The sequence below is a fragment of the Peribacillus sp. FSL K6-1552 genome, assembly GCF_038005205.1.
GTDB lineage: Bacteria > Bacillota > Bacilli > Bacillales > DSM-1321 > Peribacillus > Peribacillus butanolivorans.
This window is the reverse complement of sequence record NZ_JBBOST010000001.1, coordinates 634386-692056: the sequence shown is the minus strand read 5'-3', so window position 1 is coordinate 692056 and position 57671 is coordinate 634386. Positions and strand designations below refer to the sequence as shown.

The following is a 57671-nucleotide window of genomic DNA, read 5'->3' as shown; positions in this document are numbered from 1 at the left end:
AAACAATCTATAAGCATCGTAGGCAGATGAAAGTTTCCCTTCATTACCTTGTATAATTTCCAATCGGCGTTTCGAATCTATAAGATGGTTACGATTTTCATTTTTCATGATTTCAAAGTGATTGGTACAGGCATTTGACCTGCGCACCTCTACATTTCTCGGAGAGGTTTCCACAATATAGGTATCACCACTTTTATCGTAGACAACGTAAGTGAATGAATGCCGATGTGGGATTTCCTTCAACATCGCGACCGCTTCCTGAACGTTCGCACAAGATTCTACAATCAATCTACCAATCATACAACAAATGAATCCATCTCCTGGATTCTTTCGATTCATAAAGTTATATCCAACCACTAGCCCTTTTTCATTCATGCCATCCATCCGTCCAGTCCCACGTTGACTTGGACCAATGCTAGCATAGCCCTGATCGGTTGGTTGAAATAGGACGTAGCGTCCCTCATATGTCTTTGGGTGGTAATCATAATTACGAATGAAATAATTCTCACCTGTCATAATGGAACATCCCGAACGAACATAATCCAATCGGTACCCTCCAAACTCCTGCAACACACGTTCAATTGGCCATTTCAGCGCTTCCTGCAAGCCAAGTAATTCTTCCCACACACCAGGGGCAAATTGTGTAATCGCTTTCTTGACCTCTTCTTCTTCAACCGTAAACCGTGGCTGCCTAATCTTCCACTGATCTTCACGATTTTTTACCGTTAGTGAATCTTTTAACTCCTCACCTTGCATGTATCCAAACTCATAATGTGTACCCCGAAATTGTATAATATTACTATATATTTGTTTCACGACTTATCCCTCATTTACAGTAATGGCCATTCAAATTAAGGATACTTGATGTATTGTTGAAAATAAAGAAGATAAGCCTTTAAATTTATGAAACAACTCACCACCCCGATCTCCCCTCATAATCTGTAACTAGGCACATTTATGAGGGGGACGGATCATGGAGATGGAATTGACGGCACTCCATTGGATTTATGTTGTATTTATTGCATTGATAATCGGGTTTATGGTAAAACGTCGTGATACTACCCTCATTTGCATAATTGGAATTTTCCTTTTGGCTTTAGTTGCTACTGGCAGTTTAGCCTCATCCATAAGCGGGATATTTAACAGCTTCATTTTCGCAATCACGGAATTAATGTCCACGATATTAATCATTTCAATCATAGTCGCTATGAGCACGGTTTTAACGAAGTCTGGAATTAATGATGTCATGATCGCACCATTTGCTAAATTCATTAAAAATCCTACACTTGCCTTTTGGATAATCGGAATCGTCATGATGATCATATCCTGGTTTTTCTGGCCCTCACCGGCTGTTGCCTTACTTGGGGCGGTTATGCTCCCCGTTGCATTACGGGCTGGTTTACCTGCTCTCGGTGTGGCGATGGCGATGAACCTTTTTGGTCACGGAATAGCATTGTCAGGGGATTTCATCATTCAAGCTGCACCTAAACTGACGGCGGATGCCGCTTCGATACCAGTCGGTGATGTTATCGCTGCGAGCATTCCCCTTGTCATCACAATGGGCGTCGTCACCACCCTCTCCGCCTTTATCCTCTTGAAGCGGGATATGAAACTTGGAAGAATCAAGGCGGAGGATAATGAAGGTATCGTCCAAGATCAAACATTTAGTGAAGATCTGCTCACACTGGCACAAAAGAAGTTTTTTGCAGTCTTCATTCCGATCGCATTTCTGTTGGATGTTGTGGCATTATCGATTTTAAAGTTACAAGGGGGAGATGCAACCGCATTGGTTGGCGGTACTGCCGTTTTCATTTTGCTGATTTTATCCCTTGTCGCACATAAACAACAAGGACTTGAAAAATCAACGGCCTATTTAATTCAGGGATTTCAATTTGGATTCAAAGTATTCGGACCCGTCATTCCAATCGCTGCATTCTTCTATTTAGGTGATTCTGGCTTCAACCAAATCATCGGTGACTATTTACCAAAAACGTCTCTCGGCATTGTCAATGATCTCGGTGCCGCCTTAGCAGCCTCCGTACCTTTAACGAAAGAAATAGCCGCCGTCACATTAACGGGCATCGGTGCCATCACTGGCCTCGATGGGTCGGGATTTTCAGGAATCTCTTTAGCAGGATCGGTTGCCAAACTATTTGGAACAGCCATCGGAAGCGGAACCGCCACCTTGACTGCACTTGGGCAAATAACTGCGATTTGGGTTGGCGGAGGCACTTTGATTCCATGGGCCCTCATCCCAGCCGCTGCAATATGTAATGTTAGTCCCTTCGAACTTGCGCGCCGGAATCTGTTACCGGTAACCATTGGTTTAGTGGTCACTACAATAGTTGCGATGTTTCTCATATAACTTTTTAAGCAGGCAATGTGCTTGGGTATAAAAAAACGAAAACGGCATTTGATGATCTAGATTTGAATGTGTGAAGAAATCCCCATATGAAAAAGGACTGAAAAAATCAGTCCTTTTTACATTTTAGATAAAAATCGAATTTTATCCTAACCCAGTAATCCAAGGAGATAACGCCCTATAGATTCTAAACTACAATATTTTTTCATTACTACTATCAACATTTATTGTTGACTCTACTTTCTTAGCCAGTTTAAATTTATAGAATAATATACAGGCGATTAAAAATCCTATCCCATAAAATAATCCGACTCGTTGAGTAGAATCAAAAGCAAGAAATACTAGAATCAAAAAGCAAAATCCTAAACAAAACAATGGGACAAATGGATAAAATGGTACTTTGTATTGTAATTCTTCCGTTTTCCCACCCGCTTTTAAAAACTTCCTTCGAAACATATATTGCGATAAAGCAATTCCCATCCATGAAATCGTGACGGAAATACCTGCGACTGACATAAGTAATACGAACACAGTATCAGCAGCAATAAAGCTGGTCAATAACGATAAGAGTGAAAAAGACATTGTAAAAAGAAGGGCATTCAACGGTACTTTTCTCTTAGACAAAATACCAAATATCTTAGGTGCCATTCCATCATGTGCCATCGACCAAAGTAAACGTGAAGATGCATAAAGACATGAATTTCCAACAGAAAGAATAGCTGTCAAAATAATAAAATTCATGATACCTGCTGCATAAGGGACCCCCGCTATCTTCATTAAAGTTACAAAAGGACTTTCTAATAAACCTAATTCAGAAGAAGGGAATATGGCAGAAAGAATAATAATGGACGCAATGTAGAATACAATGATTCTAAAAATTACATTTCGAATAGCTCTAGGTATGTTCTCTTCAGGATTTTCACTTTCCCCTGCTGCAATCCCTATTAGTTCTGAGCCTTGATAGGAAAATATTACATTCATCATTGTCACAAAGACAATTGCAATACCACCTGCTGGGAAAAGTCCAGAAGGAGCTAGATTCTCAAAGAATGGGGTTGGACGATCAGATAAGGAGACAAAGCCAAAGATGCCAGCGATTCCAATTAAGATAAACAAGATTACCGCAACGATTTTTATTCCAGCGAACCAATATTCCGCCTCTGCAAAACCTCTTGTCGTTAACGCATTCAATGTAAATAAAAGTACAATGAACACAGCACACCAAATCCAGATAGGAACATGAGGGAACCAGTGTTTCATCAATATTCCCGCTGCTGTAAACTCAACTCCTGCAGTTGCGGCTGAACCGACGAAATACATCCATCCGAGCGAAAAACCAGCAGAAGGTCCAATATATGTAGTAGCATATTTTTGGAATGAACCTGTAACCGGCATATGAACGGCTAGCTCGCCTAGACAGACCATTACCATATACAAAATAAGACCACCTGCTAAATAACCCACCAGAGCCCCTCCAGCCCCTGCTTGATTAATTGTATAGCCTGCATTTAAAAATAGGCCTGTCCCAATAACGCCACCAAGCGAAAGCATAAATAAATGACGTCTTTTCATTGAGCGTTGCAGTTGTTCATTGTTTTCCAAACCATTCCCCATATTATCACGTCCTTTTCTTTGCTATTAATCCACCTTCTTCCTAACTAACTTAGAATCTTAATGAGAGACAACTAAGACCGCCATCTTGTTTTTGGAATTCTGACATCTCCACTTCAATCACAGTGTATCCAACATCTTCAATCTTTTTCTTTGTTCCCTCAAATCCTTTCGGAACAATAATGTAGTCGTTCATTCGGACGCAGTTACCCGAATATTCTTCGTCCTCTGTTACAACAATTTGATTATAGCTAGAAAAAGCTTCATGATTGATGAATTCTCCGGCCACTAATAAATTATTGTCTCCTAGATAATTCACACCCGTTTTTAAATGAAAGAATTTCTTAAGAGGAATGATGGTCGTATCATAACCATACTTACCCATAATATCCTTGAACTGCCGAGCACCTGCTTCATTTGTTCTTGAAGAAAGTCCAACATAGAAGCGATCCTCTGCCTGCATAACATCTCCGCCATCTAACATACCTGGAGATTGAATATACTCAATTGTGTCATAAAAGTCTTTTAAAACTTCTTTCATTTCAATAATCTCACCATTTCGGCTTTCTGCACCAGGATTCGTTACAAGGGCACATTTTGGCGTCAACACGGCGGTATCTTCTACAAACGTAGAATCAGAGTATGTTTCATCCGATTCGAGAACAGTCACTCTCACACCACAGCGTTTTAATGCTTCTATATAAGCCTCGTGTTGTACAAGCGCTTTTTCATAATCCGGGTTTCCTAAATCCGATGTTGTTAAGCCATTTACATAACTTTTACCAATCTTTCGTACAATCGCATGTTTAAACATATTTATTCCTCCTAATATAGTTAACTTAATTTTTTTAAAATAGGGACAGTTAAACCATCTGAACCTTCCGGACCTTATTGCACTTGTGCTCCAAACTGTACAAGCAGTTTTTTAGTTATTGGATTTTCGGCACCACTAACCTTGTAGAAACGATAGGACCCCTCCTTCACTTCTCAACCAAACTCTTAAACATACTCTTTATTAGTCTCTCCAGCATAACGGGCGTATGAACAAAGGCACTATCGATGTGAAGGCGCTCAGTACGCTGGTGTGCATCCTTGCCGAACGGACCCACATTGAGCACGGGTGCTTGAAGTTGAAGCATATCAGCGAAAGGAATGCTATAAGTATCGCCCCAGACTGGCGTATTCTTTTCAAAAGCAGTCCAGCCATCAGCCTCATCACTATATTGAACATAGCTTAAGTCGCAAAGACCATTAAAATAATGAATTTGGCTGACATCGTCATCAAACAAGCGGGCAGTTTCCTTTATTAATTTCACAGAATCAATGATAAGCGGATCATCGGATGTATTGACAGCAGGATAATATGGCGGTGCAAACATCAATACAATGGCCGGCGCAAGCTCCTGACATTGAATCATCAGTTTATCTGCGATTCGCAGTGATTTTTCCCGCTCATCCCAATCCATGTTTCCTTGGACTTCACTCTTTATTTCCTCAACAAAATTTGCACCAAATTTCCCCTCGGCATAAGAAAGTAACTTTTCGTAGCGCAATACTTTTACTTCGCCTACACCTTCAATCTGTTCACGCTGGCAAACAGCTTTATATGATTCATTGCACATTATCGCTGCTTCCTGTGCAACCTGCTCGAATATATCCATAATTTCAGCAGCGCTTCTTTTCATAATGAAAACATTATAAAGGGCGGCTGCACGATAAGGAGTCTGTGTTGAATATTGTAATTTCAAATCTTTTTGCTGAAGCGAAACGGGTAAAGGTGTATCCTCTCCGAGATCACTTTCCTGAAACAGAGTGTTCCACTCCATGAGTTGAGTAAGGAACGAGGCAATATAGTTAGCTGTAATTCCCTTTAAAGGCTCACCAACGTGAGTTTCTTTTCCATAAAAAAGAGCAGCCGGCATGATTTTCCCCAACGTTCCAGAATAGATATAATGTCTATCATCTCCCGGTTTCTGTGAAAAAGATGGTTCACTGTTAAAAAACATTTTATAAGAAAGGTCATATTTATCACGCAAAGTCACAAGTTCTTTAACTGCAGCTCTCATTCCCGCTGAATTCACTTCCTCATCTGGGACGGTTAATAGCAGAAGATTGATAGGCCATTGTTCGATACTTGCTTTTTCGATGAGAGCCATATGAAGGGCAAGTCCCATTTTCATATCCATCGTTCCTCTTCCAAACAAGTATTTTCCCGATTCAAGATCAATGCGAGCTTCTTCCGGTAAATTATCTTTTCGTTCATGAAGTTTTTTTGTGAGCTCCTCTGGTTGAAAAGCAAGAGTCTCTAGATCGCCGTATTCTTCGGTCTGGACCGTATCAAAATGGCTAATTAATACGACTGTCTCCTTTGCTTCAGGATGTTTGTAAAAGGCATTGACAAAATTTCTCCCTAGATCAACTTCGTGAAGTGATAAGTGCTCTGGATTCCTTTTAAAATAATCAAGCTTGCTTAATTTCTCTTGAACTTTATAAGGAAACATGCATTCCCCTTCAGTAAGAGTACGGCTTTCCCAGCTAACAAGTTCACATAATAAAGCACGAAGAGTTTCAGGTGTACCCCATAGTAATCGACTCATTGAAATCCCCCTTCCGGTTTTTAATAAATGTAAGAATGTAGGAAAAACCAATCTTCTTTTATCTAAATTTTCTGTTTTTTAAAAGCGTAGTGACAAACAGCTCAATCCACCGTCCTGCTTTTGGAACTCAGACATTTCCAGTTCAATCGTTTTAAAACCAACTTCATTCATTTTACGTTTCGTCTCTTCGTATCCCTTTGGAATAATCACATAATCATTTACAAGGATACAGTTTGCTGAGTATTCGTTTTGAGTTGAAACCGTTATTTTCTTGTATTGTGAAAAATTATGATGATTGATAAATTCACCTGCAGCTACAATCAAGTTTTCCCCAAGGTATGCGATTCCTGTTTTCAGACAGCGGTATCTTCAACGAATGTTGAATCTGGAAATTCCTCGCTTGCTGGCAAGTGTGTAACTGAAACCCCGCATTTTTTTAATGCTTCCACATAAGCAGCATGCTTCTCTAATAATCTTTCATAATCTGGCTTGCCTAGGTCGGAGGTTGTTAAACCATTTACATAACTTTCTCCCAGTGTTTTTACAATTACATGTTTATACTTAATTTCCCCCTCAATATTTGATATTCGTACGTACAACTGGACAGGTTAAACAAGTTGGTCCTCCAGTACCTTTATAACTGATTTCAGTTCCCTTGTATTCATATACTGTGGCTCCAGCATCAAGAAGCTGTTGTTTAGTGTAAGCGTTACCAGAAGACATTACACAAACACGCGGAGCTAATGCAAGCACATTGCAGCCTAAGTTCATGTACTCATCATCCGGCACTTCAATAAGCTGAATACCGCGATCAATAAGCAGTTTTCTGAAAAATACTGGCATAAGACGAGAATGGACTACTGCTAAATCATGGTCTACCATGCTGATAAAGGACATAAGATGGAGGCACTCTGCCTCGCCTTGATCATGTGTAAGCTGGACTACGATGAATTCATCGACAAGATGAGCGGTCATTTCTTTTAATTGCCGAATAGCTTCAGCGTTTGTACGATAACCATGTCCGACAACAAGTGTCCGATCATCAAGCCAAACGATATCACCGCCATCTGCGACAGCATCACCAGTTAAAACACCAATAATCGGTATGTCCTTCTCCTTACAAAACTCCTTGTATACATTTGCTTCAGGCTGTCTCAATTCTTTCCCAGACTTTAAAATAATGGCTCCTTCATTTGTGAATTTTACAGGATCATGCGCATATAAGGAGTCCATTCCGACTTCCGAAGATGCGGGCAAATAATCGATGTTTGGAACATATTTCTCCAAAATAGAAATAAAGTCACCATACTCTGTTAGGGCTTCTTTGAAATCCGGCTCTTCTATATAGTTGAAATTCTGCCATTCTTGGCTTATATGCTCTTGACTAATAAAAGCGTCGTTCGGATGTTTTACAATGACACGTTCTAATGGTTGGTACATAGACGAACAATATGTCATTACCTTCCCTCCTTTTTCCGCATATCGGAAAACGTTTCCGGCAATAGGAAATTTTCTTAAATTATAAAATTAAATATGGTATAATGTCAATATGTTTTAAATCTTCAGTTTTTTTGTAACTCGTAATGAAAGATAGGTGGTAAGTTTATGCAATCAATTGACCGGGCCATGAACGTTATTAAGGTGCTAGTTTCCGATTCATCGGAAAACTGGCTGTCTATTACGGAACTATCTCATGAATGTGAACTTCCGGTTAGTTCCATGCACCGTTTGTTAAAAGCAATGTCCAAGCATGGCCTAATTCAACAAGACGAACAATCCAAACAATATGGTTTAGGAAATATTTGGCTCGAATATGGTTTGCGTATGTATGACAAAATGGATTACATCAGTCAAATAAGGCCTGAACTAGAAAGGCTTATGAACAAAGTGGAGGAAAGCGTCTATCTTAGCCAGCCAGTAGGAATTGAGTCACTCATTATCGAACGAATCGACAGTGAAAAAAGCCAAATCCGTGTTTATGACCAGCTTGGCTCACGAGTCCCTATGCATATTGGAGCTGCTAATAAGGTAATGCTCGCCTATATGCCATATAATCAAGCGAAAAAAATCGTAGATGCTCTTTTGCCAGTTCAAGAAAGAGCAGCTTTTTGGGATATATTGAAAGAAACTAAAATGAAGGGACATGGAATCAGTCACAGTGAAAGAACAGAAGGAACATCTTCTGTAGCTGTTCCGGTCTTAAACCATTTTGGAGAAGTGCATGGGGCAGTGAGTATTGGTTTTGTCAGCTTTAACTTGACAGAAGACAGACTTGATTTTCTCATTAAAAATGTGATTGAAACCGGCAATCGAGTTTCTTCAAAATTGGGGTATAGAGGACCATGAATATGAGACCAGTGGATGAACGGTATTCACGAAACGATTCATCCATTAAAATCTTGTTGATTTATAATAAACCCTGAAAATTTTAATAAGTCGTCACTTCTTTTCCGAATTAATCTTTTCGTTAAAATTTCAGTCTTTCCCTTACAATTAACGCAAATAATCAAAGCGATCAATATGGTAGATTGTGGTAGATTGTTATTCCACCAAACCAATTATAAAGATAGTAGGCCTCAGATCCTAAGCAGATAGAAACGGGTGTCACATTACTTCAAAACCTTGTCTCTGAAACCGATAGCATAATAAAAAAGGACCCAAAAGTGTCTGAAATCACCACAACTTTAAAATATAGATTTCATCTATTATTCTAAGGTTGTGGTTCGATAAAATTCCCCCTTTTTTTATTTTTAAATTTACACCGTTTAAAATTTTCTTGGTTGAGTAACTTTTTTCTAAATCTGTGATGCTTAACAATGTTATCATCCCCCCATCACTTCATGATTAACACATTTCTGCCTTCTACTTATTCATTATTAAATTTCTTTTTAGAAATCCATATGTTTGTTACTAAGATTGTTAGTGCTGACAATACAATTGTCAATATTACACTCCAGATTACATCTGTATTGACTGTCCCTAAAATAAGTACTTCCATAGCATGTTTACTCATACTTGCCGGGTTCACATTGTCTATAACAGGACTTAAACCCACTACGATTCTACAGCCCAGTAAAAATACTATTGATATTAATGCAATAATACCCTGACTATTAAAAATAGTACTGATCATTGTCGTGAATGAAACTATAAATAGAATCCACATCAGATAGAACAACAAAGCTACTAATAAGTCCACAAAATCAACTCTCGTAAACAATAAAATAACATACAGATATGAGACCAAGTATCCTAGCACTACACTACAAGCAACAAACAAATAATTGGAAATAACTTTTCCACTTATATAAGAAACAACCGTAACAGGTCTTGTAAGAATAAAGGCTAACATACCATTTGCTTTATCAGACTGTACGACCCCCATCATGGAAACGATAATAATCATGACCCCTAATTGATCAAATTGAGACCCTAATGTACTAGCAAGTACTTCGCCGCCTTTTTGAGCAGCCATACTTGGATCTATAGTGATCCCTTGGCCTCCACCTAGTGCCTTTAATATTGAAGGTAAGTAATAACTAACAACTGGTTGAGTTAATCCTAAAAATATAAATACAAGAGGCAGCCAAATAACTTTGAATTCACGTACCATCTGCACAAATTCCTTTTTCGCTAAAACGGTAAAATTATTCATTTTTCCACCACCAATTTTAAGAATATCTCTTCCAATGTATCGTTATCTATTTCAAACCGTACAAGATCAACATTGTGTTCCAGAGCACTCGCCAGTAATAAATTCTTGTTTAATTCTATATTTTCCACTTCTACTTTTAATTTATTTCCCATTACCTCTACACCTTTTACAAAGTTCAAGCTTTTAACGATTTCAATCCATTCTTGATTTTTAACTGTTAAATCAACATTAATTTTATTTTCACTATTCCTGTTTAATAATTCTGTCATTGTAGTATCTTCAATTTTTTCACCATTCTTTATAATGACAAATCTCTCACATATTTCTTCTGCATCACTTAATATATGTGTTGATAATAAAATGGTCGTCTCTTTCTTTATTTCTTCTATTATATTTAGAACTTCTCTTCGACCAATTGGATCTAATGCCGAAACCGGTTCATCCATTACAATCAAAGATGGTTTATGTAACAATGCTTGCGCAATTCCAAGTCTCTGTTTCATTCCACCTGAAAAGGTTCTTACCTTTGAATTCTCTTCCCCACTTAACCCTACTTTCGACATTATTTCTGGAATACTCCGTGTTAATTCTTCCTTCTTTATTCCTGATAGCTGTCCCATAAAAGTAAGGGTTTCTTTGGCAGTCATCCATTGAAAAAAGTTTGGGTATTGTGGTAAGTAGCCTATTTCCCTTTTCATTTTAGAAATTTTCTTACCACCAAGTAAGACTTCTCCCATGCTTGGATCTATAATATCTGCAATAACTTTTATTAGTGTCGATTTACCTGCCCCATTAGGCCCTATCAATCCAACACATTCCCCTGATTGTAGTTCCATTGAAAAATTATTAACCGCTGTTTTTTCTTTAAATTTTTTAGTAACATTTTTGATTTCTAATTTCATATTCTGTCACTGTCCTTTCTACCAATAACAAAGTACAGTATTGGACCAAGAGTGTTTACAAAAATAATAATGAGTGTCCACAATAAAATATTTTTCCTCGTTTTTCGATGTCTGTATAAATCAATTAAAGCTATAAGGACTAAAATAAATCCAATAGCAATTACCGGTAAAATAATCGGCAGAAAAGACATGAAATCAATATTCTTAAATTCGTCCCATCCGTAATGCAATTGCATAACTACCACTCCTATAATTTAATAACTCAAAATAAAACGTTATCATTATTGATAATGATAACATGATAATTGGAATATTGCACCTATTTTTTTCTTTTAAAAATATTGTTTTAGTTTTTATTATTATTTATAATGATAATATTATCATTATAAATAATAATAAAAATATAGTGGGATTTATGTAAGCTAAAACTAGGATTTTTTAATCCTATTGTTTGAACTCATTTCATCTTTTAAAAAAATAATTACATATATTTTTTAAAAAATGCATAATACTTTCTTCAAAATACATTACGGTAAAAATTTTCTAATTTGATTAAATGTATTCTTTTACTATTATCTTACTTAAATGAAAATGATTTAACCATACACTATATGACAAAATGAAGTTATTATTCGTGATCTATATGATAAGAAAAGAACAATATTGGGATTATCGAATTGATTATCATTATGTAGTATCAAATTTCTAACGTAAGGAGAATAAAATGATTAATAAAGCTGAAATTTTAATGCACCCCGTAAGAATAAAGATCTCCCAAGCTTTAATGAGAAACAGAGAAAATGGATTAACACCACTAGAAATGTTAAAAATCATTAAAGATGTACCTCAGGCAACATTGTATCGACATATACAAGTTTTGTTAGATTCTGGAGTTATTCGCATTGTGAAAGAGAAAAAAGTGAGATCAGTTTCCGAAAAATACTACGTTTTAAATGAAGAAGAGGCACGACTTAGTGGAGAAGAGTGGAAAAAATCTTCTAATGAGAAAAAGTTGAACTATTATTCTTATTATCAATTATCACTTATGACTCAATATCAAAATTACCTTACTAAATTAGAAGAACGAGATTGCTCAGAAGATGGTTCAACCTTTTCACTTTTAGAACTAAAGCTTGATGATGAAAGTTTTATTAACTTTCAAAATGAATTAAACGATCTAATGTTAAAATACTACAAAGCCACTAACCAAAGTGCTAAACAGGATTCTCCAATTCGAACCATTGGCGTTACCATTATTCCAGAATCATAAACAAATGAAAAAAGGCTGCCCCAAAACATGGCGCCATGAACCATATCCTTAACATATAGAAAAAAACACTACAAATAAAAAAACGAGTGTAAAACAGCTTACGTTTTACACTCGTTTTTTTTGAGTTACACCCACGCTTCTCTTCTTATCGGAGTGGCTTTCAGTAAGGTAGGCGGGTTTATAGAACAATAAAATATCCGCGTTTTAAACGAGGAATTAATTCAGATTTTATATCTTTACTAAGGCTTCTTTTATACTGCTGTATACTTCGTTCCAAAGCTGTTTATCTTCAGAAAAAGCTTGAGTCATTTTTTTAAATACTTCTTTTTGCTCTGCCTCGAAGCTTTCGTCATCCTTAGGTGGCAGAACTGATCGCAACTCCATAACTTTCTCTTGTACCTTTGGTGCACGAGGCCCCCAAACCGCTTTTTCTTCACCATTCTTATCAATAAATATAAAAATAGGAATTGAACGCGCTGTTCCATTTGTTAAGTATTGATCTATCAGCTCAAGGTTTTGATCACGTAAAACCATGTGAGTTTCAATATTTGCGGCTTCTGCAATGTTTAAAAGAATAGGTATATTCATCATCGCGTCTCCGCACCAGTCTTCAGTAATGATAATAACTCGAAGGTCTTTCGCTTTTAAATCATTAAAAAAATCTTGGTCTACCTCCGAAACAGAAAACCGATCATAAATCGATTGTAAGCTTTCTTTATGAACTTTCATCGAAGCAACAAAGTCTTTAGCAGGAATCCCCTTTTCAAACCATTCATTCAAAGTCGTCATCATAATTCTCCTATCTTTATTTATTTAAAAGTACCATAAACAACTTATGATTTCATTGTTTCCACTCTAATAATCAACAAGAATTTCCGAGTTGTGGATCACTAACAGCAGCCTGATAAAGTAAAAACATGTTTTCTTTCTCGTGTGAAAAGGGAAAACTCTAATTACAATTAAAAGCTAGGGCTAACTAACTATTATATTTTGAGCATTCAGTCAGTTATTTGCTGTGTACCGGTAATTTCCGGCAGCATCATGATTGGTGATTCTTCTATAAAAAAAAAAGTCATATATATAAGTAGGAGAAAAGAATGGAGAGGCTAGGATTTCTCCTTGTCTCTCTTTCCTTTGTCCGCACCTAATATATGCCTTCATTTGATGGATATAATGAAGATGTGAGAAATCTATTCCTTGCTCCCCTTAATTTACTATTTCTTCATTAACAAAGCGATTTTTTGGATTCTTTAATCCAAGGTGATCACGGAGAGTGTCTCCTTCGTAGTCCAAACGGAACAAACCCCTCTCCTGTAAAATTGGAACAACCATCTCGACGAAATCCTCTAAGTCGCCTGGTAACAGTGGAAATTGAAGCATAAAGCCATCTGCAGCTTTTTCGGTAAACCATACCTCCATTTCATCGGCTACTTGAGTTGGTGTTCCGACAAATCTATCACGTCTGGCAGGACTGAAAAATCTCGCATATAATTCACCGACTTTTAAGTCTTCTTCATCAATAATTTTCTTCATTTCATTAAAGTTACTTTGTATGCTATTTACTGATGGAAACTCAACATCCTTCGCTAGCGTATCTAAAGAGTATTTCGAAAAATCAACATTGCCCATATAACCAGAAACGAATTTCAAACTCTCATAAGGGTCGACGAGACTTTGGAGTTTATTGTATTTTTGAACGGCTATTTCTTCGGTTTCTCCGATAATAGGGGAAATGCCGTGAAGGATGTGGAGCTCCTCTCCGCTTCTTCCAAAATCCATTAAAGACGATTTTAATTCTTGATAATATCGTTTCGATTCTTCAATGTTATCCCAATGTGTGAAAACGACTTCGGCTGTTCGAGCGGCTAATCGCTGCCCTGGTAGAGAAGCACCCGCTTGAATAATGACCGGCTGTCCCTGCGCCGATCGTGCAATATTCAACGGACCTTTAACCGAAAAATAGTTGCCTTTATAATGAAGCTCATGCACTTTATCAGGATCAAAAAATTGTCCCGTTTCTTTGTTATACACAAATGCATCATCTTCCCAAGAATCCCATAATCCCTGCACAACGTCGATGAACTCCTCTGCTCGTTCATAACGATGATCGTGTGCCCAATGTTTATCACGACTGAAATTCAAGGCCGTCTCTCCGGTCGCATCAGCTGTTGTAACAACATTCCACCCCACCCTTCCGCCGCTTATATGGTCAACGGAAGCAAATTGGCGAGCGAGTACATATGGTTCACTGTAGGTTGTAGAAGCCGTCGCCCCAATGCCAATTTTTTCTGTCGCTGCAGCTAATGCTGTAATTAGTACAATCGGATCAAATCGATTAAGTATTTGAGGATGCGATTCATGATTAATGGCCAAACTATCTGCCACAAAGGCAAGATCAAATTTCCCTTTCTCCGCAATTTTTGACAGTCTTTGCAAAGCTTTCACATCAATACTTGCATTCGGATTTGATGCCGGATGTCGCCACGACGCAACATGCATACCTGTTCCAATCAGATAAGCAGCTAGCTTCATCTGTCTGTCTTGAGCCATTCTAATCTCTCCTTATTTATTAGAATATATCTCCTTATAACTGCTCAATTCTTTCAAGGTAATGAATGTTGGAATATAGTTTCCATTGTAAGTTTCTTCAATAAAATTAGCCGTTTTCTCTGATTGATAGAGATCAACTAATTTTCGGTAAATTTCATTGTCTTGATCTTCACTCCTAGCCGCTATGATATTAATATAAGGCTTTGCAGTACTACTTTCATAAATAAGAGCATCTTTTAAATTTAGTCCCGCTTCTACCGCAACTCCATTATTAATCACCGAACCAGCTGTATCTTCCATCACACGTGGAGCACTGGCACTATCGACAGGAACAATTTCGATTTTCTTCGGATTTTCTTTTATTTTGTCCTGTCCACCATTTCCGTCAAAGTCATCAACAACCTTTAAGAGTTTTGCTTCTTGTAATAACAATAAAGCTCTTCCCCAGTTTGCTGGGTCATTGGGCACAGCAATTTGTGCACCATTTGGAATTTCTTCCACCGATTTATATTTACTTGAATACAAACCGAGAGGAGCAATAATTGTAGTCCCAATTGGAACGATGTCTGTATCGTTCTTCGCATTAAATGAATCTAAATAGGCAATATGTTGAAAGGCGTTGATATCAATATCCCCTTCTGCCAGCGCTTCGTTCGGATCATAAGCCGATGAGAAATTAACAATTTCAATTTCCACCCCTTCTTTTTCAGCCTGTTCCTTTAAAAATTCCCATGTTCGAAGTTCAGAATTTCTAATCCCGACCTTCACTTTCGTTTGTTTCTCCCCCGCATTAGTTGAATCACTTGAGCAACCTGTCAATAACACCCCCAAGATAAGCAATAAAGGTAAAATACATTTTTTCATCATTTATTCCCCTCTCTGTCTGTTCAGTACCACCACTACACTCTTCTAATTTTTCGTTCGAGTATATTTCCTAAACTTTGTACTCCCTGAACTACAATTACTAGAATTACAACGGTGACGAATATCGTAATAGTGCTAAAGCGTTGATAGCCATATGTTATCGCTACATCACCAAGTCCACCGCCACCTATAGCGCCTGCCATAGCTGTAGCGCCTACTAAACCAATTGTTGCAGTTGTTATACTCAGAATTAACGACGCAAAAGCCTCAGGCATTAAAAACCTGAAAATAATTTGTAACGGTGTTGCTCCCATAGCTTTCGCAGCTTCAATAATGCCTTCATCTACTTCTAATAGCGAATTCTCTACAAGTCTTGAGATATATGGGCCAATATGAAGCACGAGTGGTACAATTGCTGCTGTCGTACCAATCGACGTACCAACAATTAGTCTTGTAAATGGAATAATCGCCACAAGCAAGATAATAAACGGAATCGATCGGAGAATGTTTACAATTGGATTCACTATAGAAAAAATAAATTTATTTTCATAAATATGACCTTTTCTTGTTACAACCAATAAAATGCCTAAGAATATTCCAATGATGCTTCCAAAAAAAAGTGAAATACTAACCATGTACAGCGTTTCCCACAATGCGTTTAAAATGAGCTCTTTGCTTACTTCCATCCTTCGTAACCTCCTTCACTTCAACCTTTTGATTCTTTATAAACTGAAATGCCCGAACAATTTCATCATCATTTCCTATTATTTCAACAATTAAATTACCAAATGGGATGCCTTGCAACTCAGTAATATTGCCGAACAGAACGTTTATTTCCACATTAAACTTCTTCGCTGTTTTTGAAACGATAGGCTGCCCAGAGCTCAATCCCAAAAAATCAATTTTAAAAATCCGGCTGAAATAGGTATCCTCATTGAGCAATCCATAAACACTTGATGGTACTTCATCGCGAACAACCGATCGAATGAAGTTACGTGTTGTTTCTGTACGTGGCCGGGCAAAAATATCGATCACATTTCCTGATTCAATCACGCACCCATCCTCCATCACTGCAACCCGATTACAAATTTCTTTAATCACTTCCATTTCGTGCGTGATAATTAGAATGGTAATTTTATATTCTTCATTTATCCGTTTCAATAGATTCAAGATTGATTTTGTTGTTTGTGGATCCAATGCCGATGTTGCTTCATCACATAATAGAATCGAAGGGTTTGTAGCCAAAGCACGGGCAATCCCGACACGTTGCTTTTGTCCACCTGATAGCTGATTTGGATAATTCATTGCTTTGTCTTCTAGACCAACAAAACGGAGAATCTCATAAACTCGTTCTTCAATCTCTTTTTTCTTTTTTTTACTTAACAATAATGGCATCGCCACATTATCAAAGACTGTTTTGGAATTAAGTAAATTAAAATGCTGAAAAATCATGCCAATATTTTTCTTAGCTTCACGCAAATCTTTTTCAGACATCTTTGCTAGATCTTTTCCTTCTACAATCACTTCACCTAAAGTAGGATATTCTAATAGATTCACAGTTCGGATGAGTGTACTTTTTCCTGCTCCACTAAAACCGATGACTCCGAATATATCCCCTTTTTCAACGGTTATATTAATCTCCTTTAACGCTTCAATTTTCTTCTCTCCGTCATCAAATACTTTTGAAACCTGGCGAAATTCAATCAAAGTGGCCACCTCCTCTTTTTAACTAGTTTGGTTTAGAAAACTCACTTCACTTAAAACGCAGGCACGACGGCTCCTTCATATTTATCTAAAATAAATTCTTTGACCTTTTCCGTCGTTAATGCATTCGCAAGCTTTTGGATCGCTTTATCGTCCTTATTGTCTGGACGAGCAACTAAAATGTTAACATATGGTGAATCCTTTCCTTCAATTATCAGTGCATCATCGAGAGGTTTTAACCCTCCTTCTAGCGCATAGTTTGTGTTAATGGCCGACGCTTCCACATCGTCAAGCGAGTGAACTAAAAGAGGGGAATCGACTGGAATGAATTCTAATTTTTTAACATTTTTTGTAATGTCCTCAATCGTATAATCCCCTGACTTAGAAGCATCCAACTCAATGATATTATTTGCCGCAAAAAGCTGTAACGATCGCGAAAAGTTTACTGGATCTTTCGGTACGGCTACTTTCGCTCCGTCTGACAATTCACCTATAGACTTAATTTTCTTTGAATAGACACCAAATGGTTCAATATGTACACCCTTCACATTAACCAAATTTAAACCACTATCTTTATTTACTTGCTCTAAGTACGGGGTATGTTGAAAGAAGTTTGCATCCAATTCTTTGTCTGCTGTTTGTTGATTCGTTTGAATACCATCCGTAGAAATCACTACATCCAGTTTCACGCCTTGTTTTTCTAAATCCGGTGCGATAAACTCTAAAATTTCTGCATGTGGTATTGAGGCTGCACTAATTTTCAAAGTCACTTCCTCATCCTTGTCTCCTTTACTCTCCGATGATGTTTGCTCATTATTTCCACAAGCTCCTAATATCAGCAATACTACTGTTAAAATCGTTACGGACAGCCATTTAATTTTCTTCAATGTTTCTCGCTCCTTTTTTTATCCTTTTATATTGGAATAACAAATATTTATCAGCTGCTTCATACCCGCTGGATGTTTTCTTTTCCTTCTATATGATAGTCTCTTCCCCTTAGAGAAGCGGAAGCGGACTCAACAACTGAAAAGATTGAATCCGTTCTGCTTCTGTTCGAAGCGGTGTATGCAAAATAAATTCATCCACTTGATAAACTTTCTGAAGTTCCTTTAGAATTCCGTTTACATATCCTGGAGTCCCAGCAATAACACTTGCGGTCTGCTCTTCAATTTCGTAAGCTTCACCAGCCTGCTTCTCAAATGACTCAGCCTGTTCACGTGATTGAACTGTCAGTGTCCGGCCACTTTGAAGATGAATTTTAAATAGTTTGTGATCGCTTGCCAGCTCCTCTGCTTTTTGTTGGGTAGGAGCTGCCACAACGGCTACTGATACCATAAAACGACCTTCTGGGTACTTGCTTCGGTAAGCAGAGGAAGCTTCTTTCAGCATGGTATCATCACTATTAATAAATCTGGCGAATACAAAATCCATTCCGAGGTTTGCGGCTAGTTGTGCACTGTTTGAGCTTGCACCAAGCAGAAAAGTTTCGGGCTTTTCAGGAGGTATCGGTGTTGCTTGAATACCAGAGAGCAAATGATCGTCATTGATTGAATTTTCAATAATTTCCCGCAATAAGGATGCACGTTCACCAAAATCTTTCCCATCATTTACAGTTCCAAATTGTAATGCTTTTGTTGATAAGGGAAATCCACCTGGTGCTTTACCAATGCCAAGATCTACCCTGCCCGGAGCAAGAGTGGATAAAACATGAAAATTTTCAGCGACTTTATAAGGACTATAGTGCTGAAGCATGACACCTCCTGAACCTACACGAATAGATGTGGTTTGCGATAATAAATAAGAAATTAATACTTCCGGTGAAGAGCCAGCAACTTGTTCCATATGATGATGTTCCGATACCCAAAAACGCGTATATCCCCATTCTTCAGCTTTTTGAGCTAGGTTTACGGTTTGCTTAAGTGCATCAACTGCCGAATTCCCAGGAAAAATAGGGCTTTGATCTAAAATTCCAAGCTTAAAACTCATATATCTCCCTCCAATCATTAATACCAAGTTAACCAATCTAGATAGTCAATTTGAATTGATTGAAATTCATCCTAACATTGTAAACAAGCACTTGACAACACCTTATTTGATAGAAAAATTTATTTAATTGATTAAAAAACTCTATCATTCGCTTATGAGTATGGAATACCTTTGCCAAATTACTTAACCTCACTTTCGCCTATTAGGGTTAAGAAATATTTTTTATAGAGATCTAATCTTCTAAACCCTATCAGAACTAAGAATCATCAATGAGAGGAAGAGAAAAGGATAGAGGAATCTATGAAAAACTTGAATGAATTAATGAACGAAGAGTGGCTATGTAGTTAAGGTAAAATGGAGGGGGGAATGTTCGCATCAGCTGACTTGCAGAAGTGAAAAGAGGCTCCCAACCGGATAAGTCATTCACGGAGCTTACACAATACAAAAGCAGCTATCTGAATAGTTAATTTGTGGTGGATTTATCATGCCTTTGCTTGAAATTAAGTTGCAGATATCCTTGGAATTACGAAAATTAGGGTGCTAGGCACGAACCAATTTTAGATCGTGTCTGGCACCTTTGTCATGTATGTTCACCACTTACCCTGGTTATGTAATAAATCCTTGGCACTTTCATATAAAAAATAAGCGGCTTTAATAATGGCTTTTTCATCAACAGTAAAAGCTGGATGATGCCAGTCTTCGTTTCCGTTTGTACCAAAAAAGGCAAAGGTACCGGGGATATGTTGAAGGTAATAAGCGAAATCTTCACCACCCATTGAAGGTTCTGGATTGATTACATGCAATGATTGCTGTCGAGCAGACCCGCGTGCCAACTCTGTGACTGCCGGATGATTAAGAAGCGCGGGGGGCCCAGGAAACCAACCAATCGCAGCTTCCTGTGAAAAAGCAGCTGCAATATGATTAACAATCGAATAAAACTTTTCTTTTACTTCTTCGCGGATCCCAGAATTAAAGGTTCGAATCGTTCCTTCGAGTATGGCGTCACCCGGAATTACATTCCAAGTGTTTCCACCTGTTATTCTCGTAACACTCACCACAGCAGAATCTAATGGGGATACATTCCGGCTGACGATAGTTTGAAGAGCGGTAATAAGCTGAGCCGCTGCCGCTATTGGATCTTTTCCGTTTTGAGGGATGGCCGCGTGGCTCCCCTTCCCTTGAAGAACAATATGAAAACGGTCCACTGCCGCCATTAACGGACCATCTTTTATCCCAATGGTACCGACAGGCAAATTGGGTTTATTGTGCAGCCCAATCACAGCCGCTACATCGTCAATTTGACCATCTTTTATCACATGTACCGCTCCGCCACCTAATTCTTCTGCGGGTTGAAAAAGCAATCGCACTGTCCCGCACAACTCTGATTGATATTCTTTCAAAAGGTAGGCAGCACCTATAACAGCTGCCGTATGAAAATCATGGCCGCATGCATGCATCACTCCTTTTACTTTCGAAGCAAATGGAAGCCCGGTTCGTTCCTCAATCGGAAGAGCATCGATATCTGCCCTTATGGCTACTGTCGGTCCGGGTTTGCCACCCTTTATATCTGCAAAAACACCTGTTTTCAATCCTGTATGACGGATCTCAATGCCCTCTTCCTCGAGCCACGTTTGTATCGATTTTGTCGTTTCAAATTCTTCATGTGATAACTCCGGATATTGATGTAAATGGCGCCGTATCGATATTAAGCGCTTTTCCAGCTCTCGACTCATACAGTCGCCTCCTTCTATAAATCTAAGCGATAGCATTTTACTAAAATATCATGATTTTGAAATTCTTTCGTTCGATCCCGTTTAAAGCCAAACCATTCGTATAGTTTAATGGCTTTATGCATCTTATCAGTAGAATGTAAATACAAACTGGACGCACCTTGTGATTTTGCATAATTTACACTAGCTTTTAATAATTCCTGTGCGATACCGCGTCCCCTTGATTCGGGGTGAACAGCCAACAACCGAATGATTGGTGAAAAAATTCCAAGTTCCGGCTTTTCATATGCTTTTTCAGATGACTGAAAAAGCTGTAATGTACCAAGGATATCCTGATTGCACTTTGCAACCAACACCTTATCAACATGTGGATTATCCACCGAGGATTCAATATTTTTTAAATATCCTTCCCAAGCTTCCGGGTTCGAATATTCATGTTCATATTGTTGATAACTTTCTACCAATAAACGGCGCACCGTCTCTTTATCTTCTTCAATCAATTCATCGACTACGATTGTATTAATCATACGTCCTCCTTTTGCCCCTTCCTTTAATTGGCCCTTTCTTCTAAAAACGATACGGAAAAATCTCTTGATATCCGGTTTAAAAATTTTCGTGTTCGCTCTTCCTTTGGAGCATTAAAAATCTCCAATGGTGACCCTTCTTCTACAATGACCCCGCCATCCATGAAAAGAACACGATCCGATATCTCTTTAGCAAAACTCATTTCATGGGTTACAATCACCATCGTGATGCCTTCCTGTGCAATTGTTTTTATGACAGAAAGCACCTCCCCGACCAACTCAGGATCGAGTGCCGACGTTGGCTCGTCAAATAGAATGACTTCCGGATTTAAAGCAAGTGCCCTAGCAATTCCAACTCTTTGCTGTTGACCTCCTGACAATTGAGAAGGGAAATAGTTATGCTTATCTCCCAAACCTACTTTTTCCAATAACAGCTCGCTTTCCCGTTTCGCTTCAGCTTTCTTATATTTTTTTGTAACAATTAGCCCTTCCATTACATTCTCCAAAACAGTTTTATGAGCAAATAAATTATAATGCTGAAAAACCATTGCCGATTGTCTTCTAAGGGATAAGATTTCCCTTTTGGTCGCCTTCTTAGACTTCACCTGTATATCTCCCACTTGAACAATTCCCTCATCTGGTTTCTCTAGAAAGTTCAAGCACCTAAGCAGGGTCGTTTTCCCTGATCCACTTGGGCCAAGAATGGTAACTACTTCTCCCTTGCCTATTTTCAAATTAATCCCTTTTAAAACGGGCTGCTGGTTAAATGATTTTTTTATATCTTTTAAATAAATCATTGTACTCCTCCTCGATTATAGGCAGTGGCCTTTTTCTCAATTAAAAACGAAAGCCCCTCTGCAATGATTGTGAGACCCCAATAAATTAAACCAGCAGCGATAAAAGACTCCAAAAATTTCAAATTGGTGGATGCAACTATATTGGCTGCTCCTGTCATTTCTTTTTGCGATACAATGAAAGCAATGGATGACGTATGCAAGAATCCAATGAAAATATTCGTGAAATTCGGGATGGACTGAGCAATGGCCTGTGGCAAAACTATTCGCGTCATGGCTTGAAACGAATTCATACCCACGGAATAGGCTGCCTCCATTTGGCCATTGGAGACACTGATAATTCCCGATCTGAATATTTCTGATAAATAGGCACCCGCACTCAACGATAAGGCGGTTAAGACAAATAAAATGATCGGAATGGAATTAGATTGAATACCTAAATCAAATTTTTTTGAAATTTGATCGATTAATAATGGAAAACCGAAATAAATGAGCATTATGTGCATAATAATCGGTGTTCCTCTAAAGAAGGAAACATATCCATTTGCAACTCTACATAGAAATTTCACTTTATATATCCTAATCAAGGCAACAGAGAGGCCGAGAATAAAACCTGCAAGAAGAGGAAGAATCGTTAAGATAAGTGTGATCGGAAGTGCTTTAATAATCTCCTTAAAAGCAGTCCAAATGAATAGAATATCAATCGTCAAGTCCTTCTCTCCTCCCTTTGTTATCCAGTAACAGACACATCAACAGTTTGATGCCGATTAATGCGATTTTCATAAAGTCTGAACATTTTCTCAAACAATAGCACGACTGCATAATAGATAACAGCTAATGAGAGATAGACCTCGAGAGCATGTGCAGTTGCGGCGATTAATGTCTCTCCCCTACCCATCATATCCATTACGCCGATGGTAAAGGCAAGTGAGGTGTCCTTCAAGGATCCGATAATAGAGTTTGCGATATTCGGAAAAGCAATCCGTATTGCCTGAGGAAGCACAATTCGAAAGAAACTTTGACTATTATTCATGCCAACAGAATAGGCCGCTTCCGTTTGCCCATAATCGACAGCCTTAATCGCTCCTCGGAATATTTCTGCGAAATGCGCCCCATTACTTAATGCATAAGTAATAATGACAAAATACAGAGCATCCATTCTTGAAATATCAATATTAATGAATAAAAGGATTGCAGGCAGTCCATAAAAAACTAGAAATAATTGTATTAAGATAGGAGTTCCCCGAATGAATGAAATATACAAAATGACTAATTGATTCAAAAAAGGGATACGAAATAATCTCAGGATGGCTGCCGCTATCCCGATGACCATTCCTAATAAAACGGATGCTGCCAGAATTTGCAATGTTACTCCAAGATAATATATTAGCGTCGGAATGAAATCGACGATTAATGAAGGATCAAATGCTTTCCCCATGCTTTAGCACCTCCGCGCTTACTGCTATCTAATTAAAATCCTACTGAATAGTCTGCGCCCAGCCACTTTTTACTTAGTTCGCTAACTACCCCATCTTTTTTCAGCTCCACAAGTGCTTCATCAATTCTCTTCTGTAAAGGCGTTTCGTCTTTTCTTAGTAAAAAGTATACTTTTGAATTAAGAAGTGGCTCACCCACAACCTTTTGCTGTGCATCTGCTTGTTTATTTAAGAAGTCGACTGCAAATGGTGTAGTAATGGTAGCATCCGCCCGACCAGTTTTGATTTGATTCTTCGTATCATCTACGCCTTGGCCAGAATAGACAATTTCAATACCGGCATTATTTTCTTTATTATACTTTTCAAGAAAAACAGCAGAATTGCTCGTTGCACTCACTATCGCTTTTTTTCCTTTTAGATCTTTAATGGAATGAATATCATTGTTGTCCTGATGAACTGTAACTTGAAGCGGAAAGACATTATATGGTTCTTTATTAAATAAAAATTTTTCTTTTCGTTCATCATTCACCTCCATTTGGTGAGCAACAAAATCGATTTTGTTCGTTTCTAAACTTAATAATAGATTCGAAAATTCCATCGTTTTAAATTCAAATTCATATTCAGGCAGCTTTTCATCGATTTGACGAACCAACTCGACATCATACCCTGTTAATTTACCATTTTTATCCAAAAAGCAAATATTAGGGAATTGCGTTCCTGTTCCGACAATGATTTTCTGAACTTTTTTATCTTCTGAATCTCCAGAACTTGATTTTGCTGTACTCGTTGTTTCTTTCGAAGAGCAAGCTCCCAAAAAAGTAAGTAGCAGTGCCATAACAATTAATAATGTTTTTTTCATCTCAAATTCCCCCGACGTTTTTAATTACTAACAATTGGTTCTTTATTTTCAATAATGCGATACAACGTTTCATCGAGAACTTTACGAAGATACACAATTTTTTCTCCATCGTTATCTCGTTCAGCAAAAATCTCATAGCCTCTTCTTTCATAAATGGAAACAAGCCAAGGATGACGATCAGCTGTCGCCAAATAGACAGCCGGCGCTTTCACCTGTTTCCGAAGTGCGTTTTCTTCCACCCAGGTTAACAAAGTCGAGCCAAAACCTTTTTGTTTGTATAGGGGGTCGACTGCAAACCACCAAATGAATGGGTATGGACTGAACTGATCAGGATCATTCCAGGGATGACGAACTGTCACAGTGGAAACAATTTGGCCCTCCTGTTCTAAAACGTAAGTGAGATTCCGCCGAATATTATTCGTCACTAGCTGCAAATCAGCTGTCGCAGCCAAAAAGTTAATATTCAATTCTCTAATTGGTTCATAAGCCCGAAGTGTAAGGTTCATCACTTCTGGGGCATCCTCTACAGTAGCAAGACGGATTAGCTGTGTCATGATTAACTCCCCTTTTCTATAACATATTATTTACACAAGAATAGTCGGATTTAAATCAGCAATTTCTCCTTTAACACTCGTTCCATCACTATTTCATCAAGTTCATTTCCATTTAAGAATATGTCAACTTCTTAAGTCTGCTAAATTTTGTTACTGTAAGCGTTCGAGTACTTTTTCAAGATGAGGTATTCCAATTTCCGTAACACTCTCATATACGTTACCTCGCCCAATTTCAATAATAGGCACATATCGAACACCATATTTGATTTCTAAAATATCTCGCCGTTCATCATGATCGGTAACATCCACCGTTTGATAAGCAATGTCCTTTTCTTTTAAGTATTGTTTAACCTCTTCACAATAGTGACATCCTTGTTTGGACCAAACGACGACAGATAGCGCTTCTCCCATTTCGTATTCCTCCTTCATTTTTTTAAATGATACTTCAATTATTGGTTAATCTTTTCTTTCGCATGACGATTTTCCGGGAATGGAAGCCCCAAGTTGCCTCTTAATGTTTCTGCTTCATATTCAGTACGATATATTCCCCTTTTTTGAAGGATAGGAATCACATAAGATACAAAGTCACTTAAAGCATTTGGAACACTTGAAGCAAAGATAAATCCGTCCGCCCCCTTCTCTTCGAACCATTGCTGAATCAAATTCGCTACATTCTCTGGAGTTCCAATAAAAGAAGTCCGAGGTGTAGTCTCCTTAAGTGCTACTTGACGGAGCGTTAACTGTTTCTCCTTCGCTTCCTGTTTAATTCGATCAGTCGTACTTCGGAAACTGTTTTTTCCGATGTCTCCGAGATCTGGGAAAGGTGCATCCAGTTCATATTGAGAAAAATCATGATGATCGAAGTATCGTCCCAAATAGTCAAGCGCCTTATCTATAGAAACTAGGTTAGCGAGTTCTTGATATTTGTACTCCGCCTCTTCCTCAGTTGTACCAATGATTGGCGCGATACCTGGCAGAATCACAATTTCATCAGGATTTCTCCCAAATGCAATAGCCCTGTTTTTTACATCTTGATAAAAAGTCTTGGCATCTTCCAATGTTGGTTGACCTGTAAAGATTGCATCCGCTTCTTTAGCGGCAAAATTTTTGCCATCTTCTGATGAACCTGCTTGAAAAACGACTGGTCTCCCCTGTTTAGATCTAGCAATGTTGAGTGGTCCTTGCACGGAGAAAAATTCTCCTTTATGTTTTAATTGATGCATTTTAGAAGGATCAAAAAACTCACCGGACTCTTTATCCCGAGTAAACGCGTCATCCTCCCAGGAATCCCAAAGTCCTTTGGTAACTTGTATATATTCTGATGCTATCCGATAGCGTTTGGCATGATCAGGGTGTTCTTCAATCGTTTTGTTATAGTTCAAGGCAGTACTCTCAAGAGGTGTAGTAACAAGGTTCCATCCGCCACGACCTTGACTAATGTGATCAAGTGAAGCAAATTGCCGGGCTACAGTAAATGGCTCACTGTATGAGGTGGAAACAGTTCCGACAAGCCCTATTCTTGATGTAAAAGCAGCGAGTGCGGATAAAATGGTCAGTGGTTCAAATCGATTTAAAAAATGCGGAATTGACTTCTCATTGATAAACAAACCGTCAGCAATGAAAAGTAAATCGAACTTTCCCTCTTCAGCCTTCTGGGCCTGCTCCTTATAAAATTCAAGACTAACACTGGCATCTGCTTGAATGTCAGGATGCCTCCAACCAGATATACTCCCTCCAACTCCATGTATAAGTGCTCCCAATTTCAACTTTCTTTGCTTGGACATTGATACTCCTCCTTTAATTTTCATAGAAAACAAGTGAATCCATTTTTAACTCTGCAGCCATCTACTGAACATCTTTAATTAATGAAGGCTTTCTTTTGGCCCGTAAAGTGATCCTCTTCAGTTAAAAGTGGACTTAACAGCTGAAAAGACCTGAATCGTTCTGCTTCTTTTAAAACCGGCGTATGTAAGATAAACTCATCTACCCCATAGTTTTCATGAAAATTTGTTAATATCCCTTTCACGTAAGAGGGAGTTCCAGCAATAATATTGGAATCCTGTTCTTCTATTTCGTAAGACTCCCCAGACTGCTTCCCAAATAACTCTGCTTGCACAAGTGTTTGGACCGTAACAGAACGACCACTTTTGAGATGAACTTTCACAATCTTTTGATCACCTGTTAACTGTTCTGCTTCTTGTTGTGAAGGAGCAGCAATCACTGAAACTGATACCTTAAAGCTCCCAGTTGGATAGATACTTTGGTAAATGCGTGCAGCATCTTCGAGTACAGTCTCATTACTATTGATAAATCGAGCAAATACATAAGCTATACCAAGATCGGCTGCTAGCCTGGCACTGTCAGCACTCGCACCAAGCAGAAACATTTTTGGTTTTTTCGAAGGGAGTGGTGTCGCTTTAATACCTGCAAGCGGGTGAGTTTCATTAACCGAATCTTCAATTATTTTTTGCAAAAAAGATAACCGCTCTTCGAAATCTTTTCCATCATTCACAGTACCAAACTGTAGCGCCTTCGTTGATAAGGGGAGACCACCGGGTGCCTTTCCAATACCAAGGTCTACTCTGCCAGGTGAAAGATTTGATAACACGTGAAAGTTTTCCGCCACTTTATATGGGCTATAGTGCTGAAGCATTACACCTCCAGATCCCACCTTAATCGATTTTGTTTGGGCCAACAAGTACGATATCAATACTTCTGGGGAAGATCCAGCCAGCTGTTCTGCATGATGATGCTCTGATACCCAGAAACGGGTATACCCCCATTCCTCAGCATGTCTAGCTAGATTAATAGTTTGCTGTAGTGCATCAAAAGCCGAAGTTCCTGGAAATATCGGGCTCTGGTCTAAAATGCCAAGCTTATAACTCATACTATCTCCTCCACGTTTAATTCATAGCTTACTTATAAGAATAATGGTTTATTTGTAATTGTGATTTATCCTATCACCTTAAACATGCTAATGGCAATACTTAAACTTATAGAAAGAATTATTGTATGGATAGGAAATTTCTATCAATGAAGGAGCAATTTTTCAAATTTCTGAACAGAAGACAGGATTTCATTCCATAATAAAGGAGCTTCAACCCCATATTTTAAATGTGTCAAATGGATGTGCTGCTTTATCTTGATTAAATGCGACACATCCACTTCAACCAGGGTTCCCTGTTCTAACTCTTTTTTAATACATAAATACGGTAAAAATCCAATACAGCTCCTGCTAAGAATTAGAGATTTAGCCACCTCCAAATGATCTACCTGAAATTCAATACGTGGCTCTACATGTGAGACCTCAAAGATTTTATGAACCTGGTTCCAATCAAATGCGCCGCATTCAAAAAATACTAGCGGCTCAGTTGCCAATTGCTGCGCTGACAGGTCTTTTTGAAATTGATAATGATGGCCTGGATACACAACTAAACGAATCGAATTATCAAGGACCTTGTGATTTTGGAGACCACTATGCGTAACATCCTTCATAAATGCGATATCCACCTGTTTCTGAAGCAATTTATCAACTAATGCATCGTTTGGAGCAGAAATAAACTTAAAGCGTAAATCAGGGTTTTCTTTTTTCCATAAAGGAAGAGCATATGGAATAAAGTATTGCGAAGTAATGATATTGGCGCCAATCGTTATTTCTTCGCGACAACTTCCTTTTTTTAACTGTTTTTTCCCCTGTTGATAGGTACGAATAATCTGATCCGCAAATGGAATAAATGCTTTCCCTTTTTCAGTTAATATAATCCCCCTGCCTTGCCGCTCAAATAATACCGAATCGAGTTCATTCTCGAGTGTTTTAATTCTTGCCGTAACCGTTGGTTGTGACAAGAACAGTGCCTCTGCAGCTTTATGAAAACTGTTAAAGTGAACAACATATAAAAATGCTTCAATATGATCAATATTCATCTATCCAACTCCTTATCTCCAATATGAAAGCAGGCTCCTTCACTTGTCGCGTTATAGAGCAATGAATGATTTTTCCATTTTATAGAGACTTTATTCGATTTTAATCATATAATTCCAATAAGTAAAGTGTATTTTATTTAGTTGAAAGACCAACAATTCACAATTTAAAAAGTATTGGCGCATACCATATTGGAGAAAAGTGAATTAAATACCACCCACTTCATTGTGTAAACGGACAATCTGAATCCAGTCTAGTGGCTATTCAAAAGAGAAAACACACAATATCTGTGTTAAATACCTGCTTAGCACCTGGTATTTTTTCTTCTACACGTTTTAATTAAGTAAAAACATAATATAAGGCAAGCTTTATATTCATGACATAAAACTTTGGATTGTTAATCCCAAAAGGAGAATATATATTGGCTAAAAAAATATTGATCACCTTAATGGCTATTCTATTAATAGGAATTGTTATTCCATTTGGGATAGTTATGGAATAACACCAACAAAGTTCTACTTTGTATCATGGGATGCATATGCTAAAATCGGGCTGGAACTTTCCAGGTATCTAGGTCTTTGTAGAATTAACTCCTCAGACATTACTTTCATTTGTAAGGTGGATTAAAATCAAGAAAGATGGAACATCCATCATTCGTTAGAGATTCTCGTATCCATCAATTGAACTCAGTAAGCTAGAATAGCTCCGACTTCTCCTTTTATTATAAAACTGACATATTTACGTTATTATTTTTTTCTCCTTATAAAAAAGAAAAGAAGGGTCATCCTAAAGGAGTAATTCAAAATAGGAAATAAGGAGAGAAAATAAATGCCTCAACAACAAATCGATGTCAATCAATTAAATCAAGCAAAAGCAAATGTTACTCTTACACAAACTTTACTTAGTCAAGCAATTGAAAAATCCTCATCGGACCCAACATTGGCACAAGAAGCAATTAAACAAGCTGCTTCGGAAATCGCACAAGCCCAATCATATGTAAGTCAAGTATACAGTGTAATGCAAACTCAAAAAACGGAGTAAATTAAGAATAGAATGTCACAAAAGCTAGATGATAAGAGGCCTATACCCATAAGTGGATTAGGCCTTTTAGTTATTCACATAGTTTAGCAAACCTTAAGGCGCCCCTGTTTTTCTTAAAACCACTATTATAAGGTGGAATGCTTTGAGGAAATTTAAACGTATTAAATGGATCATATGCAGTTTTTACTTCTCGAAGCCGTTTAAAATTTTCTCCATAATACGCTGTTGGCCAATCTTTGATTTGCCGATCAGGCCAATTCACATAGTCACCAGTCGTATACGGTGATAATGCACTCCTTAATTCTTTGATCCAACGTATGTTTTCCCTTTCCTCTTCAGGATTGTTCCAAGTAGCTAGGTATTCCTGTGCAATAATGGCGTCCCGGTAATAGAAAGCCGTTTTCTTTGGTTCGACCTTACCTGCTGCTCCTCCAAGAGATTGGTGCCAAATGCCTGAATTTTCATTTGGTGCTTTTTCCAAAAATTGTTTCATCGTCAAGATCGCTTTCTTTGGAAAAGGTTTATTAAGAAAAGATCCTGATCTCTTTCGATGGGCTGATTGGTTTCCACTCGGGTCGTCAAAGAACCATACAGCTTCAATATATGGAACTTCCTTTATCAATACACTAGTTGGTGAACCGGTTGTCGTTAAAGGCTGAAGAAGTTGCTTTAACCTAGATGACGTACCGACAAATTCACCTTGAGCGATAATTTGATTTACTTCCTTTGACTTAAACTCTATTTCTGATGTTAGTCGGTCATCCGTGTGAGGTGCCCAATTTTGCCATGCATTAAATACTGCTTCGAAATCTTCCCATCCCCATGTAATGGAGAAAACTGAAACCCTAGAAATAGGGTGCACCTTGAATGTAAAGGACGTGACAATGCCAAAGTTTCCTCCTCCCCCGCCGCAGCAAGCCCAAAATAAATCACTATTATGATTCTTGTTTGCTTTAATAAGTTCGGCACCTTTACTCCCACTCGCTCTTACCATTTCTATAACATGCCAATTCCCCCGCCGAGCGTAAGGCCGACAAGGCCTACACTGCTTTCGGTACCTGCAGGGATAGTCGTGCCGTATTCCCATAATTTATTATATACCTTCCCTAAATTAGCTCCGGCTTCTATTTTTGCAATCATTTTTTCACGATTGACCTTGATTCTATCCATTTCGCTGACATCAATAATAAGACCGCCATTTACTAATGAAAAATTTTCATAGCTATGTCCACCCGAAAAGGTATATGATTCTCCCTCGCCCACTTTAATGCATTTTGTACATCCTTTGTATTCTGACAAAATACAATTATCTTTGGGAATTTTGGGAAGCTTAAATTATTATTTATTCTTGCCTGCTCATATTCAGAATCACCAGGTGTAACGATCCGCCCGGTAAGCTTTGTCTTTTCCAAAATATAACCCCCTTTCTCAGATGATGTAGAGAGGATGCTATTTACTATGAAAATCTTTAGGAGAAGACACATTCTATAGGCAGGAAAGGATTTCAATTAATCTAATTCATACTTTTAACTCAACATCCGTACCTTAAAAAGTAGGATATATAGTTTTTCTATATGATAGAGCACACTTAACTAGCAAGTTTTCATGTTTTACTCGTGAATTTTCATGATTTACTCGTGAATTTTGCAGTTTTACTCGTGAATTCCACCAATTTACTCGTAACAATTTCAATAAACTTAACAAGTGATAACAGTATGCACTCTACTCGCCCCCCTTCTTTGTTGATTCACGCAGCTAAAGTGCGTACGATAGAAATAAACGGAACAAAAGGGAGATGGATTGATGTTGAAAGAAAAGATCATTGCTTGCTTTAGTGGTGGCAAAGATTCCACGTATATGCTTCATAAGCTGTTAAAAGAAAACAAATATGAAGTCGTATCATTGCTTACAACCGTAACAACTGATGATGAAACATCCGGACACATGGTTGATTTTAAATTGATTCAAGCTCAAGCAGAATCCATTGGAATTCCATTATACAAAATTCAATATCCTTTATATGATGGGAAAGGTTTTGAAAAAGGCCTTATTGACGCCATGAATTTTTTTGGCAATCAAGGTATCTCAAAAATTGCATTTGGAGATCTTTTTCTGGAGGATTGTATCGAATACAAAAAGAACTTAGTTGAGTCTAATGGTTATGAACTAATCCTTCCTTTAGCCGAAATCAACACAAAAAAGCTAGTCCAGGAGTTTATTGATTTAGGGTATAAAGCGAAAATTGTCAGCATTCGTTTAGATAAGCTCGATCCTTCTTTTTTAGGAAGAGATTTGGACCAAAAATTTATTGAAGATCTACCAGATGATGTAGATCCATGTGGTGAGTTTGGTGAATATCACTCATTCGTATATAACGGAGACATTTTCTCTCATCCGATACAACTAGACTTGGAAGATAAAATGTTTGTACTTCCTGCCAATCCATTATTCAGCGAGGTTGGCTATAAACGTGTAGTAAAAGTTTAAATTCTTCATTAATATTGTCAGGTGTTCCAATCGCCAGCACTTTTAATAAAATAAAAAAAACATGGTCATAAAGCAACCATGTTTTTTTCTACTCATATAGCGGTGTCTACACTAAAAGTTATTTATTGAAAAATTCTTTGTTAATTTTTTCAGCCTCAGCCATGTATTCTGTTTTAATCCCGCTTTTAACTCCCCAGCAATAGAAGCCAAGTGCTAGACATGCGATGACCACCATATCCCAGCCAAATGTAAGAATATTTTTTCCGCCGAACTTCTCACTTCCAATATAAGAAATCAAAATCATACAACCTAAGTAAAGAAGCATCCAAACACCTGATAAAAATTGTTTTTTGAATCCATTCCATTTATTTTTTGCTTGATAATAAAAGTAAATAGGAAGTCCAATGGCAATGATGAAAACGACTTCTCCTGTTAATGGCCAACGAGCCCAATATAAAGTAAGCGATGCAAAAACAAATCCACACGGTGCAATAATAGAAGCACCTTTTAAGTAAAATGGACGATTAAAATGAGAAGCTGTACGTCTTAATGTTGCCAATGCAACTGGCCCCATGATATACGAAATAAGTGTAGCAACTGAAATCACTTCAGCAAGTACGCCCCATCCGCGGAATAAAAATAAAAAGATAAAACATACTCCTAAGTTTAATAACATCGCTGGACGAGGAACACCATAAAGTGGATGTAATGTACCAAAGATATTCGGTAAGTACCCATTTTTCTGCATTCCATAAAGCATACGCGAAGTTGTAGCTGTATAAGTAGCACCTGTACCAGACGGTGATACAAACGCATCTACATACAATACAATCGCTAACCAGTTAAGACTAAGAGCAATTGCCAAATCAGCAAAAGGTGAATTGAAATTCAGATGACTCCATCCGTTCACAATCATAGACGGATCAACTGCACCGATAAACACAACTTGTAATATAACGTATATAAAACCTGCAATTAGAATAGACCCAATAACAGCAATAGGTATAGACTTATTCGGCGACTTAGCTTCTCCTGCCATATTAACGGGACTTTGAAATCCATTAAACGCAAACACGATACCAGAAGTAGCTACTGCTGTTAAAACGCTTGCCCAACCATATGGTGCGATCCCTTGAGAACTTGTAAAGTTTTCACCATGAAATCCAGCAAAAAATAACGATCCTGCCATTACACCTGGAACAATTAATTTAAAAATAGTAATAAATGAATTTGCCTTAGCAAAAAGGTTAACTGTCCAATAGTTGACGAAGAAATAGAACAATAGTAGTAAAGAAGCTATGAATAATCCTTTAATCGTTAAGATATTGTTATCAACTAAAGAATGAGTCCATCTGGCCCATTCCCAAGGCCACGTACTCATATATTGTACTGAAGCAATGGCCTCAACAGTAATAGTCGAAGCGATAGATATCCAGTTTGCCCACGCAGCTAAAAATCCAATAAAAGAACCATGCGAATATTGAGGATACTTAACCATTCCTCCAGCTTCAGGAAACATTGCCCCAAGCTCTGCGTAAGATAATGCGATAAATAAAATTACAACCATACCGATAATCCAAGAAAAAATAGCTGCTGGTCCTGCAATCTGGGCAGCTTTCCACGCTCCGAACAACCAACCTGAGCCGATAATAGAACCAATACCTGTCATAGTTAAAGCAAAAGTCCCCATCTTTCTATGCATATTACTCATCTCTACCTACACCTCTTCCTAGGAAAATAAAAAACACTTGATCTAAAAAAATCAAGTGTTTGCCCAGGCGCGCGGCTTATACTCTATATGCTCCCCCATGGTACTCCATGTTGCGCCAGTTACATATAGAAAAATAGTTTTTTCTTAGTATATAGGATTATTTTAAATTTCACAATACTTGAAAAACATTTATATTTTATAAATAATTCCATTGTTTTTTCGGAATTCACTATTAATATTCTTTTTAATTTGAAAAAATTAGGTGGATTAAGCTTCAAAAAACAAACATTCGATTTCTAGAACTACATACTTCAACAATATAATCATTTCCCTTTAACATTATACTTAAAAATCTTTAATAGCTTATATGTGCAAAATAAACCGTTCATAAATTATATCCCAACAACATTTGCATAGAAGTAAAGCACAAGTTAGTTACAACCTAATTGGATCTAACAGAGGAAATACTTGAAATACTTCATACCTTTTTTGAACATATTTTTACAATAACTTATCGGTTTTCAATTTCACTGGATTATTCCCCCTTTACTCCCAGTGTTCTTTTCTTCCGCAAAAAAAGTCATGCACAAGTTGGGGAAAAAGCCTGAGGGATGAAGATCTCTCTTTGCTTTGTCCACAATTTATGCACAACTTTAATTAGTGTCTATTATATTTAAACTAACTGTGAAACACACTCGGCATAGCTAGAATGATGAACGTAGATTAATAGTATTTTAATGTTTCCTTTAACAAGATGATGTCCCTAAATCCTTACTTGCTTCTTAACTGGAAATATCATCATCGGTCTTAGCCTCTAATGGTACTCGCTTCTCCATTTTTAAAATGTAATAACTTGCTACGACTATAGCTAGGAAAACGACCCCAACAATCAGGGAAATACGAGTACTAGGGTTAATCCACATACCAACCAGCACCATCAGTAAAAATGCAATTGTTGCATAGTTGCTGTAAGGGGCAAAAGGCATTTTGAACGGGTGGTTTTCCATTTCCTCAGCTCTTACCTTTCTGAATTTAAGCTCACTAATAAGTAAGACAAACCATGGGATCATTCCAGGTAGAACACTAGCACTGTAAACATAAAGGAATAGTTGTGGCGGTGCAAGGTAGTTCAAGACAACACCAATTGCTAAACCTAAAAGGACAGCAATCGTACAATAAGCTGGCACTCCATTTTTAGATACTTTCGCAAAGATTTTAGGAGCTTGACCGTTCATTGCTAGAGTGTAAAGCATACGACCTGCACTGAAAATCCCACTATTACATCCAGACATCGCCGCTGTGATTACGACAAAGTTAATAATACCTGCTGCTGCAGTAATACCTATTTTAGCAAAGGTTGAAACAAACGGACTACCGATGTCATCTAGTTGGTTCCAAGGAAAGACTGTCACGATGACAAAAATAGCGCCAATATAGAATATTAAAATACGCCAAATGATGCTTTGGATAGCTTTTGTTACAGTCTTCGTTGGATTTTTCGCTTCACCCGCAGTGATACCGATAAGTTCAACGCCCTGATAGGATGCTACAACAAGGGAAAGCGCAAAGAAGAACCCTGTCCAGCCCCCGGTGAAGAAGCCGCCATTTGCCCAAAGATTTGATAATCCAATTGCATCACCGCCATTTCCAAATCCGAAAAAGATAAGACCTAGTCCAGCAATAATCATCAGTACAATCGTTATAATTTTAATAAGCGCAAACCAAAATTCAAATTCCCCGAAAGATTTTACAGAAATGAGGTTTGCAGCCCCTAGGATAACCATGGCAATCACACCTGGTATCCATGCGGGTAAATCTGGGAACCAATACTTCATATACATTCCAACGGCAATTATCTCGGACATTCCGACGATTACCCACTGAAACCAATTACTCCATGCAGTCATATAACCTGCTAAAGGATGAATATAGTTACTCGCAAATGTTGCAAACGAACCCGTAGTAGGCTCTAAATAAAGCATTTCTCCCATAGAACGCATGATGAAAAATATAAAAAGACCAGCGATAGCATAAGCTAGCATTACAGATGGTCCAGTCCATTTAATCGTACTTGCTGATCCCATAAATAACCCAACACCAATGGTACCGCCCAAAGCGATCATCTGAATATGACGTGCCTCTAGCCCTCTCTTTAATTCTTTGTTTGACATGATTAATTCCTCCAGATGTAATATTAGCGACTATGCTTCGTACAAGGTTATTAAAGTTTTTTTCTAGTCCCTAATTAACTCTCAATTTAGATTAAAACAACTGTTGATTCTTTTTCCATACTTAGATTAGATTTGAAAAGTTCCAATTCTTTTTCATATCGCATAATTTATAATCTTATCTTATAATAATAAATATTCTGTAAAAAAACAAATGTATTTCTAGAGGAAACACTAACCAGTATAAAAAAATTCAATCACTAAAAGTGATATTAGATATATTAGTATTTTAAGAAATCAATAAAATAACATGACCCTAATAAGATAAGGTGGAATTTAACACAACCAAAGAAAACCCAGTCTTTAAAGACTGAGCTCAGTTCAAATGGCCTTGTTCTAGAGAAAGTTAAGGGAGTTATTATAGAAAAAAGTCAAACTTTAGTTGCAAATATATTGACTTTCAAGAAGTTTAATCCGATCATATAACTCTTTGTTTACAAGTGTAGGCACTCCGTATTTCTCACCTAATTTTAATACCGTACCTGCAAATAACTCAACCTCACTGTAACGTCGAGCTTCGATATCTTGAGCCATGGATGGCTTTCCTTCTGGGCTTAATGTATCCAATACACTTAACCAATAATCCAGATCTCTTTCCGTTAAATGAATTCCTTCTTTCTCTGACAGAACGATAACCTCTCTCATGGCAGAAATCATCATTTCTCTTGCATGACCATTTCGTTGAATTTCACCATAATTACTTTTATAGACAGCAACAGTTTGATTGACACCAACATTCAGCATAAATTTCCCCCATTGCCGCTTATACATATCCGTGTCTATCTCATATGGAACCTTCATTTTTTCAAAAAAATCTGCCACCTGCTGAACCTTTTCTGAAACCAATCCAGGTACCCGCTCACCAAAGCAGAGCATGCCCATATGTTCGTATGTCAACTTATTTTCTTCTTTAACAGCATCCATACCTTGTGCAACACAATATAAGACTTTATCTTTTCCATACGCCTCACCAATAATCGCTTCACTTGTGATCCCATTCAAAGCAGAAATAATAATCGTCTGTTTTCCAATTTGATTCTTCACCGCTTCAATAGCATCTTCCAATCCACTAAATTTAACAGTAAAAATCATCAAATCTGCAGGCTCGCCTATTTCTTCAGGCGTTACATAATGAAAGTCACAACGCTCACCATTGCAATAAACCCCATCCTGGACATATCTCTTTATTCTAGCTGTATCCGCAATAATCCTCACATTCTTCTTCGGCATTTCCTTTGATAAATGATGTCCATATAAAATGCCCAGTGCTCCTAATCCAACAATTGATACTGTCTTTATCGCCATAGCATCTCTAATTCCTTTCACCTTTTTACCTAAATATTATCACACTATTCGGAAAACAGTCGCGATTAAAATGCCAGTTCAATGGTATGAATTGATTAGAAAAACCACCTAGAAAAGCTACAATATTGTGAAATACCAATAATGACACGAGGGGTTTGTAACATCCTTACAGCTTCCTTTTGGTTCATGTATTTCACCAAAAAGCAAATTAAGGCTTAAACGAAGTCTACTCTTCTGCGGAACGATAACCACAAAATTTGTTGTTGTTTTTTGTATTGATTTTAAAGTGGACCCGTTAACTATCAGCTACAGTCACTATGGCTTTTCCAATCACTACTTTTATAGAATGTTGATATACATCAACTACATTACCCGCTAACTTTCCAATTTCCATATTGACCTATAGAATAAACAATGATAGAATTCCAATATTATATTGACGTTATTTAAGTATAATGACAAATGACCGAAGGAAGATTCAATTCTTCTACAAACGGACATTTATTACAACCGCATACTAGCAAGCGTTGAATGCTATGGATCACACTATAGCAGGAGCAGCTTCTGGAGAGACTGTACATAGTACAGCGCCGAAGGATTCACAATCTCAGGCAAAAGGACAGAAGAGTAACGAATGATGAATTGTTATTCTTAAACCTGACGAGATTGGTAGTATCCAATCTCTTTTTTTATTGTCCAAAATCCAAGATATTGCCATTCAATGGCATAAGCGAGGTGAAAACAACGAGCTACACGAGATGTAGAATCACGCTCCACACGACTAAGATCATAAACAACGGGAGATGCTCAAATTGGCTAAACAGGAATTGAAAAGAGATTTAAAAAATCGCCATGTACAATTAATTGCAATAGGAGGAACAATTGGTACCGGTTTATTTCTTGGATCCGGTAAAGCCATCCAATTGGCAGGCCCCTCCATTATCTTTTCCTATCTTATTATAGGGATTGCCTTATTTTTTGTTATGAGGGCTTTAGGGGAATTACTTTTATCCAACGCCGGTTATACGTCATTCACCGAATTCGCTACCGAATATATCGGGCCGTGGGCTGGATTCGTGACCGGATGGACCTATTGGTTCTGTTGGATCATGACAGCCATGGCTGATATCATCGCGGTTGGTGTCTATATGCAATATTGGTTCAATATCCCTCAATGGATACCAGCTCTTGCTTGCCTGGTCATTCTGTTAGGGTTGAATCTATTGACCGTTAAATTGTTTGGAGAACTTGAATTCTGGTTCGCGCTCATTAAAGTCATCACGATTATTGCCTTGATTATTGTAGGCATCATCCTGTTAGTCATTGGCTTCAAAACCAATACAGGAACCGTTTCACTCACCAACCTTTGGAGCCACGGAGGCATGTTTCCGAACGGCGTATCCGGCTTCCTGCTATCTTTACAATTGGTTGTCTTCTCCTTTGTAGGGGTCGAATTAATTGGTGTTTCTGCAGCAGAAACAGCTAACCCGAAAAAAAATATACCATCAGCCATCAATAAAATCCCGGTCCGAATTTTACTTTTCTATGTAGGTGCCATACTCGTCATTCTATGCGTCAATCCTTGGACACAGCTGGATGCATCAAGCAGTCCATTCGTAGAAGTCTTTACACTAATCGGCATTCCAATCGCTGCAGGGATTATCAATTTTGTTGTCCTGACATCCGCTGCATCTGCCGGCAACAGCGGTTTATTTTCAACAAGCCGTATGCTTTATACATTAAGCAATAATAACGATGCTCCTGCAAAATTAGCAAAATTAAATAAACATGCTGTTCCAAGTAATGCCTTGGTTACATCGGCAATCGTCGTCTCCCTAGGGGCATTGCTAAGCAAAATGATACCTGAACAGGCCTTTACAATAGTAACTACAATCAGTGCCATCTGTTTTATTTGGGTTTGGAGCATCATCTTGATTTCACATATCAAATATACGAAAAAACGTCCGGACTTGAGAGCCCAATCTACATTCAAAGCTCCTTTTACACCCTTTATCAATTACGTTATTTTAGGATTATTTCTGTTCATCCTAATCGTTATGCTATTCGCTGAAGCTACACGACTTTCACTGTTAATGACGCCAATCTGGTTCATTCTTCTACTCGTACTCTATAACTATCAGAAAAAAAAGTAGCTATTTTTCATGGTCGCAGGAATTAAAAGGAAGGGACACTCCCTTCCTTTTTTTCAATTTATTTTGCTAACACAGAGAAGTGCTACTAAAATATATAATGCAGCCACAGTAAATTTTATATTAAAATAGTGTAAGGTACTGTAATTCGATATGAATGACTTTTCACTTAGAATGGAGGGGTTGGATTAATGAAGATTATTTATATACTTACTCTAGTTCCTTTTATAGGCATATTAGGATTTCTTCCGTTCGTTAACAGAATAGAACCTTATGTATTAGGGATGCCTTTTAATATGTTTTGGATGGCTATGTGGGTGGTCCTTACATCCGTTATTTTGGGCATCATGTATAAGTTGGACCCCAGAAATCGGGAAGGTGACCAGGAATGAATATTTCCCTCTTAATTATTTTAGGATTTTTACTTTTATCAATCTTTTTAGGTATTCGATCTTCAAAAGGAAAAGACATGAATTTGGAACAATGGACAGTTGGAGGCCGTGGTTTTGGTGCTATATTCGTCTTTCTATTGATGGCTGGAGAAATTTATACGACGTTTTCCTTTCTTGGCGGCAGCGGCTGGGCTTATGGTAAGGGTGCACCCGCTTTATACGTCCTTATTTACATTACTTTGTCTTATGTATTGTCATATTGGCTTCTTCCGGAAATATGGAAATATGCCAAAGAAAATAGTCTAATGTCTCAATCTGATTTCTTTGTAAGCAAGTATAAGAGCCCAAGTTTAGGAATTCTGGCAGCACTTGTCGGTGTGGTATCTATGATTCCAGTGATTGTCGTGCAACTTAAAGGATTAGGGATTATTGTTTCAGAAGCATCTTATGGAGCAATTTCAATGTCTACCGCGGTCTGGATGGGAGCAATCAGCCTTACCATTTATGTTATGATTTCTGGAATACACGGCTCAGTTTGGACAGCAGTCATTAAAGATATCATGATGATCGTGATTATAGGATTCTTAGGAATTTATCTTCCTATTCATTACTTTGGTGGTTTTCAACCGATGTTTGAGGCCGTAAATGCAGCCAAGCCTGGTTTTCTAAAGCTTCCTGAACAGGGGCTTAGTGTTTCATGGTTTATCTCCACGGTAATATTGCTTGTATTTGGTTTTTACATGTGGCCCCAAGTTTTCAGCGCTGTCTATTCGGCGCGCAGCGGGAAAGTATTTCGTAAAAATGCTATAATCAGTCCGTTATATACGCTCATGTTGTTATTTGTCTTTTTTGTAGGATTTACTGCTATATTGAAAGTGCCTGGACTCGTTGGGGCAGATGCAGACCTCTCATTGCTGCGCCTTTCTATTGAGACCTTTGATCCATGGTTTATAGGCATAATCGGCGGAGCTGGAATGCTGACCGCATTAGTACCAGGATCCATGCTTTTAATGAGTGTGGCTACACTGCTCGCGAAAAACGTCTATAAGGAATTTGCACCTGCAGTATCCGACCGGAACGTTGTAAGATTAGCAAAGTTCCTCGTTCCTGTTATTGCATTAATAGCAGTCTACTTTACCTTAAACGGCGGCGAAACGATGTCAGCATTAATTCTCATGGGATACAGTCTTATCACACAGTTATTTCCGTCTCTTCTCTTTAGCCTGAAAAAGACTAATACCATCAACAAATATGGAGCGATCGCCGGGATCATCTGCGGATTGGCCATCGTAACCTACATTACGCTTAGTCATTCAACCATAGGTACCTTGTTTCCATCCTTACCACAGGCAGCGAAAGATTTGAATGTTGGAATCATTGCCTTGGCGGTCAATTTCTTGGTTATGATTACTGTAAGTCTCGCTTTCAGAAAGCTCTCGGTTCAGTTAGATCCCGCAAAATAATCTAAATCTGTTAAAGATATATGAAGTACTTCTTTGACGGTGGTTTTTTGGGGATTAAAAGTGCACCGTAAATTATACAATCGAAAGGCTCAGTCAAAAGACTGAGCCTTTCGATTGTTATGTATTCCATACCCCATAAAGGATACACGCTTCTTTTTTAGGCGTTTTTCTCCCTTAAACCGTCTATTTTTCTCTTAGTACATGAGTAATGAGTGACAGCATGAGTCATGGTAATCAGCAGATTCTTTTATTCTTTACTATGTTAAACGATAATGTTGAAAATTCATCAAATTATTACGACTCAATTGTACATATTCCCAAATCCATAGAGATCATAATTATTTTTCTAATTGACTTACGTGATTTGGACTGTAAAGCATTTGAACACGAACACAGTCTATTGGTGTATTTATAGGTATCTCTATGAAAAATTTTAGCTGCCATATCTGAGTTTTTTGTGCCTGGCGGCTAGTAGGCTTGTCCCAAGGTGGGTAAACGCGTATTGCTCGTTTACCACCTTTACCTTTATTAGATACTATATTCTGCTCAAATAAAACAGCTTTTGGAAATACAAACTGACCAAAGTTATTACCTTTGCGAGTACTAATAACAAACAAATCAACTGGATCTGATATGTCATATGGTTGAATCGCTCCATCCCCAATTCTCTCCCACAAAGTCACAAATTGTCCAACCTTTGTAGGTGTGATTTTAGCCACACGAAATCTAATGGAAAGGGTATTCAACTTGAATATATAGGCTCCATATTCAGCGTTTTGTGCTTCTATTAGTAGTTGTGAGAACTCAAACCTGCACGGGCTATAAACATGTTCCTTTGTTGCAAGAAGGTCACTATGAATAGTGTCAGAGGAAGCCCCGGAATTTTGAACGCTGAGATCTGATTCTAATAAGTCTTGATTTTTCTCATCCATCTGTTCTAATCCTCCATTTTAAAGCTTTCTAGTCATTTTACTATTTTCTCTTACAAAGCCATTCGATACATCTCACTCTCGTTCTGTTCTTTCATTTTAGAACATTTGTTCTCTATATTCAATTATCAACAGCATTATTTATCAGAGCCCTAGCCCTGTAAATAGTAGATGACATTTAAATAAAATGGAATGAACCTAAAAAAACCCAGGCAACTTCCTCCCGGGTCTTTAAACATTATGCTGACTTTGACACAGTTCTGCTTACGGGATTTTCCAAAGCTGCAACCTCAATATTCCACTAAAGCTTTCCTTCTATCATTCAAAGCTTTAACAATTTCCTTATATTCCTGCACCTGCTGTTCTAGTTTTTGTTTTCTATTAACAATCATCCTTGAAACTTCTTTCGGACTAGGTCCACCTTGAATGCTTCTAATCTCCACAAAATATTCGGGAGAGATGATTTTTTTCCATTCGTCTTCTGCTATATTCACTGTAACGAATTCATTAATAATCTTGTTAATGTCTTGTGTGTCCCAGTCATATAACTCTTTCCCTTCACTTATCGACCGTTTTGCAATATGACTAGCTATGGAATGAGCTTTCCTAAATGATATCTCGTAATCTCTTGATAGAGTATCTGCTAATTCAGTAACCGTGATACTAGATTTTGCGGCCATTTTTTTTGTATGTTCTTCATTTACTTTCAAGGTTGATATGACTGCATACATTAGTTTCATGACACGGCCTGCATTCGAAAATGCTCGATATAAATGCGGCTGTAAATCATCTTCCGTATCGACGATATCACCAAATGGAGTATTGTGGATCATATTCATTGCAGCAAGCGCATCACCATACGCACTGCTGGCAATCGATCGGGAATGTTCAATTGATACTGGATTTCTTTTTTGCGGCATGATACTGCTTACTTGAACATAAGGATCTGCCACATAAAATGTACCAAACTCCCTTGTCACATGCTGCAAAAAATCTTGAATCCATCTTCCAGTATTGACCATGCACGTCATAATTGCAGTCGCAGTTTCTAATAAATAATCGGCCCCGCCAATCGAGTCATAAGAATTTTCAACAACCGCCTCAAAGCCAAGCAATTCAGCGGTACGATTCCGGCTGATCGGAAAACCAGTTGTGGTTAATGCGGCCGCTCCCAGTGGGGATAGGTTCACCGTTTCATAGGCTGCCCATAACCGTCCAATATCTCTTTGAAGAACATCATAAATGGCTAGAAAGTAGTGGCCTAATGTAGTCGGCTGAGCTGGCTGAGTATGCGTGTAACCCGTAATATAGGTTTCTATATGCTTTTCAGCTTGCACCAAGAATGACTCACTCAATTGGTCTGCATAGCCAATTAATTGAAGAAGATGGCCTCTCAAAACAAGCCGATACATGGCAACTCCCATATCATTACGACTGCGACCGATATGAATCTTTCCTGCAAGCTCATGACCGATTTCTTCGCCAATCTTTGCCTCCATCATGAAAAATAAGTCTTCGAATTGAGGTTGATAGGTCAGGAGGGTGAGATCTGTTTGAGCCACTTTCCGAATCCCATCCAGCATAATTTTTGCTTCTTCTTCTTTAATAATCTTTTGTTCTGAAAGCATGATCACATGTGCTCGATGAATATCGAACATCACATGAAATAAGTAATCTCTTTGATCATTAAAAACGGGCATTAGAAGCTCTTCTACATATGTTTTTCCTGGAAAAACACTACCTTCATTTTTGATAAATTCATCCAGCTTGCTCATCTTTTTACCCCCGATTTATAAGGCTTTTTCTGCTTTGATTCCAAAAAACTTGTTCGAAATAAAAAGAACAAAAACAATCAGCGTGATTTGAATCATCCCATAAGCAGCTGCCTGCCCCATATTGAACATCCGAAGCTGATTCATAATTTCAATAGATATAGGTCTGTTAGAAATCGTATACAATAGGACTGAGGTTGGGAATTCTCCTACAGACTCGATAAAGGCTAATAATGTCCCTGATAAAACGCCAGGCATAATAATCGGTAAAATGACCTTTCTGAAGGTATAAAACCACTTTGCCCCCAAGTTTCTGGCTGCTTCCTCAATCGAGTCATCAAGCTGCTCCAGAACGGCGTTAGTTGAGCGGACAACAAGTGGGATATGTCTAACGAAATAGGCCAGAGGCAAAATCCAAAATGTTCCTACTAATATTTGACCGAATGAAAAAACGCTAGGTTCATTAAATGCGAATATCAAGTTCATCCCAATAACTGTTGCAGGTAAGGCCCATGGAATCATGACTAGAATATCAATAAAGCTTTTCCCAATGAATTTCCGTTTGACAAGAACATAGGACGCTATGACCCCAAACACCAAATTTGCTAGTGTGGCAATAACAGCCATTAGTAAACTATTTCGTAACGGTTTAAAAATATTAGGGTCTTCAAACAAAAGTCGGTAATTTTCCACATTAAATACTGTTGGATACGTTTGAAACGTCCAGGTTCCATCCGGCACAAGTGAAAGCAATAGAATCGTAAAGTGCGGTAAAAGCAGAATAAGTACGCCGATGATACCAGTTACCACCATCACCCACTTCATAAGCGGATTTTTCACTTCACTCCTGTGTGCCCCGATTCCTTTCGAAGCCATGCGGTAATCTTTCCTATTCTGATACCAACGCATGAATAATAGAAATGAAATCGAAACAATTGAAAGTATTACAGATTGAGTAGCAGCAATTTCCATATCACCATTAATTTTCGAAAAATATATTTGCAAGCTCAACACTCGGTACCCACCAGCTAATAAAAACGGGGCACTGAATGAAGCCATTGAAATCATGAATACAAGTAAAGAAGCGGCAACGATGGCAGGTGTTAATAATGGAAATGTCACCTTCCAAAATACCTTGAACTTATTCGCACCTAAGTTATATGCAGCTTCTTCAAGAGACGGATCAATTTTATTGATCGCAGCGGATACGGTCATATAAAAATATACATACATCGTATAGGCATGCACGATAAGAATTCCCGAAACCCCGCCAATTTTGAAAGGAACTTTATCAAGACCAAACAAATCCTTAATAGCATTTGGAATTAATCCTGATTCTCCATATAAAAACATAAAGGCCATAACCCCTACCAATGATGGAAGAACAATCGGCAAAATCGCTGCAGTTGAAAAGAAGCTTCTGCCTGGAAAATCGTAACGGTTAAAAATAATCGCAAGCGGAATACCAATCAAGGCACTAGCCAATACACTTAAAATTGATATATAAACAGAGTTCCATAGAGCTTCTAAGTTCGTTTTCGATTCCTGCACGAAGAAATCCTGATAATTTCCGAAAGATATCGATCCGTCTTTTTGCAAACTTTCGAAAAAGGTTCTCAATGATGGATAAAGAACATATGCAACGAGCACTAATACAACTGGTATAAGAAGCCAAATTGTCAATCTTGTATCACGATTTTTAATCATGGAGCATCACCGCTTATGACCGGGATGAGGCGCAGTTGTTTCTCCGGAAGCTGTACATACACTTCCTTCCCTTGATAAAAGTATCCGAATTCATGCGTGTTTAATACGTCCACCCTCAGTAACACGTTATGAACATCCACCATCACATTCACAACAGATCCAAAGAATTGGACAGATTCGATTTTTCCTTTTAAGATATTTGTTCCTTTTTCGACCGTGTCAAGAATACGGATTGCTTCAGGACGAATCGAAACTGCAAGGTTCTTTTCATTCTGTTGAATTAACTCTCCTTCATTAGTGTGATTATGTACAATTAATTTTACCGGTTCTTCACCGTTTTCTAGGGTAACCACTATATTCTCTTGTTGAACGTTCTTCACTTGAACGGACAATAGATTAATCTCACCAATAAAACTCGCCACGAAATCATTAGCGGGCTGATTATAAATTTCTGCCGGAGTCCCGACCTGGTGACATACCCCAAAATTGAACACGGCGATCCGATCACTCATGGATAATGCCTCTGCCTGATCATGTGTGACATAAATGGTGGTAATCTTATAATCACGCTGCAGCCTTAAGATTTCTGCTCTCATCTCATCACGAAGCTTGGCATCCAAATTACTTAATGGTTCATCCAACAGTAATATTTCCGGTTCAATAACAAGTGCTCTCGCAAGGGCTACACGCTGCTGCTGTCCTCCGCTTAACTGGCTCACTTGACGATCCGAGTAGTTCTCCAGCCTGACTTTGCGAAGTGCATCCAGCACTTTCCCCTTTAAATCGCTTGAAGAAACTTTTCTCACGCGCAATCCAAAGGCTACATTTTCAAAAACCGTCATGTGAGGAAAAAGGGCATAGTTTTGAAAAACCATGCCAGTATTTCTTTTCTCCGGAGGTACTCGCGTCATATCTTTGTCGCCAAATCGGACGACACCCTTTGTTGGATAATAAAACCCAGCAATCATCCGAAGGGTTGTCGTTTTTCCGCAGCCACTTGGACCTAAAAAGGTAAAAAACTCACCGTCTTTGATTTCCAGATTTAAATGATCGATAGCTATCGTTTTTCCGAAGGCTTTTTGGACATTCTCTATTTTTATTGACGCCATCCCAACGACACTTCCTTATTCTTTAATTTCTTTATCTCCACTTTTAATATTTTCGTCCCAATATTTCATCCACTCGTCACCTTTTTCTTGGAAAACATCCCAATCAATATCCATCGTTTTAATATCTGTTTCCGTGATCCATTCAGGTAAATCCGTCACATCACTTCTTGTCGGAATCCGGTAAAATTCTTCAGCTAAAATTTTCGCAGCTTCTGGTGAGTTCACAAACTCATAAAACGCTTCAGCTGCTTTTGGATGCTTGGCACCTTCAACAATGGCAATTCCTTCTGTCAACACCGGTGTTCCGCTTTCTGGAATAACAAACTCAAACGGATAGTTTTTATTTTCTTTCAGCATGACAACGTCCGGCATTGCCCAAACAGATAGTGAACCCTCTCCTTTGGCTACTTTGTTATACATCATTTCCGGGTTGGCTGAATATTCTTTTGTATTTTGGTCGAGCTTCGTTAACCAATCATAGCCCTCTTGAGGATCATTTGTATCCTTATACGTGCGATAAATCATCGAAGAAAAAATCGTCCTCATCGTTCCAGATGCTAGCGGATAGCGAATGATAATTTCATCTTTCCATTTCGGGTCAAGCAGCTCATCCCAATCTTTTGGTACTTCGTCTTTTGATAGTTCCTTGCTGTTATACATGATGACTTCTGGAGTCTGGCTCGTTCCCGTCCAATACCATTCTGGATCGTGGAACCCTTCATCAAGACTATCAGAATAGGTGGGTTGGTAAGCAGCTAGCAGTCCATCATCCTTTGCTTGGTTAAAGTTCGTGGAAGGTGCTCCCCACCAAACATCTGCCTGCGGATTAGTTTTCTCTGAACGAACACGATCAAGGATTTCCTGAGACCCCATGTCAAGCCACTCAACATCAATGCTATATTTTTCTTCAAACTGAGTCTCGAATTTTGATAAAATATCTTTTCCATGCGGTGAATAAACTACAATCTTATCTTCTAATTCACTTTTTTCTTCTTTGGCACCGCCTGCATTCGAATTCGTTTTTGTATCTGTACTGCTACATCCAGAAATCAATAAAGCTGCCGATAAGGTTAGCACTGAAACAAACGACTTTTTCTTATTATTCATTAATAATCCCCCTCATTATGAAAATTCAAAATGCTATCATGTTCTCTTAAAAATAGGGAAACCGCTCCCAAAACTCCTGCGTTTTCTCCCAGTTGTGAAGTTTTCATTTCTACTAAACTTGGAAGATATCGATCAACAATCTCCCGAATTCTAGGTAAAATGTATTCAGATGAATTTAATACACCACCTCCTAAAATAATGACCTCTGGATTTAGCAAGCTAGCTGCATTGACAATTCCGTAGGCTAAATGTTCGATGGCGTCATTAATGACAGCTATAGCTGTCGAATCTCCTTTTTTTGCGAACAAAAATGCATCTTCACCTGATAGTTCAGAAGACTGGGCCCGTTCAAAAAAGGAATGATGAGGATCCTTGAGAACTGCTCTAGTAAAATGAGCACCAATGGACTTTCCTCCTGCAACACTTTCTAAATAGCCATATCTGTGGAAAATCGGCTTAAATTCACGCTTCATATCCTCTTTATTAGTTACCATATATCCCATCTCTCCAGCTGCACTCGAAGCCCCTCTGTATAACTGGTTATTCAAGATAATGCCGCTTCCTATCCCTGTGCCAACTGCAATAAACAGTACATTTCGCTTATTCTGTGCGTTCCCTAGCCACTGTTCACCTAGCGCAGCAGCATTCACATCATTGTCGACAAAGATAGGGAAATCGAAATACCGTTTCGCTTCGGCTATAAATGGATACTGAATCCACCCTAAACTCGGTGCCTCAATCACTAGTCCACTTGCTGTTTGTGTAATACCAGGAATCCCAACTCCCATCCCTAAAATCCTATCTTTCGCGAACTGATTCTTTGCAATTAACCGATCTGTTTCAATAGCCATTTGTTTAAGAAGACCTGATTGTAGATAAATATTTGTTGAAAAACTAGTATCAGCAAGGATGTTGCCACTTAAATCACATAAAACGATTTTCACTTTTGTTCCGCCAATATCGGTTCCTATGATATATGCCGCTCGCTCATTGAAAAAGAGCTGGATTGGCCGCCTCCCGCCTTGAGATGAGGACTCTCCTATTCCTTTCTCAAATACCCATTTCTCCTGTATAAGTTCATCTACAACAAGAGAAACTGTCGGTTTACTAAGCTGTAGCTTAACAGCGATTTCAGCCCTTGAAATAGATGAACATTCTTGGATGCATTGAATGATTCTTTTTTTATTTACGTATTTTTGATGATTGGGTGTTCGCTTAAAACTCATCACATCACGGCCTTACATTATTTAGTTAGTAAATCTTACTAATTAAGTAAAAATATAACTTAAATGAAGAAAGTGCACAAGTTATTTTTTGATTATTTCAAATACTCTGTTTTTAATAGTTATTTCGGTTCATTTACAATTATAACCTATTATGTTATTTATTAGATAAGCTTTTTCATCAAGTTAGTTAGGTAATATTACTAACATACTTTTCATATTCTTCAAAGAAGCTTAGGTTTTTTATTAAATTTGAAAGGGGTTAAAGGAAGGCATGAAAAAAATTTTGGTACCTTTGCTTTCACTTTTGTTAGTTTTTTCACTATTGCCGCTCGCAGGTAGCGCAGCAAAAAAGGAAAAACCTAATGTTGAGTTATGGAATGCGGTCAAGCCACTCGAGACAACCGTTACATTCTTAAACAGCGGTGCCCACCCAGATGATGAGCGCAGCGACTTTCTCGCCTATTTATCGAGAGGGTTAGGTGTGAAGACCTCCAGCCTAATTGCAAACCGTGGTGAAGGCGGACAGAATGAAATTGGGGATGAACTGGACAATGCTCTTGGAATTATCCGTTCAAGAGAAATGATAGAAGCTGCAAAAATTACCGGGGTTAAAGCCTATCATCTCAGTGAAACAACCTCTGATCCCATCTATGATTTTGGCTTCTCGAAAACACCAGAAGAAACGTTAGAAAAATGGGGCGAGGAACTCACGTATGAACGGCTTATCCGGTTTATCCGAACATATCAGCCTGATATATTGATGCCATCCTTCCAAAATGATGATACCCAGCATGGACATCATCGCACAATGACAATCTTAAGTGAACGTGCTTTTAAGGATGCGGCTAATCCATCTGTTTTTCCACAACAATTGAAACAAGGTCTATCGGTATGGCAAGTCAAAAAATTATATTTACCTGTTTCCTCCGCAGATAAAGCCACCACATCCATTGAAATCGGTACCTATGACCCAATATACGGTATGACTTATCCACAGCTTGGAGAACAATCCCGCTATCTGCATAAAAGCCAAGGAATGGGCTCTGATATCCCTGCAGCACCTCGCCAGGTTCATCTAGATTTGAAACAAAGTGCAGTTGATACGAAAGGCCAGTCAGACCTTTTTGCAGGAGTACCTTATAATTTTACCGAATGGGCTGATAAACTCCCAGTTTCAGCTTCAAAGTTAAAATCTGATTTTAAAAATGTACAACGGGATTTGAACGCTGTTGTTGCGGCCTATCCGAATGACCAACGTGTTTTCACAACATCCCAAACAGCTCTTTCTCATGTACGTTCACTTACTTCGCAAATTAAAAAGGCAAAGCTAAACTCTGAGTTGAAGAACGACTTGCTTCATAAGCTCTCATTAAAAGAAGAGCAATTACAAAACGTTAGTTATGTCTCTTCAGGACTATATGTTCAGGCAAAATCAGCCTCCGCGATCCTTACAAAAGGTCAAAACACGAACGTAACCGTAACAGTGAAGAATACTGGAAAACAAACATTGAAAAAATTCTCTGCTAAATTGAACGTGCCTAAAGGATGGAAAGCTAAAATAAAATCTAAAGCAATCAATCTAGCACCAAATAAATCAGAGACCATCACCTACCAGGTTAACGTTCCAAAAGATGCTTCCTATTACCATGCTTATGACAAATCAGCAATTACAACCAACATTTCATATGAATCCGGTAAAACCAAGACTACCATCACAGAAGAATTGGAAGGAACAATTGCTGTCCTACCTGATGTGGGTCTTACCCTTTCACCTGAAGACATCGTGGTAAACACAGCAGATGTACAGGAAGAAATACCAGTAACCGTAACTGTAAAAAATTATACAGAAGGAAAAACATCAGCAAACGTCGCTTTAAAAATACCTAAAAATTGGAAAGTGTCACCTGCAAAAGCAACCGTATCATTTAATGAAAAATCAGAAGAAAAACAAGTGAAATTCACCCTTATACCACCGAAGACGATTCAAAATGGTGAATATCAGCTTAAAGCAGAAGCTACTGTCAATGGAAAAACCTTTGATTCTACCATTCAAGAAATTTCCTATGACCATATCGGAACATTCTATTATCAATACCCAGCAGCAATCAACACCGTTGCATTTGAGCTTTTAATGCCAGCTTCACTAAAAGTAGGTTACATTGAGAGTGGATTTGACAAAGTAGCCGATTACTTAAGCAACGCAGGTCTTAATATTACAAAGCTAACAGCTGATGATTTAGCATTAGGTGATTTGAGCCAATACGACACGATTGTTACAGGTATACGCGCTTATCTATCTCGAGAAGATCTAAAGACAAATAACGCGCGCTTACTTCAATACGTAGAAAACGGCGGTCACCTTGTCGTTCAATACCACAAACCTGGTGATGGATGGGATGCCCTGACGACTGCTCCATATCCACTTACAATCGGAAATCCCTCCATTCGCTGGAGAGTAACCGATGAAAAAGCCACAGTAAACGTATTGAAACCAGAATCAGCGCTTTTCAACTATCCAAACAAAATAACAACGGACGATTGGAACAATTGGGTTCAAGAAAGAGGATTGTACTTCCCAATGAAATGGGACGAACGATTTGAAACTTTCATTTCCATGGCTGATCCAAATGAAGAACCATTTGATGGTGGAATCCTAATGGCCAATTACGGTAAAGGAACCTATCTCTACACCAACCTTGTCCTCTACCGGCAAATTCAAAGCCAGGTACCAGGAGGATATCGAATCATGACGAACTTGATTAGTTACGGAGCCCAGTAACTAGAGAAGTAACCTGTGCAGGTGTTGAATGCATAGGTTACTTTTTTGTATGAATGTTTAGCCTTATTGAAGCTTGGCGCGGAACACGATTAACCTTTACCTCTAAAACAAAAAAAGTTATGCACAAGGATAGGAGATAGGCTTGAGGGATTAGGATTTCTCCTTTTTCTCTCTTTCCTTTGTCCACACGTTATGCACAACTTTAATTTATTTTAACTTCAACGTCGGTGAGTTTTATAAGCCACTTAAGTGATAAGCATTCACTCTTTTAGCCATTCATTCCCACACTCTACCTGCCTAAAGCACCTTACTTAAGAAGGCTTTGGTTCGAACATGCTGAGGGTTACCGAATAATTCATTCGGTTCATTTTCTTCTACAATATACCCTCCGTCCATGAATATGACACGGTCTCCAACTTCCCGGGCAAAGCCCATTTCATGGGTAACAACGACCATTGTCATACCTTCTTTAGCAAGTTGTTTCATTACCTCTAAAACATCTCCGACCATTTCAGGGTCAAGTGCAGAAGTCGGCTCGTCAAATAGCATAATCTTCGGATTCATGGCCAATGCCCTTGCGATGGCAACCCGTTGTTTTTGTCCTCCGGATAGTTCTCCTGGATAGCTATTTGCTTTTTCCCTTAACCCAACCTTATCCAGTAACTCAAGCGCTAATCTTCCCGCTTCAGCTTTATCGGTGGCACGAATTTTAATAGGCCCCAACGTTATGTTTTCCAACACGGTTTTATGAGGGAATAGATTGAAATGTTGAAAAACCATTCCAACCTCTTGTCTAACTTTGTTTATATTGATTTTCGCTTTAGGGTCAGTAATATCATGTCCGTTAATGACCACCTCACCGCCCGTAACTTCCTCAAGAAGATTCAGGCAGCGCAGAAATGTACTCTTTCCAGATCCAGAAGGTCCTATTACACAAATTACTTCCTTTTCTTTTATTTCTGCATTAATATCTTTTAAAACCTCGACAGTTCCAAATGATTTTCTCAGGTTTTTTACAGTAATGATGCTCATCGAACTTGTACCCTCCTTTCTATGAAGTTAGCAATAAGGGTTAACAAATAGATGATGATAAAGTAAATCACACCAACAACAAGCCAAATCTTGAACGCTTCAAAGGTTGCCGAAGCCTGAATCTGCCCTTGCTGTGTTAAATCCGCTATACCGATAACGGATAATAGAGATGTATCTTTTAGACTAATGATCGATTGGTTCGTAATGGTAGGAAGCATCCTTCTAAAGGCTTGTGGCAGTACTACATATCGCATTGTTTGAGTACCAGTGAATCCGATTGATCTTGCCGCTTCTGTTTGTCCTTTATCGATGGATTGAATTCCCGCTCTTATTATCTCAGCAAAATAGGCCCCTGCATTGATGGCAACGGTAATTATTCCAGCTGTAGTACTGTTTAAAGAAATCAAATTGAGTGAATTCACACCGAAATATATAAAAAACAATTGCACAATAAACGGCGTTCCTCGTATCGCATCTACATAAACCTTTGCAATCCAGTTCAAGATCTTGATAGGAGCAAGTCGCAGCAAGGCCACCACTAAACCAATCAAAAAACCTAGGATAATGGCAATTACAAAGATATAAAGTGTCACCTGAAGTCCTTTTAATAAAATAGGCAATGCCGCAACAATTATATCCATTCTATTCACCCCTTAGAAAAAGAAAGCGCGCTTTAAGCGCGCCTAATAAGCATAAATCTATTCACCAAGATAAGTTTTTAATATTTCATCGTATGTTCCATCTTTTTTAAGATTAGCAAGACCGTCATTTATTTTTTTCAATAAATCCTGGTTTTGCCCTTTCAATACAGCAATTCCATACTGATCTCCATTCAAACGATCACCTACGATTTTTAACCCAAGGTCTTTTTGAGCAATTGCATAGGAGATAACAGGATAATCTTCTATAAGTGCTTCGGCATTACCGTTTGCTACTTCCTGGAACATAGCTGGACTATCATTAAATTGAACAACTTTAATTCCTAGTTCCTTGGAATTATCCTGTGCATATTTAGCACCGGTTGTCCCTTTTTTCACTGCTATGGTCTTTCCTTTAAGGTCATCGACTGATTTAGTACTTGTATTATCTTTTTTAACAACCACTGTTAATCCTGCATCAAAATACGGCGTTGAGAAATCTACTACCTTTTTTCTTTCCTCTGTAATGCTCATTCCTGCAATAGCGACATCAAGCTGATTGGCTTGCATCGCTGGAATAATTCCACCGAAATCCATTGGAGAAAATTTGATTTTAAAATCCTGGTCTTTTGCTATTGCATTGATTAATTCAATATCAATACCTTTATAGTCGTTTCCCTCTTTAAATTCAAAGGGAGGATATGTCGTATCCACACCAACTTTATATACCTTTTGACTTTTCTCTTTCTCACCTGCATTTTTTTCATCATTGCTTCCACAAGCTGAGATAATGATAGTAAGAATCAAAAACATACTAAATAAACCAAGTTTCTTCATTCAAATCACTCCAATTCTTAGGTTATACGTGATAATAAATAATTCTCCCTATAATATAGCATAAGTATAAAGTATTATAATATGAATTTTTTGAATATATATTATTTTCTTTAAATAATATTGAGGGATGATTTTCCTAATCAGGTGATGGTAATTAGAAACTGGTATTGAAACGTATACTAAAAAAAGTTTCAATAGAATGGGCTTTTTACAATGAAACACCCTCATTGCTGTACTTCATTTTTCTCAATAATATATAAGGTCGTTCTTTCTCCCCTCTAAAAAAAGTTATGCACAAGGATAGGAGAAAGGCTTGAGGGATTGGGATTTCTCCTTCTTCTCTCTTTCCTTTGTCCACACTTTATGCACAACTTTAATTAGTGTCTACTATTTTATTTTAAAACTAATTTTGTTACTACTTCAACATGTGTAGAGCGTATGTGGCGGAACATTGGATTTTGGTGAAGTTTGCAAAAAAACCTAATTTTCTCAGGGTCATAAATGAGAAATTAGGATTCTTTTATTTCTTATTAACGGTTAAGTAACTTTCAAAAAAATTGAGCATTGGTATGAGCATCTCATTCATATATTAGTTTTAGTTCAACTACTTTGCTGCTCCCTTATCCCCTATATTTATAAGCTAACCCTTTTAAGAAATTCCTGGCGAATTTATCTCCGCACTCTTTATAATTTCTATGACCAACTTTTCTTAAGATGGCGCTTAATTCTCCTTTAGTTATCATGACTCCTGCTTCATCCAGGATATCAATCATATCCTCGCTTGTTAATGTCAGCGCAATTTTCAATTTCTTTAGCAGAATATTATTCATGCTTTCCTTATTCTTTGCAGTAGGTGCCGGGTTTTCTGGCTGGCCGGGTTTTGGTTCTTGTTTCCCTCTTTTAAAAATGATCAAGCCATTTAAAAAGGATTCCAACATCGTATTGTTACATTTTATACCTTCATCATCCATATCATCGTCGTCGTATTCATCATAGAAACCGTCTTTTGGTTTTGTGAGCATCTGCATGACTTCTTCTCTTGTTACTTCAATATCCCCAAGCTTAAATATCTCTACCATATCTTTATTTTTTATATCCAGAGCATATCTTAATCTAATTAAAATATCATGATTATGCATCCATAAACCTCCTGTATATTTCTTATTTTTTACAGTACCTTCATTATTTCACAAATGGATTGAAATAAACGCAGATGAAAATCCGAGAACCTTTTACAGATTCTCGGATCCTTCTGCTTATTCTTTCCTTTTCAACTTCGTCACAACTTCAACATGACTCGTCTGCGGGAACATGTCCACAGGCTGCATGGATTCTACGTTATATAAAGCGCTCAATTCTTGTAGGTCTTTTGCCAATGTGGATGGGTTACATGATACATACACAATGGTTTTTGGTTTGACCTTTAGGATAGTTTGCAGTAAGGATTGGTCCAGGCCAGTTCTTGGCGGGTCGGCGACTAATACGTCCGGTTTCCATCCTTCTTTGGTCCAGCGCGGCAGGATGTTTTCGGCTTTTCCTGTTTCGTAGTGCATGTTGGTGCGTTTGTGTTTTATGGCGTTTTTCTTGGCGTCTTCAATGGATTCTTTGATGACGTCCATTCCGCGAACCTCTTTTGCATCTTCCGATAGCCAAAGTCCGATGGTTCCTACGCCGCAATACGCGTCAACGACTTTTTCGGTACCGGTTAGGGCTGCCGCTTTTTTCACTTCGTCATACATGCGGACTGTTTGGACCGGATTAAGTTGGAAGAAAGTACGGGCCGATAGTTCGTACGATAGATCACCCAATGTTTCGTTGATGACTTTTTCGCCAGCAAGATGGATCGTCTTTTCGCCAAAAATAAGTGATGTATTTTGGTTATTAATATTTTGAACGACCGATTTCACTTCCGGCAGTTGGTCACGAATTTGCTTAAGCAATTGATCTTTTTGTGGAATTTCTTCCGCTCCTGTAACTAAGACCACCTGTACTTCGCCTGTTTCAAAGCCAACTCTTGTAATTACTGTTCGGATCACACCTTTTCTCTTTCTTTCATTATAGATCGAGATATTCAGGTTCTTTAGTATCTTCTTCACCGTACGGGTTACTTTATTAGTAGCCTTGTGTTGGACAAGACAGTTGGGAATATCGATCAAGTTATGGGAGTTCAAACCGTAAAGACCGGCAATCAATTTGCCATCTTTCTGACCGACTTGGTACTGACTTTTGTTGCGATAGTTCCAAGGATCTTCCATGCCGATTGTTTCTTGTATATTTAATGAAGAAATCGGGAATTTCGTATGACGTTCCATCGCTTGAATGACGATATCGCGTTTTTCAATAAGCTGTTGACTATAGCTTAAATGCTGTAGTTGGCAGCCACCGCATTCTGCGTAGATTGGGCATGGTGCGGCAATGCGGTGTGGCGATTCTTTCCG

Annotated in this window: 49 protein-coding genes, 2 pseudogenes and 2 riboswitches (2 of these 53 cut by a window edge); of the genes and pseudogenes, 9 read left to right on the top strand and 42 right to left on the bottom strand. The window is 38.1% G+C overall.

Annotated features, from left to right (window positions below):
* On the bottom strand, nucleotides 1-816 hold the 5' portion of the coding sequence (locus NST21_RS03230) for a C45 family peptidase (protein ID WP_340887699.1). It extends 249 nt beyond the left edge of the window; the window shows 816 of its 1065 coding nt (coding positions 1-816); its start codon is at nucleotides 814-816; its stop codon lies beyond the left edge, outside the window.
* Between the two features lie 157 nt (nucleotides 817-973).
* Here NST21_RS03230 and NST21_RS03225 point away from each other — a divergent pair, with 157 nt between their 5' ends.
* On the top strand, nucleotides 974-2365 hold the full coding sequence (locus NST21_RS03225) for a hypothetical protein (protein WP_056522340.1): 1392 nt from the start codon (nucleotides 974-976) through the stop codon (nucleotides 2363-2365).
* Between the two features lie 189 nt (nucleotides 2366-2554).
* Here the strand turns inward: NST21_RS03225 and NST21_RS03220 are convergent, their stop codons facing one another.
* The 5 genes and pseudogenes from NST21_RS03220 to NST21_RS03200 form a co-directional block, all read right to left on the bottom strand.
* Nucleotides 2555-3976, bottom strand: a complete 1422-nt coding sequence (locus NST21_RS03220) for an amino acid permease (RefSeq protein ID WP_340887698.1) — start codon at nucleotides 3974-3976, stop codon at nucleotides 2555-2557.
* 49 nt (nucleotides 3977-4025) lie between these two features.
* Complete coding sequence (locus tag NST21_RS03215; protein WP_340887697.1) at nucleotides 4026-4787, bottom strand: dimethylarginine dimethylaminohydrolase family protein; 762 nt, start codon at nucleotides 4785-4787, stop codon at nucleotides 4026-4028.
* Nucleotides 4788-4953: 166 nt separating this feature from the next.
* On the bottom strand, nucleotides 4954-6570 hold the full coding sequence (locus tag NST21_RS03210; RefSeq protein WP_340887695.1) for a M20/M25/M40 family metallo-hydrolase: 1617 nt from the start codon (nucleotides 6568-6570) through the stop codon (nucleotides 4954-4956).
* 78 nt (nucleotides 6571-6648) lie between these two features.
* A pseudogene (locus NST21_RS03205) lies at nucleotides 6649-7136 on the bottom strand (hypothetical protein).
* 7 nt (nucleotides 7137-7143) lie between these two features.
* Nucleotides 7144-8028: a dimethylarginine dimethylaminohydrolase family protein gene (locus tag NST21_RS03200; protein ID WP_340887694.1), complete on the bottom strand. Its 885-nt coding sequence runs from the start codon at nucleotides 8026-8028 to the stop codon at nucleotides 7144-7146.
* Between the two features lie 147 nt (nucleotides 8029-8175).
* Between NST21_RS03200 and NST21_RS03195 the strand changes: the two genes are divergently transcribed.
* Complete coding sequence (locus NST21_RS03195; RefSeq protein WP_340887693.1) at nucleotides 8176-8916, top strand: IclR family transcriptional regulator; 741 nt, start codon at nucleotides 8176-8178, stop codon at nucleotides 8914-8916.
* Nucleotides 8917-9436: 520 nt separating this feature from the next.
* Here NST21_RS03195 and NST21_RS03190 read toward each other — a convergent pair.
* From NST21_RS03190 to NST21_RS03180, 3 genes are read right to left on the bottom strand one after another with little or no spacing between them, the layout of a single operon-like run.
* Nucleotides 9437-10225: an ABC transporter permease gene (locus NST21_RS03190; protein ID WP_340887692.1), complete on the bottom strand. Its 789-nt coding sequence runs from the start codon at nucleotides 10223-10225 to the stop codon at nucleotides 9437-9439.
* A complete protein-coding gene (locus NST21_RS03185; RefSeq protein ID WP_340887691.1) occupies nucleotides 10222-11127 on the bottom strand; it encodes an ABC transporter ATP-binding protein in 906 nt (301 codons plus the stop codon). Before NST21_RS03185 ends, NST21_RS03190 begins: the two co-directional genes overlap by 4 nt.
* Nucleotides 11124-11363 (bottom strand): PLD nuclease N-terminal domain-containing protein, encoded by a 240-nt coding sequence (locus NST21_RS03180; protein ID WP_201182951.1) that lies wholly within the window; start codon nucleotides 11361-11363, stop codon nucleotides 11124-11126. The genes NST21_RS03185 and NST21_RS03180 overlap by 4 nt, the downstream gene beginning before the upstream one ends.
* A 488-nt stretch (nucleotides 11364-11851) precedes the next feature.
* Here NST21_RS03180 and NST21_RS03175 point away from each other — a divergent pair, with 488 nt between their 5' ends.
* The gene (locus NST21_RS03175; RefSeq protein WP_340887689.1) at nucleotides 11852-12397 is read left to right on the top strand and encodes a helix-turn-helix domain-containing protein; all 546 of its coding nucleotides are present in this window, start codon (nucleotides 11852-11854) and stop codon (nucleotides 12395-12397) included.
* A 228-nt stretch (nucleotides 12398-12625) separates the two neighbouring features.
* Here NST21_RS03175 and NST21_RS03170 read toward each other — a convergent pair whose 3' ends face one another.
* From NST21_RS03170 to NST21_RS03085, 18 genes are all read right to left on the bottom strand, one after another.
* The gene (locus NST21_RS03170) at nucleotides 12626-13186 is read right to left on the bottom strand and encodes a thioredoxin family protein (protein ID WP_340887688.1); all 561 of its coding nucleotides are present in this window, start codon (nucleotides 13184-13186) and stop codon (nucleotides 12626-12628) included.
* A gap of 417 nt (nucleotides 13187-13603) precedes the next feature.
* Nucleotides 13604-14947: an LLM class flavin-dependent oxidoreductase gene (locus NST21_RS03165; protein ID WP_340887686.1), complete on the bottom strand. Its 1344-nt coding sequence runs from the start codon at nucleotides 14945-14947 to the stop codon at nucleotides 13604-13606.
* Between the two features lie 12 nt (nucleotides 14948-14959).
* Entirely contained in the window at nucleotides 14960-15811 is an 852-nt protein-coding gene (locus tag NST21_RS03160) for a MetQ/NlpA family ABC transporter substrate-binding protein (protein WP_340887683.1), read from the bottom strand.
* Nucleotides 15812-15846: 35 nt separating this feature from the next.
* Nucleotides 15847-16497, bottom strand: coding sequence for a methionine ABC transporter permease (locus NST21_RS03155; RefSeq protein ID WP_340887681.1), 651 nt, complete (start codon nucleotides 16495-16497; stop codon nucleotides 15847-15849).
* Nucleotides 16439-17518: a methionine ABC transporter ATP-binding protein gene (locus NST21_RS03150; protein ID WP_340887678.1), complete on the bottom strand. Its 1080-nt coding sequence runs from the start codon at nucleotides 17516-17518 to the stop codon at nucleotides 16439-16441. Before NST21_RS03150 ends, NST21_RS03155 begins: the two co-directional genes overlap by 59 nt.
* Nucleotides 17519-17568: 50 nt before the next feature.
* Entirely contained in the window at nucleotides 17569-18402 is an 834-nt protein-coding gene (locus NST21_RS03145; RefSeq protein ID WP_340887676.1) for a MetQ/NlpA family ABC transporter substrate-binding protein, read from the bottom strand.
* A gap of 109 nt (nucleotides 18403-18511) precedes the next feature.
* On the bottom strand, nucleotides 18512-19501 hold the full coding sequence (locus NST21_RS03140) for an LLM class flavin-dependent oxidoreductase (RefSeq protein WP_340887673.1): 990 nt from the start codon (nucleotides 19499-19501) through the stop codon (nucleotides 18512-18514).
* Between the two features lie 590 nt (nucleotides 19502-20091).
* Nucleotides 20092-21234, bottom strand: a complete 1143-nt coding sequence (locus NST21_RS03135) for an amidohydrolase (RefSeq protein ID WP_340887670.1) — start codon at nucleotides 21232-21234, stop codon at nucleotides 20092-20094.
* Between the two features lie 14 nt (nucleotides 21235-21248).
* On the bottom strand, nucleotides 21249-21758 hold the full coding sequence (locus tag NST21_RS03130; protein WP_089362828.1) for a GNAT family N-acetyltransferase: 510 nt from the start codon (nucleotides 21756-21758) through the stop codon (nucleotides 21249-21251).
* Nucleotides 21759-21781: 23 nt separating this feature from the next.
* Nucleotides 21782-22552, bottom strand: a complete 771-nt coding sequence (locus NST21_RS03125; protein WP_340887665.1) for an amino acid ABC transporter ATP-binding protein — start codon at nucleotides 22550-22552, stop codon at nucleotides 21782-21784.
* Nucleotides 22549-23259, bottom strand: coding sequence for an amino acid ABC transporter permease (locus NST21_RS03120; protein ID WP_340887664.1), 711 nt, complete (start codon nucleotides 23257-23259; stop codon nucleotides 22549-22551). Before NST21_RS03120 ends, NST21_RS03125 begins: the two co-directional genes overlap by 4 nt.
* Nucleotides 23260-23279: 20 nt before the next feature.
* Nucleotides 23280-23987: an amino acid ABC transporter permease gene (locus NST21_RS03115; RefSeq protein WP_340887663.1), complete on the bottom strand. Its 708-nt coding sequence runs from the start codon at nucleotides 23985-23987 to the stop codon at nucleotides 23280-23282.
* Between the two features lie 32 nt (nucleotides 23988-24019).
* A complete protein-coding gene (locus NST21_RS03110; RefSeq protein ID WP_340887661.1) occupies nucleotides 24020-24844 on the bottom strand; it encodes an amino acid ABC transporter substrate-binding protein in 825 nt (274 codons plus the stop codon).
* Nucleotides 24845-24864: 20 nt separating this feature from the next.
* Nucleotides 24865-25398 (bottom strand): GNAT family N-acetyltransferase, encoded by a 534-nt coding sequence (locus NST21_RS03105; protein WP_340887658.1) that lies wholly within the window; start codon nucleotides 25396-25398, stop codon nucleotides 24865-24867.
* 150 nt (nucleotides 25399-25548) lie between these two features.
* Entirely contained in the window at nucleotides 25549-25809 is a 261-nt protein-coding gene (locus NST21_RS03100) for a glutaredoxin family protein (RefSeq protein WP_340887657.1), read from the bottom strand.
* A 38-nt stretch (nucleotides 25810-25847) separates the two neighbouring features.
* Nucleotides 25848-27182 carry an LLM class flavin-dependent oxidoreductase gene (locus tag NST21_RS03095; protein ID WP_056522416.1) on the bottom strand — a complete coding sequence of 445 codons (1335 nt, stop codon included), beginning with the start codon at nucleotides 27180-27182 and terminating at the stop codon, nucleotides 25848-25850.
* A gap of 74 nt (nucleotides 27183-27256) precedes the next feature.
* Nucleotides 27257-28285, bottom strand: a complete 1029-nt coding sequence (locus NST21_RS03090) for an LLM class flavin-dependent oxidoreductase (protein WP_340887654.1) — start codon at nucleotides 28283-28285, stop codon at nucleotides 27257-27259.
* Between the two features lie 143 nt (nucleotides 28286-28428).
* Complete coding sequence (locus NST21_RS03085) at nucleotides 28429-29322, bottom strand: LysR family transcriptional regulator (protein ID WP_340887653.1); 894 nt, start codon at nucleotides 29320-29322, stop codon at nucleotides 28429-28431.
* Between the two features lie 826 nt (nucleotides 29323-30148).
* Between NST21_RS03085 and NST21_RS03080 the strand changes: the two genes are divergently transcribed.
* Nucleotides 30149-30361 (top strand): hypothetical protein, encoded by a 213-nt coding sequence (locus NST21_RS03080; RefSeq protein WP_053344397.1) that lies wholly within the window; start codon nucleotides 30149-30151, stop codon nucleotides 30359-30361.
* Between the two features lie 70 nt (nucleotides 30362-30431).
* Here the strand turns inward: NST21_RS03080 and NST21_RS03075 are convergent.
* Nucleotides 30432-31773, bottom strand: a pseudogene (locus tag NST21_RS03075) (FAD-binding oxidoreductase).
* 391 nt (nucleotides 31774-32164) lie between these two features.
* Between NST21_RS03075 and NST21_RS03070 the strand changes: the two are divergent.
* Nucleotides 32165-32848 carry a Dph6-related ATP pyrophosphatase gene (locus NST21_RS03070; protein WP_340887652.1) on the top strand — a complete coding sequence of 228 codons (684 nt, stop codon included), beginning with the start codon at nucleotides 32165-32167 and terminating at the stop codon, nucleotides 32846-32848.
* A 118-nt stretch (nucleotides 32849-32966) separates the two neighbouring features.
* Here the strand turns inward: NST21_RS03070 and NST21_RS03065 are convergent, their stop codons facing one another.
* The 3 genes from NST21_RS03065 to NST21_RS03055 all read right to left on the bottom strand — a co-directional run bounded on the left by NST21_RS03065 (nucleotide 32967) and on the right by NST21_RS03055 (nucleotide 38092).
* Entirely contained in the window at nucleotides 32967-34559 is a 1593-nt protein-coding gene (locus NST21_RS03065) for an APC family permease (RefSeq protein ID WP_201222229.1), read from the bottom strand.
* A 54-nt stretch (nucleotides 34560-34613) separates the two neighbouring features.
* Nucleotides 34614-34692, bottom strand: a riboswitch (ZMP/ZTP riboswitch).
* A gap of 649 nt (nucleotides 34693-35341) precedes the next feature.
* Entirely contained in the window at nucleotides 35342-36730 is a 1389-nt protein-coding gene (locus tag NST21_RS03060) for an amino acid permease (RefSeq protein WP_098176096.1), read from the bottom strand.
* Nucleotides 36731-37165: 435 nt separating this feature from the next.
* Nucleotides 37166-38092: a ketopantoate reductase family protein gene (locus tag NST21_RS03055; RefSeq protein ID WP_340887647.1), complete on the bottom strand. Its 927-nt coding sequence runs from the start codon at nucleotides 38090-38092 to the stop codon at nucleotides 37166-37168.
* A 554-nt stretch (nucleotides 38093-38646) separates the two neighbouring features.
* Nucleotides 38647-38725: riboswitch (glycine riboswitch) on the top strand.
* Nucleotides 38726-38904: 179 nt separating this feature from the next.
* Here NST21_RS03055 and NST21_RS03050 point away from each other — a divergent pair.
* From NST21_RS03050 to NST21_RS03040, 3 genes are all read left to right on the top strand, one after another.
* Nucleotides 38905-40245 carry an amino acid permease gene (locus tag NST21_RS03050; protein ID WP_056522438.1) on the top strand — a complete coding sequence of 447 codons (1341 nt, stop codon included), beginning with the start codon at nucleotides 38905-38907 and terminating at the stop codon, nucleotides 40243-40245.
* A 188-nt stretch (nucleotides 40246-40433) separates the two neighbouring features.
* Nucleotides 40434-40634, top strand: a complete 201-nt coding sequence (locus NST21_RS03045) for a DUF3311 domain-containing protein (protein WP_053344391.1) — start codon at nucleotides 40434-40436, stop codon at nucleotides 40632-40634.
* Nucleotides 40631-42097 carry a sodium:solute symporter family protein gene (locus NST21_RS03040; protein WP_340887646.1) on the top strand — a complete coding sequence of 489 codons (1467 nt, stop codon included), beginning with the start codon at nucleotides 40631-40633 and terminating at the stop codon, nucleotides 42095-42097. The genes NST21_RS03045 and NST21_RS03040 overlap by 4 nt, the downstream gene beginning before the upstream one ends.
* Nucleotides 42098-42435: 338 nt before the next feature.
* Here the strand turns inward: NST21_RS03040 and NST21_RS03035 are convergent, their stop codons facing one another.
* The 6 genes from NST21_RS03035 to NST21_RS03010 form a co-directional block, all read right to left on the bottom strand.
* Nucleotides 42436-43029, bottom strand: a complete 594-nt coding sequence (locus tag NST21_RS03035) for a MepB family protein (protein ID WP_340887645.1) — start codon at nucleotides 43027-43029, stop codon at nucleotides 42436-42438.
* Nucleotides 43030-43316: 287 nt separating this feature from the next.
* Nucleotides 43317-44801, bottom strand: coding sequence for an argininosuccinate lyase (argH, locus tag NST21_RS03030; protein ID WP_340887644.1), 1485 nt, complete (start codon nucleotides 44799-44801; stop codon nucleotides 43317-43319).
* 15 nt (nucleotides 44802-44816) lie between these two features.
* Nucleotides 44817-46505, bottom strand: coding sequence for an ABC transporter permease (locus NST21_RS03025; protein ID WP_340887642.1), 1689 nt, complete (start codon nucleotides 46503-46505; stop codon nucleotides 44817-44819).
* Nucleotides 46502-47614 (bottom strand): ABC transporter ATP-binding protein, encoded by a 1113-nt coding sequence (locus NST21_RS03020; RefSeq protein ID WP_340887641.1) that lies wholly within the window; start codon nucleotides 47612-47614, stop codon nucleotides 46502-46504. Before NST21_RS03020 ends, NST21_RS03025 begins: the two co-directional genes overlap by 4 nt.
* 15 nt (nucleotides 47615-47629) lie before the next feature.
* Complete coding sequence (locus tag NST21_RS03015) at nucleotides 47630-48721, bottom strand: extracellular solute-binding protein (RefSeq protein ID WP_053344385.1); 1092 nt, start codon at nucleotides 48719-48721, stop codon at nucleotides 47630-47632.
* Nucleotides 48721-49947, bottom strand: a complete 1227-nt coding sequence (locus NST21_RS03010; protein WP_340887640.1) for an ROK family transcriptional regulator — start codon at nucleotides 49945-49947, stop codon at nucleotides 48721-48723. The genes NST21_RS03015 and NST21_RS03010 overlap by 1 nt, the downstream gene beginning before the upstream one ends.
* A gap of 271 nt (nucleotides 49948-50218) precedes the next feature.
* Between NST21_RS03010 and NST21_RS03005 the strand changes: the two genes are divergently transcribed.
* Nucleotides 50219-52726 carry an NEW3 domain-containing protein gene (locus NST21_RS03005; protein WP_340887638.1) on the top strand — a complete coding sequence of 836 codons (2508 nt, stop codon included), beginning with the start codon at nucleotides 50219-50221 and terminating at the stop codon, nucleotides 52724-52726.
* 297 nt (nucleotides 52727-53023) lie between these two features.
* On the opposite strand, the gene NST21_RS03000 is transcribed toward NST21_RS03005, so the two are convergent.
* From NST21_RS03000 to rlmD, 5 genes are all read right to left on the bottom strand, one after another.
* A complete protein-coding gene (locus tag NST21_RS03000; RefSeq protein ID WP_053344382.1) occupies nucleotides 53024-53758 on the bottom strand; it encodes an amino acid ABC transporter ATP-binding protein in 735 nt (244 codons plus the stop codon).
* Nucleotides 53755-54399: an amino acid ABC transporter permease gene (locus NST21_RS02995; protein WP_053344381.1), complete on the bottom strand. Its 645-nt coding sequence runs from the start codon at nucleotides 54397-54399 to the stop codon at nucleotides 53755-53757. Before NST21_RS02995 ends, NST21_RS03000 begins: the two co-directional genes overlap by 4 nt.
* 57 nt (nucleotides 54400-54456) lie before the next feature.
* Complete coding sequence (locus NST21_RS02990; RefSeq protein ID WP_056522466.1) at nucleotides 54457-55233, bottom strand: transporter substrate-binding domain-containing protein; 777 nt, start codon at nucleotides 55231-55233, stop codon at nucleotides 54457-54459.
* A 620-nt stretch (nucleotides 55234-55853) separates the two neighbouring features.
* Nucleotides 55854-56372, bottom strand: coding sequence for a YehS family protein (locus tag NST21_RS02985; RefSeq protein WP_053344379.1), 519 nt, complete (start codon nucleotides 56370-56372; stop codon nucleotides 55854-55856).
* A 117-nt stretch (nucleotides 56373-56489) separates the two neighbouring features.
* Nucleotides 56490-57671 carry the 3' portion of a 23S rRNA (uracil(1939)-C(5))-methyltransferase RlmD gene (gene rlmD / locus NST21_RS02980; RefSeq protein ID WP_053344378.1) on the bottom strand. 201 nt of this gene lie beyond the right edge of the window, so only the last 1182 of its 1383 coding nucleotides appear in the window; its start codon lies beyond the right edge, outside the window; it ends in the stop codon at nucleotides 56490-56492.

Excerpts from the sequence above, each read along its gene's own strand:
- NST21_RS03225 (WP_056522340.1), top strand. The coding sequence starts at position 974 with ATGGAGATGGAATTGACGGCACTCCATTGGATTTATGTTGTATTTATT.
- NST21_RS03220 (WP_340887698.1), bottom strand. The coding sequence starts at position 3,976 with ATGGGGAATGGTTTGGAAAACAATGAACAACTGCAACGCTCAATGAAA.
- NST21_RS03215 (WP_340887697.1), bottom strand. The coding sequence starts at position 4,787 with ATGTTTAAACATGCGATTGTACGAAAGATTGGTAAAAGTTATGTAAAT.
- NST21_RS03210 (WP_340887695.1), bottom strand. The coding sequence starts at position 6,570 with ATGAGTCGATTACTATGGGGTACACCTGAAACTCTTCGTGCTTTATTA.
- NST21_RS03200 (WP_340887694.1), bottom strand. The coding sequence starts at position 8,028 with ATGACATATTGTTCGTCTATGTACCAACCATTAGAACGTGTCATTGTA.
- NST21_RS03195 (WP_340887693.1), top strand. The coding sequence starts at position 8,176 with ATGCAATCAATTGACCGGGCCATGAACGTTATTAAGGTGCTAGTTTCC.
- NST21_RS03190 (WP_340887692.1), bottom strand. The coding sequence starts at position 10,225 with ATGAATAATTTTACCGTTTTAGCGAAAAAGGAATTTGTGCAGATGGTA.
- NST21_RS03185 (WP_340887691.1), bottom strand. The coding sequence starts at position 11,127 with ATGAAATTAGAAATCAAAAATGTTACTAAAAAATTTAAAGAAAAAACA.
- NST21_RS03180 (WP_201182951.1), bottom strand. The coding sequence starts at position 11,363 with ATGCAATTGCATTACGGATGGGACGAATTTAAGAATATTGATTTCATG.
- NST21_RS03175 (WP_340887689.1), top strand. The coding sequence starts at position 11,852 with ATGATTAATAAAGCTGAAATTTTAATGCACCCCGTAAGAATAAAGATC.
- NST21_RS03170 (WP_340887688.1), bottom strand. The coding sequence starts at position 13,186 with ATGACGACTTTGAATGAATGGTTTGAAAAGGGGATTCCTGCTAAAGAC.
- NST21_RS03165 (WP_340887686.1), bottom strand. The coding sequence starts at position 14,947 with ATGGCTCAAGACAGACAGATGAAGCTAGCTGCTTATCTGATTGGAACA.
- NST21_RS03160 (WP_340887683.1), bottom strand. The coding sequence starts at position 15,811 with ATGAAAAAATGTATTTTACCTTTATTGCTTATCTTGGGGGTGTTATTG.
- NST21_RS03155 (WP_340887681.1), bottom strand. The coding sequence starts at position 16,497 with ATGGAAGTAAGCAAAGAGCTCATTTTAAACGCATTGTGGGAAACGCTG.
- NST21_RS03140 (WP_340887673.1), bottom strand. The coding sequence starts at position 19,501 with ATGAGTTTTAAGCTTGGAATTTTAGATCAAAGCCCTATTTTTCCTGGG.
- NST21_RS03135 (WP_340887670.1), bottom strand. The coding sequence starts at position 21,234 with ATGAGTCGAGAGCTGGAAAAGCGCTTAATATCGATACGGCGCCATTTA.
- NST21_RS03130 (WP_089362828.1), bottom strand. The coding sequence starts at position 21,758 with ATGATTAATACAATCGTAGTCGATGAATTGATTGAAGAAGATAAAGAG.
- NST21_RS03125 (WP_340887665.1), bottom strand. The coding sequence starts at position 22,552 with ATGATTTATTTAAAAGATATAAAAAAATCATTTAACCAGCAGCCCGTT.
- NST21_RS03115 (WP_340887663.1), bottom strand. The coding sequence starts at position 23,987 with ATGGGGAAAGCATTTGATCCTTCATTAATCGTCGATTTCATTCCGACG.
- NST21_RS03110 (WP_340887661.1), bottom strand. The coding sequence starts at position 24,844 with ATGAAAAAAACATTATTAATTGTTATGGCACTGCTACTTACTTTTTTG.
- NST21_RS03105 (WP_340887658.1), bottom strand. The coding sequence starts at position 25,398 with ATGACACAGCTAATCCGTCTTGCTACTGTAGAGGATGCCCCAGAAGTG.
- NST21_RS03100 (WP_340887657.1), bottom strand. The coding sequence starts at position 25,809 with ATGGGAGAAGCGCTATCTGTCGTCGTTTGGTCCAAACAAGGATGTCAC.
- NST21_RS03095 (WP_056522416.1), bottom strand. The coding sequence starts at position 27,182 with ATGTCCAAGCAAAGAAAGTTGAAATTGGGAGCACTTATACATGGAGTT.
- NST21_RS03090 (WP_340887654.1), bottom strand. The coding sequence starts at position 28,285 with ATGAGTTATAAGCTTGGCATTTTAGACCAGAGCCCGATATTTCCAGGA.
- NST21_RS03085 (WP_340887653.1), bottom strand. The coding sequence starts at position 29,322 with ATGAATATTGATCATATTGAAGCATTTTTATATGTTGTTCACTTTAAC.
- NST21_RS03080 (WP_053344397.1), top strand. The coding sequence starts at position 30,149 with ATGCCTCAACAACAAATCGATGTCAATCAATTAAATCAAGCAAAAGCA.
- NST21_RS03070 (WP_340887652.1), top strand. The coding sequence starts at position 32,165 with ATGTTGAAAGAAAAGATCATTGCTTGCTTTAGTGGTGGCAAAGATTCC.
- NST21_RS03065 (WP_201222229.1), bottom strand. The coding sequence starts at position 34,559 with ATGAGTAATATGCATAGAAAGATGGGGACTTTTGCTTTAACTATGACA.
- NST21_RS03060 (WP_098176096.1), bottom strand. The coding sequence starts at position 36,730 with ATGTCAAACAAAGAATTAAAGAGAGGGCTAGAGGCACGTCATATTCAG.
- NST21_RS03055 (WP_340887647.1), bottom strand. The coding sequence starts at position 38,092 with ATGGCGATAAAGACAGTATCAATTGTTGGATTAGGAGCACTGGGCATT.
- NST21_RS03045 (WP_053344391.1), top strand. The coding sequence starts at position 40,434 with ATGAAGATTATTTATATACTTACTCTAGTTCCTTTTATAGGCATATTA.
- NST21_RS03040 (WP_340887646.1), top strand. The coding sequence starts at position 40,631 with ATGAATATTTCCCTCTTAATTATTTTAGGATTTTTACTTTTATCAATC.
- NST21_RS03035 (WP_340887645.1), bottom strand. The coding sequence starts at position 43,029 with ATGGATGAGAAAAATCAAGACTTATTAGAATCAGATCTCAGCGTTCAA.
- argH (WP_340887644.1), bottom strand. The coding sequence starts at position 44,801 with ATGAGCAAGCTGGATGAATTTATCAAAAATGAAGGTAGTGTTTTTCCA.
- NST21_RS03025 (WP_340887642.1), bottom strand. The coding sequence starts at position 46,505 with ATGATTAAAAATCGTGATACAAGATTGACAATTTGGCTTCTTATACCA.
- NST21_RS03020 (WP_340887641.1), bottom strand. The coding sequence starts at position 47,614 with ATGGCGTCAATAAAAATAGAGAATGTCCAAAAAGCCTTCGGAAAAACG.
- NST21_RS03015 (WP_053344385.1), bottom strand. The coding sequence starts at position 48,721 with ATGAATAATAAGAAAAAGTCGTTTGTTTCAGTGCTAACCTTATCGGCA.
- NST21_RS03010 (WP_340887640.1), bottom strand. The coding sequence starts at position 49,947 with ATGAGTTTTAAGCGAACACCCAATCATCAAAAATACGTAAATAAAAAA.
- NST21_RS03005 (WP_340887638.1), top strand. The coding sequence starts at position 50,219 with ATGAAAAAAATTTTGGTACCTTTGCTTTCACTTTTGTTAGTTTTTTCA.
- NST21_RS03000 (WP_053344382.1), bottom strand. The coding sequence starts at position 53,758 with ATGAGCATCATTACTGTAAAAAACCTGAGAAAATCATTTGGAACTGTC.
- NST21_RS02995 (WP_053344381.1), bottom strand. The coding sequence starts at position 54,399 with ATGGATATAATTGTTGCGGCATTGCCTATTTTATTAAAAGGACTTCAG.
- NST21_RS02990 (WP_056522466.1), bottom strand. The coding sequence starts at position 55,233 with ATGAAGAAACTTGGTTTATTTAGTATGTTTTTGATTCTTACTATCATT.
- NST21_RS02985 (WP_053344379.1), bottom strand. The coding sequence starts at position 56,372 with ATGCATAATCATGATATTTTAATTAGATTAAGATATGCTCTGGATATA.